Consider the following 54,162-nt stretch of genomic DNA (forward strand, 5'->3'; position numbering starts at 1 on the left):
GCCGCCCCTGCTGGCCCAGCCAGTACTCGGTGTGCCCGGCCAGGTCGTCGACGGTGTGCCGGGCGAAGAAGTCACGGGTGACCCTGCGGACGGTGGCCTCCTCGGCCACCGCCTTCGCGCCGTTCTCGCAGAACTCGAACGGGCTGCGGTGCTCCCCCTCGGGCCAGGCGCAACCGGGGCAGTCGAAGCCTTCCTTCTGGTTGACCCCTGCCAGGGTGAGGAGGGTGCGGCCGACGCCCATCTGGGCATTGGCGGTCAGCAACGACCGGGTCACTCCCGGTATACCGGCCGCCCACTCCTTGGGGGACCCGATCTCGATGCCGTCCTCGTTGACGTCGTCGCGCGGAGCCTTCCTGGCCATCCTCGCGCCTCCTTCCTTGCCCTCCCCCCCTGAAACGGCGGGTTGCGCACACTATAGGCGCTCCCCTTCCATCAGTCCGGCCCGGTACCCAGCCTGTCGATCAGCCAGTCGTGGAAGACCCCGATGTGGTGCTCGCTGGGCACCAGGACCCCACCCCGGGCGTACGCGCGGGAGTTCATCGCCGGCTGGCACCTCTCACAGGCCGCGAAGTCCTGCTCGTTGACCCGGTGGAAGAGCTCGACGGACGGACCGAGATCGGTGCCCGCCTCCACGACGTCCTTGAGGAAGAGCCAGTCGCACTCCACGATCGTCCGGTCAGCCGCCAGCGGGAACATCCGGTGCCAGATCACATGGTCGGGCACCAGGTTGACGAAGACCTGCGGTTTGATGGTGATCGCGTAGTAGCGGCGGTCCTGCTCCTCGCCGACCCCCGGGATACGGTCCACCCCCGCCGAGCCGTCGACGGTGAACCCCCGGATCTCCTCGCCGAACTCCGCTCCGTGCCCGACGAAGGACTGCGCCGCGTAGCCGTCGGCGAACTCCGGCAGCACCTCGGTGAGCTCGGGATGGATGGTGGCGCAGTGGTAGCACTCCATGAAGTTCTCGACGATGAGCTTCCAGTTGGCCCGCACGTCGTAGACGATCCTGCGGCCCACCGCCAGGTTGGCGATGTCGTAGCTCTCGATGGCCCGCTCGTCGCCCAGCCGGGCCGTCGCCTCACCGATCACATCCGCCTCGAACGACGGCGGCTCGTCGGCCAGGCAGACCCACACGTACCCGCTCCACTCGCGCACGGCCACGTTGACCAGCCCGTACTCGACCCGATCGAGGTCGGGCATCCTCGTCAGGTTCGGCGCGGCGATCAGCCTGCCTTCGAGATCGTAGGTCCAGGCGTGGTACGGGCACTGGAAGGCCCGTTTGACCTCGCCGGACTCCTCGGTGCGGATCCGGGCGCCACGGTGGCGGCAGACGTTGAGGAAGGCCCGGATCGAGTCGTCCCTGGCCCGGGTGACCAGGACGCTCTCCCGGCCTACCTGGACGGTCCGGAAAGCCCCCGGCTTTCCCAGGTCGGAGGCGCGGGCGACGCAGAACCACATCGACTCGAAGATGCGGGCCTGCTCCAGGGCGAAGACGTTCTCGTCGGTGTAGTGGCCGCCGGGCAGGGTGGCGATCACGCTGGGCGGCAGGCTTCTCGCGGTCACGATCGCTCCTCGGTCCGCCGTGCCGACGGGTCACGGCGCGGCACCGGCTTCCCGGCGAACTCCCCGCCGGACGGTACGCGGGTCGGCGTCATGCCGTACCCGCGCGGACGCCCGGCGGCAGGTTCGGCGGCTCCTCGGAGGGCACCACATAGACGATCTCGTCGGAGATCACCACCCGGTGGGTGCGCAGCGGCAGTTTGGCCGGAGGGCTGCTCGGCCGCCCCGTCCGCAGGTCGAAACTCGACGCGTGCAGCGGGCACTCGATCTCGCCCCCCTCCAGCCACCCGTCGGAGAGCGAGGCGTCCTGGTGGGTGCAGGTGTCGTCAACGGCGTAGATCTCGCCGTCCTCGGTGTGGAAGACGGCGATGGGCGGGTCGACGTCGAGCCGATGAGCCTCACCCGGAGGAAGGGCCGCGAGGGGGCAGACAGGGATCATCGCAACAAACCCCGGTTTCGTAAAGCAGAACAAGCAGCGCTATACGCAACAGCGTGACCTCCGGAAATCCCACTGTCAAGGCCCTTCCCCATGGTCGCGCGGAGGCCGATAGGTATACCCGTCACCGCCGCTCAGGTCAGCGGTCGGCGGTCCGCGCAGTATGTGCCGTGATGATGTGTCCCCTGCTCTGACTCTCTTCCGGAAAGGGCGCGATCACTTGCGAGGATTAACGAGAAAACCCTGTTAATCAGGCAAGATCTGATGGCGATCCGCGCCGAACGGCACCTCGGCGACAGGGCGCCAGTCCCACGAGGTCTCGGGACCATCCTGAACGACAAGGCTGATGCCACCTATCGTGATCTCACTCTCCGGCAACCCCCGCCCCAGCGCCTCGATGACCGGAGCCGCCGGGCCGTTCGCGGTGCTGTACGCCACCGTGACATATGGCGTCCACGGCTCGTGGGCAGGCACGCCGTCTCGGCCGGTAGCCGCGCGGGCCGCCGCCCGTACCGCTTCGAGCATCGGCAAGAGGCGCTCGGCCGGCCGCACCTCCAGCACGATGGCCTCGGGGTGGTAGGGCACGCGCCCGATGGTCACGGTGATCGGCGTCGATTCGCAGCAGGTCACGGGTCTGACGTAGCCGCTGCTTGCCGCCACGCAACAGGGCCTGCGTCCGCCGATGAACACGCGTGACATCGGTGAGCATCCGTCGCGGAGGCATCCGGGTGTGCTGTTCGGCGAGGCAGTGCGTCGCCTCATCTCATCGGACGAAGGGTTCGGCGTCCGCATCCGCGAACCCTGACCAGCCGGGGAAAACCAGTCGTCGGCCCGCCCCCGCGGGTGCCAGGGTACAACCATGATCGATCCTCAGCTGACCGGCCGGGTGGCACTTGTCACCGGCGCGAACCAGGGCATCGGCGCGGCGACCGCCATCGCGCTGGCCGCGTGCGGAGCGGCAGTGCTGCTCACCTGTAAACGACTGGACCCGGCCGAGCACGCCGGCGATCCGGCCTTCCCCGACGCCTACGGCAGGCTACGGGCACAGGGCGCCGACGAGGTCGTGGCCCGGATCCGGGCCGACGGCGGCCGAGCCGAGTCCATCGAGGCCGACCTGGCAGAGCCGGGCGTCGCGGGCCTGCTGTTCGACCGGGCACAAGCGGCCTTCGGACCGGTGGAGATCCTGATCAACAACGCCAGTGGCTGGCTGGCCGACACCTTCCTGCCCAACGCGCGTGACCGCTTCGGGCGCGAGCTGCGCCCTGTCGACGCCGACTCCCATGACCGGCAATTCGCCGTGGACGTGCGCGCACCCGCCCTGCTGATCGCCGAGTTCACCCGCCGCCACGTACAACGCGACGCCACGTGGGGCCGGATCATCGGTCTCACCTCCGGAAGCTCCGGTGGCTTCCCAGAGGAAGTCTCGTACGGCGCGGCCAAAGCGGCCCAGGAAAACTATACGATGTCCGCCGCCGCCGAACTCGGTCGCTACGGCGTCACCGCGAACATGATCCACCCGCCTGCCACCGACACCGGCTGGATCACCCCGGTCATCGAGGAGGCGGTCCGGGCCGGCAGCCCGCTGCGGCACGTCGGCCGGCCGGAGGAGGTCGCCGAGGTCATCGTCTTCCTGGCATCGCACCAGGCTCGTTACATCACCGGGCAGCTCATCCGCATGTCCTGAGCAAACCCTCACCAGTCAGCCCTCTCATCGTCGAGTCCAGTCGTCGACATCCCCATGAGCCGGTGACGACAGGCATCATGACGTGCGGCTGATCAAGGGAGTTGCGGTGTCAGACCTGCATGAGGAGTTCAGCTGACTTTCGGAGTCCGGGCCGTTCCACGACGTCTCTTGCGTGTCCTTCGTTCGATCCCCTTCTCCTGTTGAGGCGCCGGCTCGTCTCGGAGCGGAGACCGGTGAGCTACAAGAGGCGACCTTCGAAGCCCAAAGCCTCGTCCCGCCACGTCCGCGGACACCGCAGATCTGCGGCGCCACCGCTCCGTCTTCGCCTGCGCGCTCAGCGCGGGGCCAGGTCGGCGTCAACCGTCCGCGCACAGAGCCGAGGCCGAGCGGACGGTCGACGCCGACAGCCTTGAGGCCCTGCGCGCCGAGACCGACCGGCAGGAGACCATCGCACGGGAGGCACGACAGCGAGCCGCCGGGCAGGGTGGGCCAGGTCGGCCTGCGCGATGTCGAGGACGAAAGGACGGACGGCGGTCTCGCTCATTCCGCGTTCTCGCCTTCGGGGTCGCCGGCGAGTGTGCGGGCGGCCGCCACGTCGTTCTCGTCCCAGCCCCAGTGACCGTCGCGTTCCCCGGCCTGTTCGTCGATCCATCGGTTGTGGGCCTCCCACGCCGCCTGCTTACTGGTTCCCAGCGCGGCACCGATCTGCGACCACGAGGCGCCCGCTCGGCGGGCGGAGCGCACGGAGAGCTGACGCCCGTAGCCCGCCTTCCGTGCGATCACCTCGCCCAGCGCGAGAAGCTCCAGCGCCTCGCCCCGGGTCAGAGGCTCCGCGTCGGGGTCGGGCTGCGCGAGCGCGGAGTCGTCCTCGTCGGCCGGTGCGGCCAGGGCGTCACGGGTGCGTAGCGCGTCGTAGCGTGCGGCTGCGGCCAGCAGCGTGAACCGGCGTTCCAGCTCGTCAGGAGTAGACATGGGTCCAGTATTTCGTCAGGCTGCCTTGACGTCAAGGTAGCCTGACGTATCGGGACTCCAGCCCTGACCGGCTCCGGCGGGACGCGATCGGCGTCGGCCGAACGCCTCCAGCGGCATCGTGGCCGCCCACGGTGTTCTCGATCACCGAGCTTTCCTCATCATGCGTTTCCACAGCTCAGCAGAGCGCCCCTGAAGCCCGCTCGCACCCGGGACCGTTCAGCGCCTCACGACGCATCGGAACCCTTCCCTGACCAGGATGCAAAAAGGCGCCATGACACCCGCGTTCCCGCCATGACACGGCTGCTCGTCGGCTACGCGGCCGATGGGGATGAACATGCTCTCCACAATGCCCGATCTTCCCGGTACACACCGGTTCCGAGCGGCTATGGTGCGTCGTACCCGATTTGATCTAGGTGGCAGGAGCGTGCGGTGGTGAACGGGGGGAGCCCGACTGGGCGCATGTGGCCAGATCCCTGGTCAAGGTCCTGGCCGTCACCGTGGCGCTGTTCCTGGCCCTCAGCGCGGTCGACCGGACGCTGTGGCTGTTCATCGACTTCGACGACGAGCGGACGGCTCGGGTGTACGGCACGGCCGCCCGCGTCGCGAACCCGGACAAGCGCCTGTTCTACGGTTACGGCGATGGCGGGGGGCTGCTGGAGACGACCTACATGCTGTGGGGGGAACCGCGCCGGGCCGGTCCCGGCGAGGGGGAGACGAAGTACGAGATCGTGGAGAACCTGTTCGGCGCCGTCCGGGCCCCCTCCCTCGACGGGCCGTCGGGCAGTCTGGGCGACGCGATCGATTCCGTGCAGGCGGATCCCAGTGTCGGCATGGGGCCGGCGGAGACGGCCCGGAAGACCATCGACGGACTCCCCCCCGACGCTCGACGCCGTCGCGGTCGTTGAGTTCGCGCACCCGATGACCACCGATCGGCTTGTCGCCTTCAAGCGGAGGCACAAACTCTGCGGAGAGGGAAGCGTCTCCTACATCTACTCCCCGTCCTACTACGACGACTCCAGCGGCGATCCCCCGTTGAACGCGGTCGTCTGGAACCGCGGCATGACCAAGGAGAACAGCTGGGAGGAAGTCGACTATCAGTGCGAGACCGAGCCCGAAGCGGCGTTGGCGGAGTTCCGCAGGTGGGTCGGACTGCTTGGCGAAGGGGACGACCTCGACGAGTTCGGGCTGAGCCACGGTTGGCTCGCGGGGGCGGCCGAGGAGGGCGTCGTGTACGGGCTCGTCGTCGACCACTGGAAACTCGCCGACCTGCGCGAGCTCCTCGACGACCCGGAGGTGCGGACCGTTGACCTCGCCGACGTCGCCTTCGACCTCGGCTAGATCGGGTACCGCTCTTCGGCGGGCTCGGCAGCGTGGATGCGAACCCCGGCCCCTTGACCTCGACCTGCCCTCGCTGTGCTCTTCATCAGGCGCGGCACCGCGTCTTTCGACGGTGGCCGGATTCCAGGACGGCTCCCGGACTCTGGACGCTCGTACGGCGGAGACGGCTCACGCGTAGACGTCGACGCCGAGTTTGAGCGCGACGAGCAGGCCGCAGGTGGCGGTGCCGAGGCGGAGGGCGCGGCCGGGCAGGCGGCGGGCGATCACCGGACCGAGCCGCCCGCCCAGCAGGAAGCCCAGGGCGAGGGGCACCACCGCCGACCACTGCACCGGCCCGAAGAGGGCGAAGCCGATCGCCGCCACCCCGTTGGCCAGGGCGGACACGACATTCTTCAGAGCGTTGATCTTGACGGGTGGCTGGTCGAGCACGGCCGAGAGCACCGCGAACATGAGAACCCCGCCGGCTGCCCCGAAGTAGCCGATGTAGATCGCGACGGCGAACATGGCGGCGCGCGCCTTCCACCCGTCCTCGCCGCCGTACCCCGTCATCGTGTTCGGCGGGCGGAGCAGCAGCAGCGAGGCGAAGGCGATCAGCCAGGGCGCGATCGCCTCGAACGTGGTGGACGGGGTCACCAGCAGCAGTCCGGCCCCCACCGCCCCGCCGAGCAGGGTCATCGTGCCGAGTCGCAGGACCCTTGCCCCCTGTCCGGCCAGCTCCGGCCGCGACCCGAACGCCGCCCCCACCCCGTTGAACGTCAGCGCGACCGTGTTCGTCACGTTCGCGGTCACCGGCGGCAGGCCGAACGCCAGCAGCACCGGGTAGGAGATGATCGAGGCCAGGCTCACCACCGTGCCGACCACCCCGGCCAGCATTCCGGCTCCGAACAGACCCAGCACCTCAGCGACGTTCACGGGGGGACAGCCAATCACACATCCCGACCCGGCGCGGTCCCCGGTCCACCGGCCACGGACGCTCGCCGGATACCTCAACGGACCTCGCAAAGGGCAAGGGCGGCGGACACGACAAACCAGCGCATCCGGCTCACCCGTTCCTATGACCAGGCTTCACCTCTTCGCGCGTACGCGCGGAGCGGTCACGTCCCTCTGTGCCCCAGGTACCTTCCGATGTGGAGGCAGGCACCGCACGGGACGTACGCGCGGAGCGGTCACGTCCGGCCGGGCTCGCTCGGAGGACCGGCTGAGATCGGGTTTTCAAAGGGAACCTGACCTCGTCCAGCCGATCGAATGACCGTTCATCGGGCACAGCCACCAGGTGAACAGCAGACGGGAGGAGCCCGGCGCGTTGCGGGTGTGGCCACCGCCGGTGGGTCCCGTGGCGACGCGCGCGTCGAGGACGATGGGCGCGCTGGGCGCGGTGTCGCTGGCCGCGATGGTGGTGGCACAGGTCGCCTCGGGGCTGCAGCCTCGGCCGATCGCGCTGACCGGTGTGGTCGTCCTGCTGCTGGTGACGAGCGCGCTGGCCTTCGCCTCGGTGACCCACTCCTCCGCCGGGGCCGTGGTGGCGTTCAGCGCCGTGGTCGCGATCGGGTACGCCGCTGAGTGGGTCGGGACCAGGACGGGGCTGCCGTTCGGCGACTACCACTACACCGGCGTCCTCCAGCCGGTGCTCGGCGGGGTACCGGTGATCGTGGCGCTGGCCTGGGGTGGCATGGGCCTGCCGGCCCACGCGGTGGCCGCCGCGATCGCACCCGGCAGCCGGGCCGCACGGGTCGTGCTGGGAGCGCTCGCGCTCACCGCCTGGGACGTGTTCCTGGACCCGCAGATGACCCGGCTGGGCCTGTGGATCTGGCAGGCCCCCGGCCCCTACCGGGGCATCCCCCTCGGTAACTTCGCCGGCTGGCTCGTCGTCTCGCTGCTGGTCATGGTCCTGATCGAGCGCCTCGTGCCCGAGCCCGCGGCGTGGAGCGCCGGACTGGTGTCGATATACACGGCGATGGCGGTCATGGAGACCGTCGGTTTCGCGGCGGTCTTCGACCCGCCGGATCCGCTGGTCGCCGTCGCGGGAGGGACGTGCATGGGCCTGTTCGTCCTGCTCAGCTGGGGACGCGGATGCCGGAGGTGACGGTGATCGGGGGCGGCGTCGGGGGCATGGTCTGCGCCCTGCTGCTGGCCCGGGAGGGACACCGGGTGCGCCTGTACGAGCGGCTCCCCCGCCTCGGCGGCAAGCTCGCCGAGCACACCAGGGACGGCTTCACCTTCTCCCTCGGTCCCTCCCTGCTGACCCTGCCCGGCCTCTTCGCCGATCTCGGGCTGGAGCTCGACCTCGTCGAGCTCGACGAGCTGTGCCGCTACCTCTTCGCCGACGGTTCGACGCTGGCGGCGTACCGTGACCCGGCCAGGATGGCCGCCGAGGTCGACCGGCTCGCTCCCGGCGAGGGCCGAAACTGGCTGGCCTTCCACGACTGGGCACGGGGCTGCTTCGAGGCGTCGCGCCGTACCTTCTTCACCGGACCGCTCATCCGCCCACCCACCGAGGCCCGCCTGCCCGACCTGCTGGCGGTCGCCCCCGGCAGGACCCTGCACGGCCTGGCCCGCCGTTTCTTCACCGATCCGCGGCTGTGGCAGTACGTCGACCGCTACGCGACGTACGCGGGTTCCAGCCCGTACCTGGCCCCGGCCGCGCTGGGGTGCATCCCGGCGATCGAGCACGGCGAGGGCGGCTGGTACGTCTCCGGAGGGCTGCCCCGCATCGCCGACGCCCTTGCCCTGATGCTGGAGAAGACCGGGGTGGAGATCGTCCTGGGCGCCGAGGTGGCGCGGGTGCTCGCCGACGGCGAACGGGTCCGGGGGGTGCGGCTCGCCTCCGGAGAGCGCGAACGCGCCGACATCGTGGTCGCCAACACCGACGCGGCCGCGCTGTACGGGCGGCTGCTTCCCGACCGGCGGCGGCTGCGGCGCATCGCCGAACTCGGCACCTCCTCCTCGGTGTTCCTGCTGCTGGCCGGGGTGGACGGCAGGACCGAAGGGCTGGCGCACCACTCGATCGTCTTCTCCGCCGACTACGCGCGGGAGTTCTCCGACATCTTCCGGCGGCGCAGGCCGCCCGAGGATCCCACCGTCTACATCGGCTGCTCGGCCGTGGACGATCCGTCACAGGCTCCGCGGGGCGCGGAGAACCAGGTGATGCTGGTCAACGTCCCGGCCCGCGACCCCGACCGGTGGCCGATGTCACCCGAGGCGTACCGGGACCTGGTGCTGGAGCGGCTGGCCCGCCGGGGACACGACCTGTCCGGGCGGCTGCGCTTCGTCGACCTGTTCACCCCCGCCGACCTGCGCGACCGCTACGGCGCGTGGGGCGGCTCGATCTACGGCGCCGCCTGCTCGGGCCGGTTCGCGCCGCTGCGCCGCCCCGGCAACCGGGGGCCTCGGCGCGGCCTGTACCTGGTGGGCGGCTCGGCACATCCCGGCGGCGGGCTGCCGCTGGTCACGATGGGCGCCCGCATCGTCGCCTCGCTCGTCGAGCAGGACTTCCCCACCGGTTCCTCCCGCCTGACCACCACCGGAGGCCGCGGACCCGAAACCGCCCGGTGAACCATCCGCCCGAGACCGTGGAGGTGTCGCGATGAGAGCGCTGACCGTGCTGCAGGCCGCCGCCGCGCTGGCGGTGGCGGTGCGCCTGGCCCGGGGGCGGCACCGCCTGCCCGCGCTGAACCCCGTGCCGGCCGACGCGCCGGCCCACGCGTCGACCTCGACGAGGACGGCGAGGACGGCGCCACCGCGCGTCTCGGTGGTGATCCCCGCCCGCGACGAGGAGACCCGCCTCGGCCCCTGCCTGTCGGCGGTGCTCGCCGATCCGGCCGTCGCGGAGGTCGTCGTCGTCGACGACGAGTCACTCGACGGCACGGCGGAACTGGCCTCCCGGCTCGGCGCGAAGGTCCTCATCGGAGCGCCGCTTCCCGAAGGCTGGGTGGGCAAGCAGTGGGCCCTGAAGCAGGGGGTCGAGGCGGCGGTGGGCGAGGTCGTGGTGACCCTGGACGCGGACGCCCGGCCCGCGCCGGGACTGATCGGCGCGCTCGCGACGGTGCTGGACGGCTACGACCTGGTGAGCGTGGGCCCCAGGTACATGTGCGAGGGGACAGCCGAGCAGGCGCTGCACGCCTCGTTCCTGGCGACGCTGGTCTACCGCTTCGGCCCGATCGGGCCGCCCACTCCCCCGGCTCCGCACCGTGCGGTGGCCAACGGCCAGTGCATGGCCTTCCGCCGTACGGCGATGCTGAACGTCGACGGGTTCGCGCGGGTCCGCGGGCACCTGGCCGACGACGTGGCGCTGGCCAGGACGCTGGCGGCCCGGGGGTGGGCAGTGGGATTCCTGGAGGCCGGGAACCTGCTGGAGGTCGACATGCACGATTCGGCCGCCGGGGTGTGGCGGGAGTGGGGGCGGTCGCTGTCGCTGCGCGACGTCACCGGGCCCGGCTGGCAGGCCGCCGACCTGGCCGTGGTCTGGCTGGCCACCGCGCTGCCCGTGCTGCGGCTGGCGAGCGGCAGGACCACCCGGCTCGACCTGGGCCTGCTGGCCGTACGGCTGCTGCTGGCCGGCGCGCTGCGCGGCAGCTACACGCGGCCGGGTCCCGGTGTGCTGCTCTCCCCGCTGCTGGACCCGCTGGCGGCGCTGCGGCTGACGCAGACCACGTTGCGCCCGGCACGCGGCTGGCGGGGCCGTGTCTACCCGGCCGCCACGACGGGCGTCCGCCTCGGCCGGGTCACGACGTACGGACGATCGGCCCGGGCGACGGCGGACGGGCGAACGGGCCGGGTCACGACGGGCGGGAAGCCCATGCCGCCTGACCGAACCGCAGCCCGACGAGGCACATGAGCAGGCCGGTCCCGATCACGTGCGTGACCGGCGCGAAGAACAGCTGGAACAGCGGGATGCCGAAGACACCGACCCTCGCCCCGATCGCGAAGGACCGGGTCACCACGACGGCTGTGACCAGGGTGGCGACACCGAGCAGGAAACCGGGTGGGCAGATGACGGCGAAGCCTCCGGCGAGGGCCAGGATCGACCGTCCGCCCCTGAAGGCGGCGAAGAGCGGCCAGGCGTGCCCGACCATGGCGGCGGCCACCGCCAGGTACACGGCCGGCACGCTGTCGCCACGCACCCCGCCGGGCCAGGCGGGGGGCGTGCCACAGGCCACCAGGGCGAGCAGCCCGGCGAGGGTGCCCTTGAGCGTGTCACCCGCGAAGACCGGCACGGCGGCCCGCCAGCCGATCCGCTCCCTGACGTTCCAGAAGCCGGGGTTGCGGTCACCGACCTCGCGGGGGTCGAACCCGTGCGCGCGGGCCACCAGCACGGCGACCGGCACGGACCCGAGAAGGTAGCCGCCGATGACCGAGACGAGCAACGGGCCCATCGTTTCCTTCCATCTCACGAGATACCCGGATCTGGGTGCCATGCGGCACATGGCGTTCGACCGGCCGGTGCTGGGGCGCACGCCGGGGCTGGCGTTCTGGCGGCTGCTCGGCTCCGGCCGCGGGGCGTCGACGAGCGCGGGGGCGGACCTGCGCCGCTGGGCACTGCTGGCGGTGTGGCGCGAGGAGCGTGCCCTGGACGGCTTTCTGAGCGACTCCCCGGTGGCGGCGCGCTGGCGACGCGAGGCACGGGAGTCCTGGCAGGTGCGGCTGGCTCCGCTGACCTCGCGCGGCAGGTGGGACGGGGTGGACCCGTTCGGCCCCCTCCTGCGGAACACCCGGGAACGCGCCCCCTGCGGCCCGGTCGCCGTGCTGACCCGCGCGTCGATCCGGCCCCGTCGCCTGGTGGCGTTCTACCGCTCGGTCCCCGGCGTGGACCGCCTCCTGGCCGAGCAGGACGGCTGCCTGGCCTCGGTCGGCGTCGGCGAGTGGCCGCTGGCCCGCCAGGGCACGTTCTCGCTCTGGCGTGACGCCGCCGCGGTACGGGACTTCGCCCACCGGGGCCGGGCACACCGGCAGGTGATCGGCAGGACGCGCGCGCAGGACTGGTACTCCGAGGAGCTGTTCGCCCGTTTCTCCCCCTACGCGAGCGAGGGCACCTGGGACGGCGCCGACCCGCTGGCCTGACCTCGGCGCCGAGGTCACACCGGTTCGGCTCCGTCGCCCCGCCGCGACGAGACTCCGCCGCGCCGCTCAACGGGCGGCCTCCGGGGTGAGCCGGTCCGCGAACCGGGTGACGACCCCGCCCTCGGCGAGATCGTGCGCCACCGCGCAGGCGCGCGCGATCGTCGCCGCCCGCGAGGAACCGTGCGCGACGACGACGGTGCCGATCAGACCGAGCAGCGCCGCCCCGCCGTGGGCCTCCGGGGCGTAGCGGCGGGCCACCGCCCGCAACTCCTCGGCTCCGGCGGCCCCGGAACGCGCCACCAGCGTCAGCGCGGCCCGCACCGAACCCTCGACGTTCTTGAGCACCACGTTCCCGGTGAAACCGTCGGTGACGATCACGTCGACGGTGCCCGCGAGCACGTCGTGTCCCTCCACGTTGCCGCAGAAGCGCAACGGCAGCCCGGCGAGCAGCTCACCGGCACTGCGGGTCAGCCGGTTGCCCTTGCCGGGTTCCGAGCCGATCGACAACAGGCCCACCGACGGATCGGCGACCTCCAGCACGAGCTGGGCGTAGGAGGCGCCGAGCAGCGCGAACTGGGCGATCATCTCCGGGATGGGGTCGGAGGTCGCCCCGACGTCGATCAGCACGGTCGCGCCGCCGGTGACCGAGGGCAGTGCGATGGCCAGGGCGGGCCGCAGGACGCCCGGGGCGCGCCCGATGCCGTGGATGGCGCACGAGACGACCGCGCCCGTGGAACCGGCCGACACGAACGCCGACGCCTCCTTCCGCCGTACGAGGTCGCAGCCGACCGTCAGGCTGGTCGTGGTGGAGAAGACCGCTCCCGCGCCCCGCTCGGTCATCGGGACGACGTCCTCGGCGTGCACCACGCCGATCTCGCCGACGGCGCCGTGGCGGGTGAGCTCGGCGCGGACGGCGCCGGAGTGGCCCACGAGCACCACGGGGATTCCGAGCTCGCGCCGGGCCACGACCGCCCCGGCGACCGTCTCGCCCGGTCCGTGGTCTCCGCCCATCGCGTCGACGGCCACAGGCTCCGACATCACACCCTCCCGACGACAGCATTGGACGACCTCGTGCCGGCCCCGCCCGGCCGGTTCACGGCACCTCGGCGATCAGCCGGCGTTCGGCGCGGCCGGCCGCGGACGCCGCGAGCAGGTGCCGCGTGAAGATCGCCAGTCTCCTCCGCCCGGGTACGGCCGCCCTGCCGCCGAGGACGTCGTGGCCCGCGGCCTCGATCCGGTCGAGGATGCCGCCGTACAGCTGGAAGGCCGCGCGGACGCACGGCCGGGAGGAGGGGGTCAGCATGCCGATCCCCTCGCCGGCCCGCGCGTAGTGACCCCTGGCCCGCCGGATCTGGAAGGCCAGCAGCTCGCGCAGGGCCGGGGTGGGAGCGTCGCGCCCCAGGTCGGCCACCTCCACTCCGAACCTGTCCAGGTCCTCCAGCGGGAGGTAGACCCGGCCGCGTTCCAGGTCCTCGGCCACGTCGCGCAGGAAGTTGGTCAGCTGGAAGGCCAGCCCCAGCTGGCGGGCCGGCTCACAGGCCTTGTCCCGCATGCCCGGCAGCGGTTCGAGGACGGGCAGCATCATCGTGCCGATCACCGCGGCCGAACCCTCCATGTAGGCGAGCAGGTCGTCGTAGGTTTCGTAGCGGGCCACGGTCAGGTCGGCCCGCATCGAGCGCAGGAACGCCGCCACGTCGCCGTGATCGATGCCGAAGGAGCGCATGGTCTGCGTGAACGCGGGGAGCACCGGGTCGTCGGTGGTGCCACCCTCCAGCGTGACGGCCAGTCGCGCGGCCAGGCCGTCGAGTGCCCTTGCCCTGTCGCCGGTCATCGTGAAGGAGTCCACGATCTCGTCGGCGTAGCGGGCGAAGCCGTACAGGGCGTGCACGTGCGGCCGTTTCCAGGCGGGCAGCAGCAGGGTGGCCAGGTAGTAGGAGCGACCGTGACGGGCGTTGAGCCTGCGGCAGAGTTCGTAACTCGCGGTCAGGGTCATCGGGAGGTCTCCAGTACGCGTTCCGCGGCGAGCCTGCCGGAGATCAGCACCGGGGGCACCCCCACCCCCGGCGCGGTGTACATACCGGCGAAGTGCAGTCCCGGGACACGCCGGGACACTCCCGCCGGCCGGAACCAGGCGGTCTGGGTGAAACGGTGGTCCAGGGCGAACGGGGTGCCGGCCGAGTGGCCGAGCCGCGCCCAGGCGGGCGGGTCGAGGGTGAGCCTCGGCGCGCGGGACAGGTCGCCGTAGCCGAGGTCGGCGAGCCTCGCCAGCAGCCGGTCCGCCAACTCCGGGGTGAGCCGGTCCCAGTCGGCGCCGCCGTGCAGGTTGGCGGTCGGCTCCAGCACGGTGAGGGTGGCGTGGCCGGTCGGAGCGGCGTCTGTGTCGGACTCCGGATAGGTGACCAGCAGGTTCGGATCGGGTTGTGGCCGTCCGGCCCGCAGCGCGGCGAAGGTGGCGTCCCACTCCCTGCCGAAGTGCAGGGTGTGGTGCGCCTGCCCGGTGAGCCTCCGGTCCAGGCCGAAGTGCAGGACCAGGCAGGAGGGCGAGTAGCGGGGGCGGCGGAGCCGCCAGTCGCCCGCCTCCTCGGGAAGCAGCCCGGTATGAGCCCGGGGCAGGTCACAGGCGACCACGACGTTCCCCGCCGCAAGGCGCTCCCCGGTGTCGAGCCGCACCCCGCGGACACCCGAGGACCCGGTCTCGACCCTGATGGCGCGCACCCCGTACCTGATCCGCGCGCCCGCCCTCTCGGCCAGCGCGGCCAGGGCCCGCGGGATGGCCCGCATGCCGCCGTGTCGTGGGAAGAAGACGCCGCCGACGGTGTCCATGTGGGCGATGACCGCGTAGATCCCCAGCGCCCTGCGCGGCGGCAGGCCCACGTACAGGGCTTGGAAGGTGTGCGCCTTGACCAGCCGGTGGTCGGTGAGGTGGCTTCTGACCAGGGAGTCCAGGCTGCGGAAGCCGCCCAGGGCCGCCAGGCGGGCCAGGACGCGCGGCCGGGCGAGGTCGCGCAGCCGCGTCATGTCGCGGTCTATGAACGCGGGCCACTCGGCTTCGAAGAGCTCGCCGAGCCGGATGCGGAAGCGCCGGTACCTGTCGGCCTCCGCGGTTCCGCACAGCGCGCGCACCTGCTCGACCATGGCGTCCTCGCCCGCCACCACGTCCAGGTGGGAGCCGTCGTGGTAACGCAGCCGGTAGTACGGGTCCAGCCGCCGCAGCGGGAGCAGGCTCTCCATGTCCTGCCCGGCCGCGGTGAAGACGTCGGCGAGGACCTCGGGCATGGTCAGCACGGAGGGGCCGGTGTCGAAACGGTACTCGCCGACGGCGGCCGTACCGCAGCAGCCGCCGGGCGCTTGGCCGGCTTCCACGATCGTGACGTCCCGCCCTGCGGCGGCCAGCCGGACCGCGGCGGCCAGGCCGCCGAGACCCGCGCCGATCACCACGACATGGCGCACGCGCTCCTCCTCGTCACCAGGTCCGCGGGGTCCGCGCGTACGCGTTCGGATGCGTCCGTCCGACGGCGGGCGCACGGCCCATGATCAATGGTGTCGGACGACCCATCCCCGGGCCGGGCTGCGGATAAATCAACCCGTCGCGCAAGAAGACGTAAAGACGGCGCCGGCTCCCCCGCCCTTTCGGGACCGGGGAGCCGAGGCGCGGTGAGCTGCCGCCGGTCGTCCCGCACGGACGACCGGCGGACGGCGCCCGGCCCGCGGGAGCGCGGACGAAGGTCAGAGGTCGAGCAGCCGCATCGCCTGCTCGCGCATCTCGACCTTGCGGATCTTGCCCGTCACCGTCATGGGGAACCCGTCGACCAGATGGACGTAGCGGGGCACCTTGTAGTGGGCGAGCCGCCCGGCGCAGAAGTCCCTGACCGCCTCGGCCGTCAGCGGGACGGCCCCCGGCCGCATGACGATCCAGGCCATCAGCTCCTCTCCGTACTTGGGGTCGGGGACACCGATCACCTGGACGTCGTCGATGTCCGGATGACCGTGCAGGAACTCCTCCAGCTCGCGGGGATAGACGTTCTCACCGCCCCTGATCACCATGTCCTTGATGCGTCCGACCACGTTGACGTAGCCGTCGTCGTCCATGGTGGCCAGGTCGCCGGTGTGCATCCAGCGGGCTGCGTCGATCGCCTCGGCGGTCCTGGCGGGCTCGTCCCAGTAACCGAGCATCACCGAGTAGCCGCGGGTGCACAGCTCGCCGGGCTCACCGCGCGGGACGGTCAGGCCGCTCTCCGGGTGGACGATCTTGACCTCGATGTGCGGCATCACCCGGCCGACCGTCTCGGTGCGGCGGGCCAGATCGTCGTCGGCCCTCGTCATCGTGGACACCGGCGAGGTCTCCGTCATCCCGTAGCAGATCGCCACCTCGCGCATGTTCATCTCGGTGACCACCCGCTTCATGATCTCCACCGGGCAGGGCGAGCCCGCCATGATCCCGGTACGCAGGCTCGACAGGTCGTACTCGGCGCGGCCGAGCTCGCCGAGCTCGGCGATGAACATGGTCGGCACCCCGTACAGGGAGGTGCAGCGCTCCCGCTCCACGGCCCGCAGGGTGGCGGCGGGGTCGAAGCCCGGCGCGGGGATGACGACGCAGGCCCCGTGGGAGGTCGCCCCGAGGTTGCCCATGACCATTCCGAAGCAGTGGTAGAAGGGCACCGGCAGGCAGACCCTGTCGGTCTCGTCGTAGCCGACCAGCTCACCGACGAAGTAGCCGTTGTTGAGGATGTTGTGGTGCGACAGGGTCGCGCCCTTGGGGAAGCCGGTGGTGCCCGAGGTGTACTGGATGTTGATCGGGTCGTCGAAGGTCAGCGAGGCCATGCGCTCGCGCAGGCTCTCGGGGCCGACGTCCGTGGCCCCGGCCAGCAGGCGGTGCCAGCTCTCCTCGCCGATGTAGGCGACGTCGGCGAACCCGATCCCGGTGACCATCGCGCGGTAGTCGCTCGTCTTGTGGCTCACCGCGCTGATCAGCAGCCGCATTCCGGACTGGCGGACGACGTAGTCGAGTTCGTGCCCGCGGTAGGCGGGGTTGACGTTGACCAGAATCGCGCCGACCTTCGCGGTGGCGTACTGGACGATCACCCATTCGGCGCAGTTGGGCGACCAGATCCCGACCCGGTCCCCCTTGGCGACACCCCGGGCGATCAGGGCTCTGGCCAGCCGGTCGACGTCGGCGTTCAGCTCGGCGTAGGTCCAGCGGCGCTCGCCCGGCAGGTCGACCAGGGCCTCCCGGTCACCGAAGCGGGCCACGATCCGCTCGAAGTTCTCCCCGATGGTCTCGCCGAGGAGGGGGGCGCCCGAGACGGCGCATGAGTAGGACAGCATGTGGGAAACCTCCGGTCGCTGAGTAACAAGGTGCACGCCGCTCACGGCTCCCGCAAGAGGTGCCGCTGCGGTCGCAGCGGATCGTCGGCGACCTCCGACTCGGTATCGAAGATCATTACTTGCCTGCGGGAGCGGTCGTAGCCGGGCCGTCCCGGGTCGCCGTCGCGGGCGAACCGCCCCCAGGCGCCGTGCATCGCCTCGGCGAGCGCCCTCGGGGGCCGCTGCCCCGCCGTACGCCCGGCGCGTCCAGCGCGCCGAAGGCGAAGGGCAGGTCGATGTTGCAGGTCGCCGTCCACGACGGGCTGGATCGGTACCGTCCCGTCGAGGTGGCCCCTGACCAGGCCGGAGGGGGTTCGCACGATCATCTGGGGTTCCATCCCTCGGTGCCCTCGACGATGCGGATCGCCGCGCGGGTCAGCGGCACCAGGCTCGCCTCGTCGACCTTGTCGAGGGTGTCGGCGGAATCGAACAGGTACATGGGGGCCGCGAGGAAGTGCACCAGTGGCACCCCTTCCGGGTGGAAGAAGGCGCCATCGGTCGGCGGCATCGGCGAGAACACGTCGGGCGGCAGCACGAACGACCTGCGCAGGTCCTCGGCGACCAGCGCCCGCTCGACGAGCCGCTCCAGCTCGGGGCGCCGGGTGGTGAACCACCAGCGCGGTTCGGGGGCACCGGTGGGCACCAGTGTCCCGCCCTCCGCGCGGCACTCGCGGGCCGCGTGCTCCAGGTGGACCTGGAGCACGACCCGGTCCAGCAGAGCACGGTTCTCCTCGATGAACGCCCGGGTGCCCGCCGCGTGCGCCATGTGCCCGGCGGTCAGCAGGAAGAGCAGGTTGTGCGGCCTGTCCTCCTCCGGCACCCGCGACCAGTGCCTGGCGGCTGCCAGCACCAGCGCGACACCGGAGGCGTCCTCCACCGCGGAGGCCCAGGGGGCGTCGTGGTGCGAGGCGACGATCACCCAGCCGTCGCCCCGCCCGGGCAGGGTGGCGATCACGTTGTGCGAGGTCGCGGTCGCGGTCTCCGACTCCACGGACAGCCTGCCGGCGCAGGGCCCCTCGTCCATCAGCGCCAGCACCCGCCGCGAGTCGGCCGCCGACAACCAGACCGCGGGTACGGGCCGGTGCACCGCGTCGTAGGGCACGTAGTAGTCGCGTGTCTCCCACGGGACGCCGGTCAGCGCCCCGACGTACCCGGCCGCCCCCGAGGTGACCGCCCCGTCGAGGTCCTCCAGGTAGCCGGGCGCGAACGGCAGCGTCTGCACCAGGCCGTCGAAGTCGCCGTCGGGGTCGTGCACGGCGGTGGCGATCCCCCGTACCAGGGCCTGGGGCAGTTCGGCGAAGGTGTGCTCGCGCACCGCGATGCGACCGGGGGCCGCCGACCGGGTGAGCGGCGCGGTCACCGTCGCCTTCGGGGTGGTGTACGGCAGGGCGAACGCCTCCACCTCGACGGCGCGGGGCGGATCGGCGTCCAGGTGGGCGCGGAGCGTGGCGGTGACAGGGTGCCAGGTGGGCACCTCGACCGGCGCGAGGCGCACGTCGAGCCCGAAACCCGCCAGCAGCCCGGCCGCCCACCTCTCCGTCCACGCGTCGGCGGGGTATCCGGGACGCCGGATCCCCCTGGCCGTGATCGTCTCGATCCACGCCATGATCTCGGCGGTGTCCGGGACCGTCACTTGACCCCTCCGAAGGTGAGCCCCGCCACGTAGTAGCGCTGCAGCCCGGCCAGCAGCAGGAACGGCGGCACGGCGGTGACCAGGGCGGCGGCGGTCATGAGGTGGTAGTTGAAACCGTGCTCGCTCTGGAAGTTGGCCAGTCCCACGGGCAGCGACCACAGTGCGGGGTCGTTGGCGACGATGAGCGGCCAGAGCAGGTTGTCCCACTGGGCGAGGAAGTGGATGAGGAAGAGCGTCACCAGCGCCGGCCGCAGCAGCGGGAGCGCCACCCGGAGGAAGATGCGCAGCTCCCCCGCCCCGTCGACGCGCGCCGCGAAGATCAGCTCTTTGGGGACGCCGAGGGCGAACTGGCGGACCAGGAAGACGCCGAAGGCACTGATCATGCCGGGGACGATCACTCCCTGGAGGGTGTTCACCCAGCCCAGCTCCTTGACGATCAGGAACACCGGAATGATCATGACCATCGGGGCGAGCGCGAGCGTGCCGACCACGAGCGCGAACAGCACGCGCCTGCCGGGAAAGGACAGCTGGGCCAGGGCGTAGCCCGCGGCCGAGGAGAAGAGCACGTCCATCGCCCCGCTGCCGACGCAGTAGATCACGCTGTTGCGGAAGTAGACGGGGAAACCCTCGCCCGCGAACAACTCGGCGAGGTTCTCCGGCAGGTGGAAGCCGTTGAAGACCAGCCCGCCGAGATCGGTGTCGTCGGGAGCGGAGGCGACCACGAGCATCACGTAGATCGGCAGCAGCATCGCGCCCACGGCGCTCAGCAGCCAGACGGTCCGAAGCACCCTCATTCGTCCCCACCCCGCAGGAAGCCGAACTGGACGATCGAGACGACCAGCATCGCGACCAGCAGCATCATGGCCAGCGCGGAGGCGTAGCCCATGTGCTCGTAGGGGAAGGCGTTGGCCCAGATGTAGTAGGGCAGTACCTGGGTGGCGTCGGCCGGACCGCCGCCGGTGAGCAGGAAGGCGGGCACGAAGGCCTGCATCGATCCGGCGACGGAGATGACCAGCACGAACAGCAGGGTCCTGCGGAGCAGCGGGACGGTGATCCTGCGGAACGTGGTGACGGGCCCGGCACCGTCGATCGCCGCGGCCTCGTAGACCTCCCGGGGCAGCGCCTGCAACCCGGCCGTCAGGATGATGACGAACAACCCCAGGCTCTTCCAGACGACCATGACGACCAGCGCCCAGATCGCCAGATCCGAGCTGGTCAGCCACGACTGCGGCTCGATGCCGACGGCGCCGAGCAGCGTGTTCGCCAGACCCCGGTCGGAGTAGATGATGACCCACACCATCGACGTCGCGGCCAGCGGCATCACCGCGGGCACCAGGACCAGCGAGCGGAGCACGCGGTTGAGGCGGCCGGGCCCGCTGAGCGGCACCGCGACGAGCAGCGCGAGCAGGATGGTCGGCAGGACCGTGCAGACCGTGTAGACGACGGTGATCCACGCCGAGTTCCAGACCCCGGGGTCCTGGAGCATCCGCGCGTAGTTGTCCAGCCCGATCCACCTTGGGACGCCGGCCATCTCGTAGTCGGTGAAGCTGAGGTACACGGCACCGCAGAACGGCACGAGCCAGAAGACGACGAAGAAGACGGCCACCGGGATCGTCAGCACGATCCCGGCCCCCGCCTCCCGGCGCGACCTGCCGCGCCCGTCCTTCCCCGGCCTCGGCGAGGCCGCGGGCACGGGTACCTCGACGCTCTTCGTGGTCAGGGTCATCGGGCCTCCCGGCGCGACCTGCCGCGCCCGTCCTTCCCCGGCCTCGGCGAGGCCGCGGGCACGGCCGCCTCGGCGGTCTTTGCGGCCAGGGTCATCGGGTGCTCACCACGTCACTTCGGCCCCTGTGCAGCCGGCCCGGACGGCCGGCCAGACGGTCCGGGCGCTCGGTGTCCACGTTCACAGTGCGAGCCGTACGGTGGCGTCGAAGTCCTTGGCCGCCTGGGCGGGCGTGGAGCGGCCGTGGGCCACGGCGTCGCAGGCGCTGGAGGCCGCCTTGGCGAGCTCCAGCGCGGCGGGGACGGCCGGGCCGAAGTCGGCGTCGGGGATGCCGGAGGCCGCGATCCCCATCAGTTCGGAGGTGCCGCGCGGCCCGGCGTCCCGCCAGCCGGTGGCCGGGATGACGATCCCGTTCTCCAGGTTGGCCGTGACCGACTCCCGCCCCTGGAGGTAGTTGATCAGGTGCCAGGCGGTGAAGCCGTTCTTCGACGCGGCGGCGACGCCCCAGCCCCACGTGTAGGCGGGCACGACGGCCCTGCCGCCCGCCCAGCGGGGCATGGGCGCCACGCCGTAGTCCTTGCCCGGCTTGAGGGTGTCCTCGCCGAGCCGCTCCAGCGCGGGACCGAGGAAGGCCCCGCTGACGACCATGGCGGCCTCACCCGAGTAGAACAGCCCGAGCGCGCCGAGCGGGTTGGAGAGCCTGGGATTGCCGATCCCGGCGAAGTACTCCAGGGCCCGGATGCCGTGCTCGGTGTCGAGGGAGGCACGGGTGCCGTCGGCGCTGACCAGTTCGCCGCCGCCGCCCTTGATGAGCGCGGTCAGCGTCATCAGCGCCCACTGCGGGTCGCCGTAGAGCCACTGCAGGCCCACCCGCCTACCGTCTGCCGAGGTGAGTCTCCTGCTGTGGTCGGCGACCTCCTCCCAGGTCGCGGGAGGTTTGTCCGGGTCGAGACCGGCCTCCTCGAAGCGGTCCCTGCGGTAGTACAGCATGGCGGGGTTGAGGTCGATCGGCACGCCGTACGCCTGGCCGCGGTAGCTCAGCGGGGCGACCGTCCCCGGCTCGTACCGTCCCAGGACGGCCGCCACGTCCGGCGCGCCGAACGCCCGGGGGTCGATGGGCGCCAGCCGCTTCTTCCCCGCGTGGGAGGGGAAGCTCCAGTTCCCGATCTTGAAGACGTCGGGCGGGGTGCCTCCGCCGAAGGCGGTCAGCAACTTGGCGTCCAGCTGGGCGACGGGCAGGTAGAGGAGCTTGACGTCCACACCGAACTCGTCGATGTAACGGTGCACCAGCTTCTCGAACTGCGGGCCCGTCTCCTGCGAGCCGTGCAGCCAGACGCTGACCTCGCCGTGCGGCCTGCCGTCCTGGACCTGCCGCTCGGGCCGGTCGTCGCCGCAGGCCGCCAGCACGCTGGGCGCGGCCAGGGAGAGCGCGCCGGCCGCGAGCAGCCGGCGCCGTGTCAGATCCGCCATGGCGGTTCTCCTGGGGGGTGATCCCGCACGGCGGGCACCGTGCGGGATGAGGTGGTCACGGAGGGTGCTTGGCGGCCTCGCACCGGCGGGCCGCGTCGGCGTGGTGGTCACGGGAGGTTCTTGGCGACCTGGTTCTGCCAGGCGGTGTTGCCGGTGAACTCGGGGGCACTCCCGGCGAAGGCGCCTCGGGCGTAGGCGTCGTCCTGGAGGCGGTACATCAGCCAGGCCGTCAGGTAGCCGAGGAAGCCGCCGCCGGTGCCCTGGATGTCGTTGTGACCCGCGCCCTTCAGCAGCGCCATGGCCGCCGCCCCGGGCACCTGGTCGTAGTAGCCCCGCAGCGCCGAGGCCGGTGAGATCAGCCAGTCGTTGCTCCCGCTCAGGAACAGGACGGGGCAGGCCAGCTGGGAGACCTGAAACCGGTCGCCGGCCCCCACCCAGAGCTGCGCGGGCAACGCGATCGGCACGGCCGTGGTGACAAGCCCCGCGGAGAGGTTGGCCGCGTTGACCGTGCCACCCGCGCCCTGGGAGTGCCCGGCGGCGCCGACCCTGGTCGCGTCGAGCCTCTGATGGAACGGGCTCGCGGGGTCGGCGTTCCTCGCCACCAGGTATTGCGCGGCGGCGAGCATCTCGGTGCCCGTCCCGGTGGTCGTGTCGGTGGAGGCGATCACGGCGAAGCCCCAGGAGGCGAGCTGGTCGAGCACGCCGGGGTAGAGGGCGGGGGTGGCGTGGGAGCCGTTCCCCCAGGTGACGATCGGGTGCCGGAAGCCACCGGCGCCGAGGTCCACCGGATGGTGCAGCCGGTAGGTTCCCGAGGCGTCGCCCGCGTCGGAGGCGGTGACCGCCCAGGGTCCCCGGACCGCGTAGTGCGACTCGATCGTGCCGGCCGCCATCGCCTGGGTGGTCCGCGACACGAGGCCCGCCGACAGCAGCCCGACCGCCGCCACGCGCAGGACCCGCCGCCGGGACATGCCCTTGTCTTCCATGGTCACCTCACCGATTCTTTGGAGACGTGAACGTCTCCTAACAGAGGGAAGTACGATCTGTGATTGATGTCAAGACAGGATCGGAAGAAAATTCCGGAGGGTGAGCCCCTCCCCCGCGGCCGTCACGGGCTGCCCCCAGAAGTGGTCCGCACCTCGCAGCGCGACCGCCTGATCCAGGCGATGCTGCTGCTGGTCGCGGCCCGGGGGTACGCCGCCACGACCGTGCCCGATGTGATCGCCGCCGCGCGGGTCTCGCGCAACGCCTTCTACGCCAACTTCCACGACAAGGAGGACTGCTTCCTCGCCCTGTGCGAACGGGACCTGCCCGGCGTGGTCGAGACGATCCTGTCCGCGGCCGAGGGCACCGGCCACGACTGGGTCGCCGCCGTCCGCCGGGGCCTGCACGCCTACCTGCGGTGGTGGCAGGACCGTCCCGAGTACGCCCGCGCCTACTTCGTCGAACTCCCCGCGGCGGGCCGGCGGGCGATGGAACAGCGCGACCGCGCCTACCTGCCCTTCCTGGAGATGCTGCGCGCCCTCGCCGCGCGGGCCAGGGCGGAGACCCCCTCCCTGGGGCCGGTCAGGGAGAGGGTGCCCTCCCTGATCGTCTTCGGCGTCACCGAGTTCATCGCCGCTGAGGTGCGCGCGGGGAACGCGCAGCGCCTGTCCGCACTGGAGGAGGACGTGCTGCACTACACGGTCACGCTGCTCGCCGACCACGCGACGGCCGACAGGGCACTCGGCTGACCCGCGGCACCCGCGCCGCGAGGGCACGGGTGCCGCGTCCGGGTCAGGGCATCGCCCGCACCCCCTCCACCTGGACGTTCCAGCCCTCGGGGAAGCCGGGCGCGCACCTGCCGGGGCCGCCGTCCCAGCCCGCCGCCATCAGCGCGACGGCCGCCAGCAGGCCACCGTTGCCCGGCAGGTAGAGCGGCAGGATCCCGGGCCACTGCCGGTTGTGACCCGAGACCAGATGCGCGTTCTTGGGCGCGTCCATCAACAGCGCGTCGACCGCCTTGCCCGGCTCGCCCAGCCTGGCCGCGCACATGGCGAGCATCGGGTAGTCCCAGCCCCAGGTGCTCGGCAGGTCCCAGGTCTCCAGCACGTCGTCGAGGGTGGCCCGCATGGTCTCCGGATCGATCAGCGGCGTCGCCGGAACGAGGCCCAGGGCCCCGGTCATCGAGGGGTGGTCCGTCCTGAGCGTGTACGGCTCCACCGCGATGGCCGCGTAGACGCCGTCCCTGACGCACGGCGCGGCCAGCCCGTCCCGCACCCTCTCCCACTCCGGGTCCCGGGCGAGGCCGAGACGCTCACGCCACCGCTGCGCGGTCTCCAGCCCCCACCACCAGTAGGCCAGCTCGAACGTGGGATTCCTGACCGTCGTCCTGATCTCCGCGTACGACTCCTGCGCCGGGATCAGCGGCGGCCCCAGCACATGGCGGCCGTCCTGCTCGACGGGAAAGGACGCCATGAACTCCGCGGTCTCGAAGACCAGGTCCCGGTAGTCGTGCAGCGCCTCCGGCCGGACCCGGTAGAGGAGTTCGGCGAAGTAGATCGGGTGCGGCTGCTGCCAGATCAGGAACGGCCCGATCGTGCTGGGGCTCTCCCTGCCCTCGGGACCGACCTGCTTGGGCCAGCGGGCCCCGCGATATCCCTGCCCGGCGGCCGTGGCCCGTGCCGCGGGAAGGATGCTCCGGTACCACGGCAGGCTGCGCTCCAGCAGTTCCGGCCTTCCCCACAGCGGGAAGTGCGCCGCGTGCCACCAGTGCATCTCCAGGTGGAACTTGCCGCTCCAGGAGTTGCAGACCAGGCCGGTCTCCTGCGGCGGCAGCGAGCCCGCGCAGTTGACCGCGGTCAGGTACTGCGAGAGGACCACGCGCCGTTCCAGCTCGGGCGCGCGTGGATCCGAGCTGCCCTCGAAGCTCACCGCGCCGCCATCGGTCCAGAAGCGGGCCCAGTGCCGGGCGGCGGCCGCGTGGACCTCCGCGAATCCGGGAAGGCCGGGCCCCGCGGGGTCGAGCCCGAAGGCCACGACGAACTCGGTGGCGCCCTCCAGCCGGTAGCGGTGCTCGGCGATGGGCGTGAGCCGGGCCGGCCCCTGCCAGGCGAGGGCGACGTGGTGGCGGTCGCCGTCCAGTACCCGGGTGAAGTCGCAGCGCGAGGCGCCGACGACGTGGCCGGTGACGTGCCGCTCCGGGCCGTCCCAGTCGGCGGCCACGTTCCAGGCCGCGCAGGCGTATGGGAAGGCGATCGTCACCGCCGCCCCGCCGGTGACGCGCACCGCCAGCAGGTCGCGCCCGGGGTGGCAGACCGTCTCCACCTCGTACGGCACGCCGTCGAGCGTGAACGCGCTGTGCAGCAGCCCGCTCCACAGGTCGAGCCGCTGGTGGACGCCGACGAGGTCGGTGATCTCCACGTTCTCGCCGAGGTCGAGCCCGATCCTGCCCAGGTCGAGCCGCTGGGGATTGCCGTGCAGCCACGTACCGGCCTCGAACTCCGGCGCCACCGGACCGCCGAAGGTCATCCGGTGCCGGTCGGGATAGCGGGCCCGGCCGTAGCCGGTCATCGTGTCCTCCAGGACGAAGCCCCGGGGGTTGGGCATCGTGTGCCAGCCCCACTGCGACTGGGTGCCCAGCGGCATGCTCGCGGCGTGGAAGGCGGGGAAGGTCTGCAGCCCGGTGACATCGGCGGTGAAGGCGAACTCGCCGTTGCCGACGGTCAGCGGGGACTCCGCGTCCGGTTCGGTCAGCACCACGGCGTGCCGCCCTACCAGGGACTCGCGGTCGATGCTCACGAGCACCCCGGCGTGCCCGAGGCACGCTGGGCGCGCATGAACGTGACGTCGCCCGCGACGTCCGCCTGTGACATGGTGCCGAGGTCGAACACGACGTCGGTGAAGGCCAGCGACGCCCGGCGCATCGCCGCCACATCGATCGCCTCGGCCCCGAAACGCGGTGAGAAGAGCGTCTTGGGGGCCGCGATCGGCGCGATGGTCGGCAGCAGGTGCTGGTTGTACGGCGTGCCCTCGCCCCCGAAGCCGCAGTGGTGCGGCACGGTGCCCAGGTCCGCCGCCGACAGCCCCTTCAGCACGGCCGTGCGCCGCACGTCCCAGTACTGGACGTGGCCCTTGACCAGCTCGCGCAGGGGCGTGCTCTCGCTGACCGGGACCCAGAGTAGCTCGGTGAGCGAGGGATCGGCCACGAGCTCCAGTCCGGGCGCTCCCCCGGTGCGGGTGACCGCGTTGTAGCGCCGGGCGCCCAGATGCTCCAGGACGACGACCGAGGAGACCTTGCCCTGGTCGTACTCGGCGTCCAGCATGGCCGCCAGCTGCCCCGCGCCTCCCTCGCGGACATCGGGCCCGGTGAGGTGCTGGTAGAGGTGGCCGGTGACGAAGGCGAACTGGATCGTACGCGGGCGGCAGCTCACCGGCAGCGACGCCAGGTAGCGGGCCATCTCCACCATCGTGAGCGGGCCGTTGTCCCACACCGGGCTCATGCCGTCCGTGTGGCTCTCCACGACGATCTTCTGCTCGCTCACCCCGGGCAGGGTGGCGAGGACGGTACGGGTCGTCTTCGGCGTCCACGCCGCGTCGACGGTCAGCGCGGCCTCGACCGGCTGCCCGGCGGCGAGCGCCTGCTTGATCTGCTCGCCCTGGTCGACGCCGAGATAGGCCCCCGGAACCTGGTAGGGCAGCCCCTCGTAGGGCGCGTACATGCCCTCGATCTGGGCGTGCGGCAGGCGGCTCACCTCCAGCACCCCCGCCGCACCCGCCGCGGCGGCGGCCCTGAGGTCGGCGTCGGCCGCGGCGGGTGCCTCCATGGAGTCGGAGCCGAGCAGGTTGATCGTGAGGCCGGGGTCGTACATGTGGTAGCCGAGCATGGGCGGGTAGAAGAGCAGGTTGGGCACCGTCGACCAGGGCAGATCCCTGACGACGATCTTCCCCGCGGCGTTCGCCGCGGTGATGGCGGTGCCCGCGGGCAGGTAGGTGAGCGGGGCGGTCACCCCGCCCGGCCCGGTGGAGGAGGAGAAGGGCACGGGAGCGGCGACCGCCACTTTCTGGCCGCCGACGGTCAGCCCCGTGGCGTGGTCGTCCCAGCGGTCGATCTCGTAGGGCAGCGAGGAGAGCTGGACGCCGGGGACCGCGCCGATCTCGTCCTCCAGCCAGTCGATGTAGTCGTCGTGGGCGGCCGAGCCGGTCGGCCGGGGGCCGAAGTCCTCCTGCCGCTCGGCGAGTTCGAGCAGGCGGGCCTCGCTCGCGAAGCTCGCCGGGTCGATTCGCACCGGGCAGGTCGTCGCCTGGGCGGCGAGCGCGGCTCCCGGCAGGGAGACGGGGAAGGTGAGGGCGAGAAGCATCGGTCCGATGATGACGAGACGTTTCACAGGGGGGTTCCTTCGTGTCGGAACACGGTGACACGGCGGTCCTTCGCGAGGACCACCCAATGGGATCGCCCCTTCCGGGGCGTGGTGCCGCGGGGAGTCAGTTCACTCCCGGCCGGCCGGTGGGCCGGTGGTGCCGCGGACGACGAGGGTGGGTGAGACGGAGGACAGGACGGACCGCCCGCGGCCCTCGATGCGCTCGACGAGCAGGCGCGCCGCGGTGGCCCCGATGACATGTCCGTCCTGGTCGACGCTGGTCAGGGAGATGGGCTTGAGGGAGGCGATGCCGATGTTGTCGTATCCGGCGACCGACAGGTCACCGGGGACCGACAACCCGGCCTCGTAGGCCGCGCGCAGCACCCCGAGGGCCGCGACGTCCGCGCCGGCGAAGATCGCGGTGGGCCTGGCCGGCCGGGCGAGCAGCTGTCGCGCCCCCTCGTAGCCGCCCTCCTCGGTGAAGGAGGTGGCCACCACCTCTATCCCCTCCGCCAGGCCTCTGGCGCGCATGGCCCGGCGGTAGCCCTCGGCTCGGACGGCCTGCGGGGAGTCGGCGCCGGAGGCGCGGCCCCGGTCGAGATGGGTGATGTGAGCGATCCGCCGGTGGCCGAGATCGGCCAGGTGGTCGACCACCAGGCGGGCGCCGACGACGTCGTCGTCGACCACGGAGTCGTACTCGGCGGCGCTTCCGTGACGGCCGATCACCACGATCGGCGTCGTGGTGGCGATGGAGGCGAGTTCCGCACCCGACATGACCGGAGATATCAGGATGATTCCATCCATGCTCCGGTCGATCATCGCGTCGGTCATCCTCGCCTGGCTCTTGGGCTCGTCCCCGCCCGGACCGAGCAGCACCTGGTATTCGGTGTCGCCCAGCTGGTCGGTGACGCCCTCGATGATGTCAGGGAAGAACGGGTTCCTGGTGTCGGACAGCATCACGCCGAGGGTGTAGGTACGGCCCCGCATGGCCCTGGCCGCGGCGTGCGGCCGGTAGCCGAGCTCGTCCATGGCCTTACGGACCTTGGCCCGCATGCCGGGACTGACCCCGTAGGCCCCGCGCAGCACCTTGGACACGGCGGCCGTGGAGACGCCTGCCCGGCCCGCCACGTCGGCGATGGTCACCCGGCGCGGTGCTGATCCTGTGGTCACGCGAGTCCTTCGGTAGGCGAAAGGGAGGGAACGGCCCCGCGGCGAGCCTCGGCGGACAGCGGGGCGAATCGCCGGGCGAGCGCGGCGCCGAGTGTAGAACGAAATACATTCTGGCAACGCAGAGGTGACGGTACCCGGTCGAAGCCATCCCCGCCAGACCCGAGTTTTACCACTTCTTAACGAGTTGGTCACCTCGAACGTGGCCCTTGACGCCGCAAACGCCCCTGGTCTAACAATGGAGAACGTTCTACGAAACATGACGGAAACCCGCATGTCTCGTGGCCCGGAGGCGTGCAGGCATCCGCCCGGAGGCCGACTATCCCCCAACCCCGTGACGAACAGGAATAACGAGCATGAGGGCATCGAAACGACTGCTGGGAGCCGCGGCCTGCGCCGCCCTCGCCCTCGCCGCGGCAGGCTGTGGCGGCGCCGCCGAACCAGGCGGAACCGACGGCGGGAAGGTCACGCTGACGCTCTGGCACAACACCGCCGACCCCGCCCCGCTGGTGGAGATGTACAAGCGGTTCGAGCGGGAGTCGGGCCACACGATCGAGCTGGTCCCGATTCCCTCCGACGGGTTCGAGGACAGCACCCAGACCAAGTGGGCCACCGGCGAGCGGCCGGACATCCTCGAATACCACGCCACGGTGAGCAACCTGCTCGCCCTGAACCCGTCGGAGAACCTCAGGGACCTGTCCGGCGAGGCGTACGTCGCCAGGTCCGGCGACCTCTACAGCAGCGCGGGCGCCACCGGAGGGAAGGTCTACGCGGCCATCACCGGCTTCCCCCAGGTCTTCGGCCTCTACTACAACAAGAAGGTCCTCGCCGACGCGGGCGTCGAGCCCCCCGGAACGTTCGACGAGCTCTCGGCGGCCTGCCGCGCGCTCTCCGCCAAGGGCGTGACCCCCGTGTTCGAGTCGGGCGGATCCATCTGGCCGGTGCAGATCCTGCCGCTGCTGTACGTCAGCGCCAGCAACGAGGCCAACGCCTACGGCAAGGCCATCGCGGGCCACACCGCCTCGCTGGCCGACCCCGGCTCGCCGTTCGTGGCGGGGCTGATCGCCTACAGGAAGCTGCAGGACGACGGCTGCTTCAACAGGGACATCACCACCGCCACGTTCGAGAACTCGATGAAGGCCCTGGTGACCGGTAAGGCGGCCATGGTCGCCCAGCACTCCGACATGCTGCCGGCCATGCTCGCCGCCGCCGGTGGCGACCAGAAGAAGGTGGACGACACCGTCGGGTTCACCGGGCTGTCGAGCACCAAGGCCGTGGTGACGTACGCGCCGGGGCCGATCGGCACCTTCTACCTGCCCAAGACGGGCGACGCCGGGCGGGAGAAGGCCGCGCTGGACTTCGTCCGGTTCATGACCGGCCCCGCCTACGCCGACTACGTGAAGTCCGCGAAGACCTTCCCCGTGCTCCAGGGCGTGGACGGTCCGCAGGACGTCTCCCCCGTGCTCCAGGACGTCAAGAAGGCGTACGACAACGGCGCCGTCATCGCCTTCAACTCCGACATCCCCGGCATGGCGGGGCTGGCGCCGCTGATGTCGGAGCTGATCGCCGGGCAGAAGGATCCGCAGAAGGCCGCCACCCAGCTGCAGGGCCAGGTCGAGCAGGCGGCCAAGGCCGCCGGGCTGCCCGGATGGTGACCTCGCTACCCCCGCGCGAGCATCCCCCGGGCAGCGAGGCCGCCGGGGCCGCACCGGCCGCCCCGCACCCCGCGAGCGGGAGCGGCGGCGAGACCGGGGACCCCGGCCGACGGGGCTGGCTGCCCTGGGCGCTGCCCGCCGTGCTGCTGGTGGCGTTGTTCTTCGTGCTGCCGTTCGTGCTCAACGCCCGCTTCGCCTTCTCCGCCTGGACGGGATTCCGCTCGGAGATCACCTGGAACGGCCTGGACAACTTCCGCACACTCGTCGAGCAGGACCTGCTGACGAACGCCGTCACGGTGACCGTGCTCTACGCGATCCTGTGCATGGCCATCCAGAACACCGTCAGCCTGAGCCTCGCACTCGCCCTGCAGCGGACGGACCGGGTCAACACCGTGTTCAGGTCGGTGTTCTTCCTGCCGACCCTCGTCTCGCCGCTGGCCGCCGGTTACATCTGGCGGGGCATCCTCGATCCGGCGGGCCCGGTCAACTCCTTTCTCGGCGTCGACTGGGCCTGGCTGGGCGAGCCCGCGACCGCGCTGCTCACGGTCGCGTTCGTGGACGCCTGGAAGTGGAGCGGGCTGATCACCCTCGTCTACATCGCGGGCCTGAACTCGGTGCCCAGGGAGCTCATCGAGTCGGCCAGGGTCGACGGCGCGGGCCCCTGGACCCGCTTCGCCCGGGTGCGGTTCCCGCTGCTGGCCCCCGCGATCACCTTCAACGTCGCGGTCACCCTGGTCGGCGCGCTCAGCGCCTACGACGTGATCGCCGCCACCACCGGTGGCGGCCCCGGCGACCACACCAGGGCACTGAACGTCGTCATGCGCCAGCAGTGGGGCCAGGGGTTCTTCGGCTCCGCCAGCGCGCTCAGCCTCACGGTGACGCTGCTCGTGATCGCGACGGCGGTACCCCTCGTCTGGTGGCTGCGCCGCCGGGAGGTCACGGGATGAGAGTCGTCAAGTACACGCTGCTGTCGCTGTTCGCGATCCCCTGGGTGGTCGTGCCGTTCTGGCTGGTCGTGGTGAACTCCTTCAAGCCCGCCGGCGAGGCGGCCGAGCTCGGCCTCGGCCTGCCCCGGCGGTGGGCGATCGTCGAGAACTACACGACCGTCGTCGACACCGGCGACTACCTGGGCGGACTCGCCAACAGCCTCATGATCGCGGTACCCGTCGTGCTGGCCGTGCTGCTGCTCGGCGCGGCGGCGGCGTGGGCCTACGGCCGAGGCGACTCGCGGTGGCTGCGCGCGACCTACTTCGTGCTCAGCCTGTCGATCCTCATCCCGCCGTCGATCATCCCGACCGTCCACGTGCTGCGCGGGCTCGGCCTGGACGGCACCCCGTTCGGCTACGCGCTGGTCCTGATCGGCACCCGGCTGGGCATCGTGGTCTTCCTGGCCACCGGGTTCGTCCGGGCCTTCCCGCCCGACCTGGAGGACGCCGCCGCCATCGACGGGGCGTCCCGGCCGCAGATCTTCGCGCGCATCCTGCTGCCGCTGCTGCGCCCGGTGCTCTTCGTCGGGAGCGTCATCCTGGTCATCAACGTCTGGAACGACTTCTTCTTCGGGCTGTTCCTCCTCAAGGGGCAGGACAACGCGACCCTGCCCCTCACCCTCTTCCAGTTCGCCTCCGGCACGCTGCAGACCCTGCAGTGGAACCTCGTCTTCGCCCACGTCCTGCTGACCACGCTGCCGCTGGTGGCGGTGTACGTGTTCGCGCAGAAGCACGTCCTGGCCGGACTCACAGAAGGAGCACTCAAAGGATGACCGACCAACCGTTCGCGCTCGCCGTCGAGTGGGTGAGGCGCATGGTCCGCGAGGGGAGACTCCCGTGCGCGGTGCTCGGGGCGGCCACCTCGCAGGGCACGGTGCTGCTGGAGTCCTTCGGAGAGCACGACGGACGCGCGACCCGCGCCGACGACCACTTCGCGCTGTTCTCGGTGACCAAGCCGCTGGTCGGCCTGCTGGCCATGCGCCAGGTGGAGCGGGGACTGCTCTCGCTGCGCCGCCCGCTCCGTGACGCGGTGCCCGGTTTCGGCGGGCTGCGCTCCGACGAGGTCACGCTCTGGCACCTGCTGACCCACACCAGCGGCATCGCCGAGCAGACGCTCACCCCGGACGACCTGGTGGAACATCTGATCGCCGCCCCCGCGCTGTTCGAGGCGGGCACGCTCAGCCAGTACTGCAACATCGGCTTCGCCGGCATCGCCGAGATGATCAGGGATGTCACCGGCAGGGATCTGGCCGACGTGATCGACACCGACCTGAACGCGCTGGTGCCCGGCGGCGGGCAGATCACCTTCGACCCGGCCTGCGACCCTGCCGAGGTCAGGGCCGTCGAGCTGCTCGGCGTCGACTACGACAGGTTCGTCCGGCTCCGGCATCCGGCCGGGGGCCTGTTCTCCCGTGCCGAGGACCTGCTCGCGCTGGGCAGCGCCCTGCTCCGCGGCGACCGGGCGCCGGTCCACCCGATCACCCTGGCCGCCATGACGGAACCCCAGACCACGGGCCTGGTCAAGCTGCAGCCCGACCCGGTCAACGCCGGCCAGGACTGGGGGCTGACCTGGAACCTGCGCCACTCCGCGCCCGGCCTGCTGGAGCGGCGGCTCTACGGGCACGGCGGCGCCTCCGGGTGCCAGTGGTGGATGTATCCCGACCACGACGCCTGCTTCGTACTGCTGATCAACGTGATGGCGCCCAGCCTGCACGGGGTCGACATCGACGGACTGCACAACGCCTTCACGACGGGTCTCGGCGCATGATCCGCGTCCCGGGAACCCCCGGCATGGCACGGGCCGTCTCGGGCGGCCAGGTGCCGGTCGGTTCCTCCCCGCCCGCCGAGGCGGTCGCCTGCCACACCTGCGGGCTCGTCGACCCGGTCGGCGTCGACGAGCCCTCCCCGCGCCTGTCCTGGGCGGCCAGGCTGCTCCGTTCCGAGCGGCTGACGGTGTCCACCGGCGGGCGCGAGGTGTGGGCACGGGACCTCCCGCCGGGTACCGGCTGGGCCGATGTGCCCCAAGAGGCGCTGGAGCCGCTCACCCCGTACACCTGGTCGGTCGCCGGGCACCTCGGCGGCACCTTCGTGACCGGGCTGCGCGCGGACGGCGCCTGGAACGCCCCCTGGGTCCAGGACGGCGGGAACGGGAGCGGCGAGGGCGCCGTCCGCCTCGGCGGGACGTTCGGCTGGGAGCCTCGGCCGGGGCGGGTCTGGCTGGCGACCACCGCGCTGGGCGTCTACCGGGCGGTGCTGAACGGCGAGCGGCTCGGTGACGAGGAACTCGCCCCCGGCTGGACCGACTACGGCCGCCGGGTCCGCTACCGGCTGGCCGACGTCACCGCGCTGCTGCGTACCGGGGAGAACCTGCTGGAGGTCTGGCTCGCCCCCGGCTGGTACGCCGGCCACGTCGCGGCGGGCGGTCCGCGCCGATACGGCGACCGCCCCGCCGCCAGCGCGCGGCTGCTCCTGCGCGATTCGGAGGGCGTCCATCCGCTCGCGGCCACCGGCCCCGGCTGGACGGCCAAGGACCTGGGCATACCCCGCGCCGACCTGGTGATGGGCGAGACCGTCCGCTGCGAATCCCGGCCCGGCCGGGAACGGGCCGTGGCACTGCTGGAGCCGCCCCCCGGCCTGCTGGTGGAGGCCGATCCCGCTCCCCCCGTGCGGGAGATCGGCACCCTGGCCGCGGTGTCGGTCACCGAACCCGTCCCCGGCGTTCAGGTGCTCGACTTCGGCCGCAACGTCGTGGGACGGCTCCGGCTGCGGATCGACACGCCGTACCCGGTCCATCTGGTGGTCCGTCACGGCGAGGAGCTCAGCGCGACCGGCCGCCTCTACGACGCCAACCTGCGCACGGCCGAGCAGCGCGACGAGTTCCTCCTCCCCGCCGGGCGGCACGTCGCGGAGCCCGCGTTCACCTTCCACGGGTTCCGCTACGCCGAGATCACCGGATGGCCCGGCGGCATGTCCGCCGGCGACGCCGAGGCGGTGCTCCTGTCCTCGGCGCTGCCCGTCACCGGCACCCTGACCGTCTCCGATCCCGCCGTCAGGCAACTGGTCTCCAACATCGTCGCCTCCGCCGAGGGCAACCTGCTCAGCGTGCCCATGGACTGCCCGCAGCGCGACGAGCGGGCCGGCTGGACCGCCGACATCTCGGTGTTCGCCTCGACGCTGAGCTTCCTCCGTCACACCCAGGCGTTCCTCTCCGGCTGGGTGACGACGCTGATCGACGGCCAGCGGCGGGACGGGGCCGTCCCGCACGTGGCTCCGGTACTGCCCGAGTACGGGTTCGACTCGCCGGTCTGGTCCGACGCGATCGTGGAGGTGCCCTGGCTGCTGTGGCGGCGCTACGGCGACGACCGGACCCTGCGCCGGGCGTACGGGCCGATGCGGCGCTGGGCCGACTACTGCCTGGCACAGTGCGACGACGGGGTCCGCCCCGGCCGGGCTCTGGGCGACTGGCTGGCCCCTGGAACCGTGGAGACGTCCAAGAGCCTGATCGCCACCGCCGCCCTCGCGCGGAGCCTGCGCCTGATCGCCGACGTCGCCGGCGTGCTCGGCGAGCCGCACGCCAGGGAGTACGGCGAGGCCTCGACCATGGTCTCGGGCGCCTTCCAGCGGGCCTTCCTCACCGAGCACCGGCTGCGCACCGAGACCCAGACGGGGTACGCCCTCGCCCTGGCCTGGGACCTCGTCCCGCCCAAGAACCGTGCCCGGACCGCGGCGGCGCTCGCGGAGCTGGTCAGGGCGGACGGTCACCGGCTCATGACCGGTTTCGTCGGCACGCCGCTGCTGCTGCCGACGCTCTCGGAGACCGGCCACCACGACGTCGCCTGCCGGGTCTTCAACCAGGAGGGGCACCCTTCCTGGCGCTACCAGCTACGGGCGGGCGCGACCAGCATGTGGGAGCGGTGGGACGCCTGGCACCACCGGCGGGGCATGCACACCCCGACGATGAACTCCTTCAACCACTACGCCTACGGCTGCGTCGGCGACTGGCTCTTCCGCCACGTCGCCGGTGTCGGCGACGACCCGCGCGGGGTGAACGGCGGGTTCACCGAGCCACTGCTGCGCCCGGGACCCGTCCCGCTGCTGCGGCAGGCGCACGCCAGGTACGACAGCCCCGCGGGCACCGTCGAGTCGGGATGGCGCGCCGGCCCTGACGGCCTGCAGTTCGTCTTCCGGGTCCCGCCCGGCGTGACCGCCCGCGCGGTGCTCCCCGTCAACGGCACCTGGGACGGCATGACCGTCAACGGCACCTTCCTGATGGGGCTGGCCGAGCGGCTCCCCACCAGGCGGCTGGCCGACGGCTCGTGCTCACTGGACCTGCCGCCGGGCCGCTGGTCGATCACGGCCCCGGCCGCCGCCGCGGATCCGCTGCTCTCCGCCTGGGACGAGTTGTGACGGCCTCCCCCTCCGTACCCCGAGAGCGCTCCGGCCGCCGCCGTGGCGGCGGCCGGACAGCCGGCCCGGGTCAGCGCACCGCCCGCAGGGCGTCGACGATCCCGTAACCGTAGAAGCCGTTACCCGGACCGCCTCCCTCACACGTGTGCGTCGTGGTCGCCGTGCCGCCGCCCGGCAGGTGCCTGGTGTAGGTGTGGGCGGCCGGGACCGGGCAGGCCGTCCTGGTCGCGGTGCCCTTGAGGACCATCTCCACCACGGCGGGGTGGAGTGTCTTGCCGCCGTGCACCCGGTCGGGCCGGCCGAACCTGGCGACGATCAGCGCGGCCACCCCGGCGGCGCGCGGCGAGGCCATCGAGGTGCCCTGGAGATACTGGTAGTAGGCGCAGACCTCGCCCCGGCAGTTGCGGACCACGCTGGTGACGTTGGGTGTGCCGTCGGGGTCGAGCTGACCGCGTTGCCTGGCCAGCGCCTCGGGGTAGGCCGCCAGCGTCGCCCTGGTGACGTCTCGGCTGCCGTCCCCGGTGTCGTAGACGTCACCCCCCGGGGCGGCCACGTCGACGTGACCGTCGCCGTAGTCGGAGTAGTACGCCTTGCGCCCGCTGACTCCGGTCGAGGAGACCGAGATCACGTGCCTGCCCTCGCTGGGCATGGAGACGCAGCTCGGCGGGATCGTGCGCGGGCGGGGCAGCTCGCCGGGGGAGCCGACGAAGTCGGGACTGGAGCCGTCGGCGAGCTCCTTGGTGTAGTCGGTGGCGCCGTTGCCCGCCGCGGACACCAGGGTCACGCCCCTGTTGTAGGCGTAGGTGAGCGCCCGCTGGGCGGCCTTGATGATCGTGGCCTGCTCCAGCCGCTCGGCCGGGGAGTCCGCCGGGTTGTCGACGCAGTTGAACAGCCACGGGTCGATGTAGTAGCTCATGTTGACCACGTCGACGCCGATGTCGGCGGCGTAGGTCAGCGCGTCGACGCTGGGCTGCAGGAAGAAGAAGCCGGAGTCCTGCCCGGCCCGCAGGTTCACGATCGAGACCTTGGGGGCCACGCCCGAGACGCCGAGCCCGTTGACCGGCGAGGCGATCGACGACGCCACATGCGAGCCGTGGTCGTTCTCGTCGACGTCCGCCGGGTCGTTACAGGAGTGGTCCGGTTCGGCATCGCACGGGCCGTCGACCTCGTTGCCGTCGGCGTCGACGGGGATGTCGACGGTGAAGTTGCGGCTCAGCTCGCGGTTGAAGTTCGGCGCGATGTCAGGGTGGGAGCCGTCTACACCGGTGTCGATGACACCGACCAGCACGCCCGGGTCGCCCTGCTGGTGCCGGTAGGAGCCGTCCACCGTCGCGTGGATCTGCTTCATGTCCCACTGCAGCTCCGACAGCGGTTCCCCGGTGGGGGCGGCCCCGCCGAAGGTGGAGGCGGCGGGGGCGCCGTCACCGGCCTTCTCCACCGCCCTGGCCTGGACCGCCGGACGGCCCGCGACTCCCCCGGCGGTCGTGGGCACGCGGCCGATGGACCGGTTGTGGGCGATGTCGTCGATCGCGTCGGCGTCGCGCACCACCTCGGCGAAGCGGGTGTTCCTCGTCGTGACGGTGGCGACGCCGACCGCGGCGTTCTCCTTGAGGATGCTTCCGCCCGCCGCCCTGATGACCCGCTGGGCGTCGGCGGGACGCGCGCCCTCGGTGTACAGCACGACGTACTCGACCTCCGCGCCCGGTTCGGCGATCACCCGCCGGGCCTGCGCCCGGGGCATCGGCGCGGCTGCCGCGAGGGCGGTGACGGCCACGGCGATGATGACCCGTTTCACATTTACCTCCAATATCATCAAAAGACCCCCGCAAATGCGACTTCACCCGCACCGGCAATCCGGGCATATAGCAATTTGCCGAAATTGATCCAACAAACTCCACAAATCCCGCAGCCGCTGCGACCTGCACACATCGGCGAATCATGCCATCACCGAACCCTCACATGGGGATTCCCGCTCCAAAACCAACGAGGGCATGGAGTTTCACTCCGCGAAACCCATTCAAAAGCGGACGAGGCATCACCGGCGGCGGAATTCAGCGCGGGATCCGGGTCGCGCCCCGCGCGGCCTTCCGGGCGGTCGAGGTCTCCGGCGCAGGCGGATCGCCGGACGAGAACAGCAGCCCCTCTCCGCGAGACCGCTGCTGGACGCGCGGCGATCGCAGTCTCGATACGCGACGGCGCACGCGTACTCTTCCGGCGACACGCCGGCGGAGACGATCGGCCTCCTCCCCTGCCGGCCCGAGGGCCGGGGATTCTCCCGTCGCGTCGCGGTCAAGCGGCGCGCGAGAGTCGACGTTTCACAGACCGGGTGATCCCGAGGTCTCCGCGTCCTGACACCGCTGATCCGTCTGCGTTGTCGATGTTGATCGCGGCATTGGTGCCGGCATGGCCGACCCACCCACACGCCGGGCCGGCACAGGCGAACACGGTTGCGCTACGGGCGGCCGGGTCGTGGTGACCACACCGGTGGCGGACCTGCGAGGTCAGCCGGGCGGGCCGATCCGCTCCTGCCTGCCCGGCAACGAGGTCACGTACGAGATGAGCGCGCGGAGCGGGCCGGAGAGGTCGCCCTCACCGACGCGCACCGTGTGCGCCCGGCCGCCGTCCTCGACGGTCAGCTCGTAGTCGAAGCGGTCGGGCTGCCCGCCGGGGGAACCGGAGCGCTCCGGTTCCCCCGGCGCGGCGGACAACCCGGCCCGCTCCACCCTGGAGCGCAGCTCGGCGACCTCCTGCGACCCCAGCGCCGCCGAGTCGACCGTGGTGACCGTGACCAGACCGGCGATGCCGCCGCCCCGGACGATCGACACCTTCATGAGCACGATCCTAAACCGGCTCCGCCTGGAGAACCCCGACCTGTTGCCAGGCGGCGCGTACCTTGCGCTGCTCGTCGCCGTCCGCGCCGAATAGTTCCCCGGCCACCTGCACCGTCGCCGCCGCGGCCTGCCGGAAGTCGGAGCGCGGCCGGAGCCGCTCGGTGAGGGCGACGTACCAGATCCGGCCGGCGCGCTCCCAGGCGTTGCCGCCGATGGCGGTGGCGGCGAGGTAGAAGGCGTGGTTGGGGATGCCGGAGTTGAGGTGGACGCCTCCGTGGTCGTTGGAGGGGTTGCCGTCGTCGGGCAGGTCCAGGTAGTCGCGCATGTGCGCGGGCTGGCGGTCGCGGCCACCCGTGGGGGTCGACCAGGCGGTCCCCGGCGCCTTCAGCGACCGCAGGGCCGTCCCGCGCAGGGCGCTGCCCAGGATGCCCTCGCCGATCAGCCAGTCGGCCTGCTCCGCGCTCTGCCCGAGGCCGTACTGCTTGACGAGGGACCCGAAGACGTCGGAGAACGACTCGTTGAGCGCCCCGGACTGCTTGCTGTAGACCAGGTGCGCGGTGAACTGGGTGATGCCGTGGGTCAGCTCGTGGGCGACGATGTCGACGGCCTTGGTGAGGGACCCCTTGTTGAAGATCTGCCCGCTGCCGTCACCGTAGATCATCTGGAAGCCGATCCAGGCGGCGTTGTCGTAGTCGTTCCCGTAGTGGACCGAGGAGACGATCTCCAGTCCCCGCCCGTCGATGCTGTCGCGCCCGAAGACGGTCCGGTAGAAGTCGTAGGTGGCCCCAGCCCCGTCGTACGCCTCGTCGACCGCCGCGTCACCGGACGGTGGATCACCCTCCCCTCGCCGTTTCCTGCCGGGAAGGTCGAAGTCGCCGCCGTTCTCCGCGTCGTAGACGGTGCGCACCATGCCGGGGGCCGGCGCCACGTCGGCGATGGTGAGGGTGAGCCGGCTCAGCGCGCCGGTGACCGAGGCGCGCTGCGCCCGGGAGTTCTCCGAGGTGGCCAGGGTGCGGAGCGCGGCCTCCCGCTCCTCGGGGGTGCCCTGCTCGGCGACCGCCTCGAGCAGGTCGGGGGGCGCGATGCAGCACGCGGGCATGCTGTCGAAGGTAGTCATACGCCAAGAATCGTCGCTGCCTTCGGCGACCGCATGAGTATCGCGGTACTCATGCGGAATGCCCGGTTCCGAAGGTGTGGTCCGGTGTGAACGGCGAATTTCGCGCGTCGTCGACCGCTCGGGAAATGCGCCTGCCGGCACCGGCGCTTCGCTGAAAAAGTGCTGAGGCGATGGTCAGGAAACGGACGCTCTGGGCGATCCGTGGCTTCAAACGCCAGACCAGGGGTACGGCGTACTGCTATCGCCGGGCGCCGGTGGCCGGAACCCGTGCCACCGACGCGTCGGCTTCGTCATGTCCGAAATCAGTTCTCGAAGACGGTGGAGAGCCACTGCTGCCACGTCTCAAGGGGGAAATAATGGAAAAGTCTCGTCCAGTAAAGGGAACGGTTGACAAGATCGTCGACAAGGTGGTCGATGTCGTGTCCGACGGTGGGCCGTCCAACGAGATCCCCGGCAGGCCCGGCAGGGAACCGGCCCCGCTGGAGGAGCCGACCGAACCCCGGGCACCGCTCCCGCCCAAGCCCGACCAGGCCGGCCCGGAGGTCTTCACCGCCACGGGTCGGCCCACCGACGTGCCACCGACCGCGTGGGCCCAGGGCGGTGAGTATCTGACGACGGCCCAGGGACTGCGGCTGACCGACACCGATCACTCGCTCAAGGCCGGTCCGCGGGGACCGGTGCTGCTGCAGGACCACCACCTGCGCGAGAAGATCATGCATTTCGACCACGAGCGCATCCCCGAGCGCGTCGTACACGCCCGTGGGGCCGCCGCGCACGGCGTCTTTCGCGCGTACGGCACGGCCACGACGGTGACCAGGGCGGCGTTCCTCGCCAAGGACGTCGAGACGCCGGTCTTCGTGCGTTTCTCGCCGGTGCTGGGGTCACGGGGATCGGCCGACACGGTACGTGACACGCGTGGTTTCGCGACGAAGTTCTACACCGGTGAGGGTGTCTTCGACCTGGTGGGCAACAACATCCCGGTCTTCTTCATCCAGGACGCGATCAAGTTCCCCGACGTCATCCACGCCGGCAAGCCGCATCCGGACCGGGAGATCCCCCAGGCCCAGAGCGCGCACGACACGTTCTGGGACTTCGTCTCCCTGCACACCGAGGCCACCCACCACACGCTGTGGAACATGTCCGACCGCGGCATTCCCCGTTCCTACCGGACGATGGAGGGCTTCGGCGTCCACACCTTTCGGCTGGTGGACGCCAAGGGCGCGACGACGCTGGTGAAGTTCCACTGGAAGCCCAAGGCCGGGGTGCACTCGCTGCTGTGGGAGGAGGCACAGATCATCAACGGGGTGGACCCGGACTTCCACCGGCGCGATCTGGCCGACGCGATCGAGGCGGGCGCCTACCCGCAGTGGGAGCTGGGCATCCAGACCTTCCCCGACACCCCCGAGCAGACCTTCCAGGGCATCGACCTGCTGGACCCGACGAAGATCGTGCCTGAGGAACTGGCGCCGGTCCAGCCGATCGGCCTGCTCACCCTCAACGCCAACCCGGTCAACTTCTTCGCCGAGACCGAGCAGGTCGCCTTCCACCCGGGACACCTGGTGCCGGGCATCGACATCACCGACGACCCGTTGCTGGCCGGGCGTCTGTTCTCCTACCTGGACACCCAGATCACCCGCCTGGGCGGCCCCAACTTCGCGCAGATCCCGATCAACCGTCCGCACGCCCCGATCAACGACATGCTGCGCGACGGCTTCCACCAAGACGCGGTGCACTCGGGCGTGGCGCCCTACAAGCCCAACTCGCTGGACGGCGGCTGCCCCTTCTTCGCCGGGCAGTCCGAGGGCGGCTACCGGGAGACGCCCGTGCGGGTGCCCGCGGCGGAGAAGGTCCGCGAGGCTCCGGCGTCCTACGCCGACCACTTCAGCCAGCCGCGCCTGTTCTGGCTGAGCCTGACCCCGGTGGAGCGCGAGCATGTCATCGCCGCCTACACCTTCGAACTCGGCAAGGTCTACGAGCAGGCGATCAAGGAGCGCACCCTGAGGACGCTCGCCGAGATCGACTCGTACCTGTGCGAGCAGGTGGCCCAGGGTCTGGGACTGCCGGCCCCGAAGCCGGTGAACTCGTTGCCGTCCGTCGAGCCCAGCCCCGCGCTCTCCCAGCTCGGGCAGACCTGGCCGACCACCGGCCGGATCATCGGCATCGTCGCCGCCGAGAACAGCGATCTGGAGACGGTCCGCGCCCTTCGCCAGGCGATCCTGGACGGCGGCATGGTGCCGCTGGTCATCGCCCCGGCGGGCGGCGTGCTCGGAGCCGACGGCGGTGACCCCGTCACCGTGCAGCGCACGTTCGCCACGGCCAGGTCCGTCGAGTTCGACGCCCTGCTGCTGGCCGGCACGCCCGCACCGGGCAAGGACGCCTACGGCGCCCGGGACGCCAAGGCGGGCAACGGCGTCACCGGAACGCCCACCGACCCGAGGGTGCTGCTGATGCTCGCCGAGGCGTTCCGCCACGCCAAGCCGCTCGGTGGCTGGGCGGACGCCGAACAGGCGCTCACCGCCGCGGGGATCGACACCGCGGCGCCCGGTGTGCTCGTCGCGGGTAGCGGCGACGCGGCACTGGAGGAGATCGTCCGGCTACTGGGACGGCACCGGGTCTGGGACCGCTTCCCCCCCGCGGTCGGCATCGCCTGACCCACGCTGACCCGCGTCAGACCGACGGGGAGGACGCGGGCCGCGCCCGGGGCCCGGCCGAGGCGCGGCCGGGCCCCGGGATCTTTCCGCTTCATCCGCGCAGGTTGCGAAGTTGGTAAGGCTCCGGGCAAGCGCGCGTGGCCCCGATCACCGAGGGTAGGCATCGGCCTACCTGAGGGGAGAGTGGCATGGCCAAGCACGACACGATGCCCGAGACGATGGACGAGACCGACGTCGTCGATTTGCTGGTGGCTCAGCACGCGCGGATCCAGAAGCTTTTCGACGAGGTGGAGCACGCCTCCGGTGAACAGCGGGCGGAGTCCTTCACCCGCCTGGTCCGGCTGCTGGCCGTCCACGAGACCGCTGAGGAGGAGATCGTTCATCCCTACGCCCGCCTCAGACTCGACGGCGGGGACGCGGTCGTGGACGACCGCCTGCAGGAGGAGAACCGGGCCAAGCAACTGCTCATGAAGATGGATCGGGCCGGCGTCGAAGCCGCCGGCTTCATGGAGAACCTGGCCGCGCTCCGGGCCATGGTGACCGCACACGCCCACAACGAGGAACGCCACGAGTTCACGCAGCTGCGCGCCCACACCAGCCAGATCGAGCGACGCGGCCTGGCGGTCGGTGTCAAGGCGGCCGAGGCCCTGGCTCCCACCCATCCCCACCCGGGTACGGAAGGCGCTGTCAAGAACGTGCTCGTCGGCACTCCGATCGCGATGATGGACCGGGCCCGCGACGTGATCCGCCAGGCCATGGGCAAGCAACCCTGAGCCAGGACCACGATCTCCGGCCGTGGAGGGAGTCCGTACCCTCGTCTCGTCTCGCAGTGCGGCCCCCGGGCGGGACCATCACCGCCACCTCCCTCCACCCGCGTCGCCGCCCTGACCCGCTACGGTCTCGGCCGCTTCCCGGCGGACCGGGACCTCCTGCTCGCCGAAATCAGCGGATGCGCCCGGAACGTTTCGCGGAGAACGCGATAGTCCCGATCACGCGGGGTAGACGGGACAGATGAAGGTTCGGAGCACGATGATGGCCGTGCCGACACTGGTGGCATGCCTGACCGGCTGCACGGCGACGGCCACCGCGCCCGCCGAGCAGGCCGCCCGGCGTTTCTACCTCGCAGTGGAGAGCGGTCAGGGGCAGCGGGCGTGCTCACTGCTGACACCGGAGGCGGCGGAGAGCCTGAGCACCGGCGGCCAGACCTGCGCCACGGCCGTCCTCGGCCTCGACCTGCCCGGCGGCCGGACGCGCGACGCCCAGATCTGGGGTGACGAGGCCCAGGTCCGGCTCACCGGGGACACGGTCTTCCTGCACCACTTCCCCCAGGGGTGGCTGGTACGCGGTGCGGGCTGCCGTCCCCGCGGCGAAAGGCCCTACAGGTGCGAAGTGGAGTCCTGAGGTGCGCGCCATGTTCGTCACGACCGTCGCCGTCATCACGGTCGGCCTGATCTGTTTCCTCGTCATCGGCCTGCTGCACCGCTAGGGGAAGGCGCATGAGACGTTTCATCAGGGACAACTCGCTGAGTCTGTTCTTCCTGATCGCATTCCTGCTGGCGCTGGCCGGGCAGTCCGTCGCGGGCAACGCGGACGTCAACGCCCGGCGGCTCAGCGAGGGGAGCGCGCCGATCTCCTGGCCGACCTACGTCACCTCCTCCGACTTCGCCGTGGACGTCGCCGAGAACTGGCAGTCCGAGTACCTGCAGTTCCTGCTGTTCATCCTCGTCACGGTCTGGCTGGTGCAACGAGGCTCGCCGGAGTCGAAGAAGCCCGGCGAGGAGGGCCGGGAAGGCGACGCCGAGCAGAGGATCGGACGACACGCCCTGCCCGGCAGTCCCGGCTGGGCCAAGGCGACCGGACTGCGGCAGACGCTGTACGGCAACTCCCTCGGCCTGCTGATGGGGGTGATCTTCGTACTGTCCTGGCTGGGCCAGTCCGTCGCGGGCAACGCCGCCTACAACGAGCGGCAACTCGCCCAGTTGCAGGATCCGGTGAGCTGGGCGGGCTACGTGGTCTCAGCCGACTTCTGGAATCGCAGTCTGCAGAACTGGCAGTCGGAGTTGCTCGCCGTGCTGTCGATGGTCGTGTTCTCGGTCTATCTGCGCCAGCGCGGATCACCTGAGTCGAAACCCGTCGGCGCCTCGCACGACACGACCGGCACGGGGGGTTGAAAGCCCGCCCCAGCACATGTCACCGCCCGCCGCTCCGGCTCCGGAACGGACCTGTCGCGCGATTCCCTGTCCTCGCCCACCCCGGTGACGGTGACATCGCCGGGGGCGGCCAGAAAGGCACCTCGGAGCCGTCACCGGGTTCAGTCGGTGGTCAGCGTGCTGACCAGGTCACCGACGGACGCGTCGGGCAGGGCCTGGGCGACGTCGGCCAGGGCCACCATCCCGACCAGCCGGTGTCCGTCGATCACCGGAAGCCGGCGGACCTTGTGGGAGGCCATCGTGTTGAGTATCTCCCGGGCGTCGTCGTCGGCACCGATGGTGACGGCCTCGCCCTGGGCCAGTTCGCCGGCCTTGCACGACCTGGGCTCCTTGCCCTGTGCCAGCACCTTGACCACGATGTCACGGTCGGTGATCATACCTTTGAGCCGGTCGTCGGTACCGCAGATGGGCAGGGCGCCGACGTCCAGGCGGGCCATCTTCTCGGCGGCGTCCTGGACCGTCTCCTCGGCGTTCACACACTCGGCCTCCGGGGTCATGATCTCTCGTGCGGTCGACATCTGCACTCCCCTCGATGGTTGATGAGGCGTTGAATGAATGGACCCTTGCCGCCTTACCCGCCCCCTTACTGGACAAACACCATCAAATAAACGCACTCGACAAGAAAATGGAAAGAATCCCCTGGAAGACGGCGCAGTGTGCCGCGGCAGGGCGGAGTGCGCGTCCGGGCACGATCGTGAGAAGGTTCCCTTGCTCAGCGATCACAGATTCGTGACCGCGCCCGGGGAGCGGGCGGGACGGAGGCGACGGTGTTTGTGAACGAGGAAACACGGGGGGCGCCCCCGAGGCCGATCGGCGGCCGGTCCGCGACGGCCACCGGCTCATCCATGACAGGCCTGGTGCCGGGATGCGCCGGTTCGCGCGGGACGGGCCACGCATGACGTCACTGCTGGCCATCAGCGACCTGCACATCGGTTACCAGGAGAACCGGCGCATCGTCGAGGCATTGCGGCCCACCTCCGACTCTGACTGGCTGCTGGTCGCCGGAGACGTCTCGGAGAAGGTCTCCGACGTCGCGTGGGCCCTGGGACTGCTCGCCGACCGGTTCGAGAAGGTGGTCTGGGCGCCCGGCAACCACGAGCTGTGGACCCATCCCAGCGACCCCGTCCAGCTGCGTGGCGAGGAGCGCTACCGGCACCTGGTCGAGGTGTGCCGGAACCTGGGGGTGGTCACGCCCGAGGACCCGTACCCGATCTGGAACGGCCCCGATGGCCCGATCGCCGTCGCCCCGCTGTTCGTGCTGTACGACTACACCTTCCGGATGCCCGGCTTGGCGACGAAGGAGGAGGCGCTGGCCCGCGCGTACGACAAGGGCGTGGTCTGCACCGACGAGATGCTGCTCCACCCCGATCCGTACCCGACCAGGGACGCGTGGTGCGAGGCCAGGATCGCCGAGACCGAGCGGCGCCTTTCCGCCAGGCCGCCCGGCGTGCCGACGGTGCTGGTCAACCACTATCCACTGGTGCGCGAGCCCACCCTGATCCTGCGCCACCCGGAGTTCGCGATCTGGTGCGGCACCGAGCGCACCGCCGACTGGCACCTGCGCTTCGACGCCGCCACCGTCGTCTACGGTCACCTGCACATCCCCCGGACCACCTGGCACGACGGGGTCCGCTTCGAGGAGGTCTCGTTGGGCTATCCACGCGAATGGCGTCCCCGCTCCGCCAAGCCCGGCCAGCTGCGGCACATCCTGCCCAGCCCGCAGCCCGTCGCATGATCGAGAAGATCCTGCCGCCGTGGGTGGCGAGCGCGGAGTCCTTCGACGACCCGCCGGGCGTGACGCTGTTCCCCGAGGAGGAGGCGGTCATCGCCCGCGCGGTGGACAAGCGGCGGCGCGAGTTCACCACCGCCCGCCACTGTGCCCGCCAGGCCTTGGCCCATCTCGGGCTGCCGCCGGCGCCGATCCTGCCCGGCGAGCGCGGTGCCCCCGGCTGGCCCGGCGGGGTGGTGGGCGCCATCACCCACTGCGCCGGGTACCGCGCTGCCGCCGTCTCCCGTGACGCGCTGACCGTCGGCATCGACGCCGAACCCCACGAACCGCTGCCCGACGGCGTCCTGGACGCGGTCTCCCTGGAGGCGGAGCGGGCGGCGATCGCGCGGCTCGACGGCGGCGTGCACTGGGACCGGCTGCTGTTCAGCGCCAAGGAGAGCGTCTACAAGGCGTGGTTCCCGCTGGCCAGGCGCTGGCTCGGCTTCGAGGAGGCCCACCTCGTCTTCGACCCGTCCGGTACGTTCACCGCCCGCCTGCTCGTCCCCGGCCCCTCGGTGGCGGGCAGGGAACTGACCGGCTTCACCGGCCGCTGGCTGGTGGCCGACGGCCTGGTGGTCACCTCCATCGCCGTACCGGACCGGCCCGCGCCCTGACCATGCCGATCGCAAGCTTTCGGCCGCGGCCCGGGCCTGGTCCTGCCGTTCCACGGACAGCGATCGGGCGTCCTCGTCGAGGAACATCCAGGTGGGGAATCCGGCCAACGCCGAGATCGGGGCAGGCTTGGAAAGCCCGCGATCTCAGTCGGTACTGCCCAGATAGGCGAACAAGTTCTCCTCGATCAGGAGGAGGGCCTGGGGAGACAGTTGCCCGAGGTAGTCGCCGAGTTCCTCCTTGAGGAAGGGCTGTGCACAGATCGTCCTCGCCCAGCATTTACTCGGTAGGTTGCCGGCGCCTTGGGCGAGTTTGACGCAGTATTCGGTCCTGAGCGTGGTCGACGTCGACGTGGGGACGACGTAGACCAGAGACCAGGTGGCCTGCTCGTTCTTCGCGTCGCCGCTGAGAATGATCACCGGCCGTTTGAGGTGGTAGTTGCGCTGATCGTTGGGGGGCATCGTAAGCGACCGGTCGGAGACGAGGTAGACGCCACCCTTGCGGATGGATCCCTTCATCGATCATCCAGCATCTTCGCGTTGACTCGCCGGAGACCGGCTCTCATCTCCAAGAACTCCGCCCTGAGCGCGTCATCCACTCCGGGAGAGTCCTCCACCGGAGGCCGGGCCGCACGCCGCGATCGGAACCGCTCAAGACGCGCCCTCACCTGCTGACGGCGCCGTGCCCGGTTGAGATCGAGTAGCACTCCCCGATCCCCCGCCACCTGGGCCTCGATCACTGGCGCGGTCTCGGCGGACAGCTCTTCCAGGCCGGTCACGCTCCTACCGCCGTGGAGGCGCACCACATTCCGGACGCACTCCATGTCCGCCACGTTCAGCGGATCCTCGATGTCGACGGTCACGGTGAGCACGTACGAATCGCGATCGGCGTGTGGCGTCTCTCTCCGCTCCACCAGCTCGCTCTCCACCACCCAGTCCTCGGCCCGCGTCAGCGCGTGATCGTAGGGACCGGAGTCGTCCCATCGCCAGGTGGCCCCGCTGAACTGCGTCCGCCCCAACTCGATGGCATCCAGGTCTGCGAGATAGAGGAGCTTCGCCAGCGTCTCCGGAGTGAGCTCGACATCCAGCTCACGAGCCACCTTCAGCATCGCGAGAACCGAACTGGCCAGGGGGTTGGGCGACTCAAGAGACCTGCTCATCACCGCTCCTCCCCTGATCTGTCCCAGTGCCACGCTACTCCTATCAGTCGTTTTCGGCCCTTACCGGCGTTCACTCGCCACCGAGGCGAGTCAATGGCAGTACGTGAGGCCATCATTACACTCGGCTACGGCAATGTCAGCGGATCACGGGAAAGGCCAGTCGGCGGTGCGGCCGGATTCCAGGAGTTGCGGGCGCCGTCACCCTGGGTCGTGCGGGACGGAGAGGTGCTGGTGGATCAGCAGCCAGGTTCCGTTTCTTCGTTCGAACACTCGAGTTCCGCGCGACCAACTGTCGAAAGTGCGGCCGTCGGGGAGTTCACCCTGCTTAGATTCAAAGAGTCAAGGCAACACATTGGGCTGGGGTTCGGTAGCCGAGGCACTTGCGGGGACGGTTGTTCAGTCGGGCGGCCAGGGCATCAAGGTCGGCTTGGCTGTGCATGCTCAGATCGGTGCCTTTCGGCAGGTATTGCCGGATCAGTTTGTTCGTGTTCTCGTTCGTGCCCCGCCGCCACAGGTCTTCTTTCATCGCGTCCGACATCCCCGGCCGACCCATCCGAGCCACGATCCACCCATCCACGAGCAGTGTTGCGTTGATCGTTTGAATCTAAGATGTACGAGGTCCGCTACGACGACACCGGCCCCCTCAGCGGCGCCCGCAAGATCCTGGACCCCGGATTGATCACCTCCTGCCGCCGCGACGTCGAAGACCTCTACTCCCGCGCCGAGGACCTGCTGACCTTCCTGGACAACGACCAGGCCGCACTTCCTCCCCCGTTACCGACCGCCGACCGAGAGCTCCGGTAGTGCGGAGCAGGCGCCTGCTCAACGGCCCGGCCGGAGCCGGGCGCCGCTTCCTCACTCTCGCACTGCTCTTCCTGGTGATCCTCGCGCTGCTCGGGTTCGTGGTGATCTCCCCCTTCTTTCTCGCACCTCTGAACGACCAGACCACCGACTGGAGCAAGCTGAGCGACATCGGCCAGACCTACGGCGCCGCATCCGCCGTACTCGCCGTGTTCGCGTTGACCGGTGTGGCGCTGTCGCTGATCCTCCAGGCCCGCGAGGCCAAGGCCAGCCGCGAGCAGACACTGCGCGCACTACACACCGACCTGATGCGGATGGCCATGGAGGACCCGGTGTACCGGGCCTGCTGGGGCGCGTTCTTTACCTCCGAGAACACCGACAAGCAACGCGCGCACATGTACGTCAACCACTGGCTGATGATGTGGGAGCTCCGCTCCATCACCGAGACACAGCTGCGGTCGGTCGCCGGCGTCGTCCTGTCGGGACCCATCGGCTGGAGGTTCTGGGCCGACGCCAGGCAGAGACGACTGCTGAGCGCCGGAACTCGACGAGAACGACACTTCAACCGGATCCTCGACGAGGTCTACCGCAAGATTCCCGCACCGCCCCACGAGACGACACCCCACCCTGCCGCCGGGCTACGCGGCAGGCCCTCGGGATCAGCCGGCAGGCGTACTACATCTGGTACCGCCGCTATTTGGCCGAAGATATCGAGGACCCGCGCACCCGGTCCAAGCGACCCAGAACCAGCCCGAACGCTACCCACGCCAAGGTCGCCGGGAGGATCATCCGCCTGCGGAAAGCTACTATCTCGGCCCGAGAAAATCGCCTTATACCTGGCCCGCCACCACGATGTCAATCAGCCGCTCCGGCGTCCAGCGGATCTTCAAACGCCTGGACACGGGCTGACTTCCGGCCTCCCAGCGCTACAAGCGCTACGACAAGCGGTGGAAGCGCTACGAGAAGCAGCTGCCCGGCCACCGCGTGCAGATCGGCGTGAAGTTCATCGAACTGATCGTCGGCGTCACCGGCCGCAACAAGTACTACCGGTTCACCGCGATCGACGACTGCACCCGCCTGCGCGTGCTGCGCATCTACCCGCCGCTCAACCAGAAGACAGTGCTGCCCCCTCTCAGGAGCGGCACTCTTCTCAGCAGCGGTGCAGCCGACAATGCCTCAACGGTCGCCGCCACCTCCACAACCGTTACGGCAGGCGGGCTGTCAGACGGCCAGGTTCGCGAGGGAACCGCGCTTGATGCCGGTGATGAAGGTGTCCCACTCGGCGGGGGCGAAGGCCAGTACCGGTCCCTCGGGGTCCTTGGAGTCACGGACCAGGACGAGCCGATCGGTGTCCGGGCCGGGCTCAGTTTCCCCCTGGAGGGTGTCGGCGAGGGCAACCTCGACGCAGTCAGGGCCGTTGCCGCTACGGCTGCTCTTGCGCCAGACACCTACCTCGACGCACTGGCCACCGTTCGCGTTGCTCCTACTGGACTTACGCCAGATCACCTGGGAAAGATCCATCATGAAGGTACTTCTCCGTCCATTCATGTTTCCTGCACGACCTGCGCGATCAAGCTGCGGGTCTGGTCCGGCCCGAGGGCTCGTGCGCGCAGATGATCGAAGAGTAGGACGTACGCGTCTATTTCCGGTGGATCCTCCAAATATACGCTTCCCTGCCAGTATTCAACGTACACGGTGTCCGGATCGGACGGTTTAGGAAAACTCAGAATAGTGAATCCGCCATCCATCGCAGGGTGAACACCCGCGGCAAAAGGCAGAATCTGGATCGTGATGTGGTTCGTCTCCGAAAGATGGATGAGCCGCTGGAGCTGGTCCCGCATCGCCTTCGTTCCTCCAACTGACCGACGGATAACCGCCTCGTTGAGGATGAACCACATCGTGGGTGGATCCGACCGCTCCAACACCCGTTCCTGTCGCTTCATCCGGATCGAGAGGCGCCGCTCCAGTTCCTCGTCCGGTGGCACCACAGGCGCGGATCTTATGACAGCTCGCGCATAGTCTCCGGTCTGGAGGAGACCGGGTACGAACTCCGACTGATATTCCTGGAAGGTCGCCGCCTCTTCTTCCAACCCCACGTAACTCTGGACCCACTCCGGGATCGCCTCGGACACCTTGTACCACCAGCCGCGTTTGCGCGCGTCGCGGGCAAGTTGCGTAAGCGCTTCCCGACGTGCATCGGTGACCTTGTAGAGCTCAAGCATCATGACCACAAGGGCAACCGTGGCAGCGCTCGTGGCCGATTCGATCCGCGTGATGGTGACGGGCGAACATCCCGCGTGCTCGGCAACCTGATCTCGCGTCAGTCCCGCGTCCTTGCGGAGACGCTGCAACTCGGCTGCGAGACGACGTCTGCGAACCGATGGGCTCCGCTGAACACCCATGCCACTCCCTTCCATAATTGACTCACTGCAGTCTGTCAAAGTGATCTTGACCCATCAACATGCACGATGTTCATTTCGATTCTTATTGCCGGTAGAGCATTGGTCATGCAAACTGAGCACACAGAGTAATCAGTTGCTCATGGAGTGCAACAGGGAACCTCTGGTGGACCACTTCAAGATCGACGGAGGGGTGAGGCGATGAGGGTTCGTGATCTTCAAGGGTGGGGCGGTGAGTTGCTGGAGTTGGCCTGGGAGTTGAACGATCTCGGGTTCGACTCCGTGGTCAGGCTCTCGCCCGGCCGTCGGCCGAGTGTGGAGATCTTCGTACCGCCGGGACGGTCGAGGGTCGCCACCGCGCAGCGGGGCCGTACCTCGGTGTTCACCTGGGAGCGGACCTCCGCCCGAGCGAACCGCGACCGGCAGGGCCGGAGCAGGATGCGGATGGCGGCGGAGCGACTCCTGGAGGTGACGCGATGAGGACGCCGGAGCCGCTGGGGCGGGCCGACCTTCCGGCCGAGGTGGAGTCCGTCCCCCTGGCCCGCCGCTACGTCCGCGACCTGCTGGACCGCATCGACCACAAGCAGACCGACGACGCACTGCTGCTGGTCAGCGAACTCTTCACCAACGCGGTACGCCACTCCGACTCCGGCCGCCACCCCGACGGCCGAATCTCCGTCACCGTCGCGAACCATGATGGAACGCTCCACATCGACGTCATCGACGCCGGATCAACCGGACAGGTGCCTCGGATCTGCCCGGACGTCGACCCCGACAGCGGCGGCGGACGCGGCCTCTGGCTGGTCCAGGAACTGTCCACCGCCTGGGGCTGGTACGAGACCCCGACCGGTCGGGTGGTCTGGTTCCAGCTCGCCGGAAACTGACCGCTGCGAAGGTCACCCCCCCCCCGACGACACGACGGACGCACCGCGGACAGCTGAAGAAGTTGCTCGACGAGGGGGCCCGCGGTCACGGGACGAGCAGGACTTTGCCGGTGACAGCCCGCCCCTCGAGGGAGGTCAGTGCGGTCGCCGCGTCCTCGAGCGGATGGGTGGCCCCGACGACGGGCCGCAGCGCGCCGCTGCGCAGGTGCGGCAACATGGCCTCCCACTCCTTGCCGACATGGCCCGGGCGGGGCATGGCGTACGCCCCCCAGCCGACGCCGACGACGGAGATGTTGTTGAGCAGCAGTCGGTTGACCTTGACCTCGGGGATCTGCCCGGCGGTGAAGCCGATGACGAGCAGCCGGCCGTGCTCCCTGAGCGCCCGCAGGGAATCGGTGAAGCGGTCACCGCCGACGGGGTCGACGACGATGTCCACGGCGGACTTGCGGACCGTATCGAGGAAGCCTTCCGCCATGACCACCTCGTCGGCCCCGGCGGCATGCGCGACTTCTCCCTTCGCCTCGGTGGAGACGACCGCGATGACCTTGCCGGCACCGAATGCCTTGGCCACCTGGATGGCCGCGGTCCACGGTGCCGCCGGCGGCACCGTGGACGTGCACGGTCTCACCCGGGGCCAGGTGGCCGCGCTCGATGAGGGCGAAGTAGACAGTCGCGTAGTTGAAGGTGAAGGATGCGCCTTCCTCGAAGCTCACCTCGTCGGGCAGGACGAAGGTGAGGTCCGGCCGGGCGAGAGCCTTCTCGGCGAAGCCGCCGAGAAGGGTGGGCGCGGCGACCCGGTCACCGCCGGCCAGACCGCTCCCCTGGGGAGCCGACCGGACCACGCCCGCGACCTCGGCTCCCGGGACGAAGGGAAGGTCAGACCTGAGCTGGTAGAGCCCCCGGGTCTGCAGCAGCTCGGGGAAGGCGACCCCGGCCGCCTTGACATCGATGGTCACGAGCTCGTCGTTGCTCGGGTCGGGCAGGTCGACGACCTCGACGGCCTCGGGTCCGTCGAGGGAGGAGATGTGGATGGCGCGCATGGGAAATCTCTCGTTGGACGCTGGCTGAGGTGCGGGAAGCGGTTGCCGAGGAGCTTGCGAGGCAAGCGCCTCGAAGGGCCGCGGCTGAGCCTCGAAGCTCGCGGTGCAGAACTGGTGAGATCACGAGCCAAGCGACCTTGTCCGGGGCACCGGCGACTCCGTCATGCCGGGCATGCCCAGGGCGCCGACCTGAGGGATGACCCGGGTGGACGAAGGCAGCTCAGTCGACCCGCAGCTCGGGCGTCGTGAGGCCGAGGGCATTGGTCCACAGCCGGGTGGCGGTCTCGACGAGTTCGTCGACATGGTCTCCGCCTTCGAAGGCGAAGACATCGTGGGCTAGCCGGGCGACCATGCCCGAGAGTGCCTTGGCGGCCATCGACGCCTCGACACCCCGGTCGGCCAGGCCGCGCTGCTGCAGGTCGGAGATCGCCCGGGCGTTGCGGTTGACGAAGGCGGCGGACCGGGCTCGGCGCATCTCCCGGAAGCGGGGATCGACCGCGGCCACCTGCTGGAGGAGGAGATTGAGACGCGCATTGCGCCGGTAGGCCTCGAAGTAGGCTCGGTTGCTCGCCGCGATGATCGCCACGGGGTCGTCCGTGGCCTCGATGCGCCCAGTGCCTGGGTGGAGCATGTCGCTCTGCGCTTCGTGTAGGACCGCGGCGAAGACCTCATCCTTGCTGTCGAACCAGGTGTAGAAGCTGCCGATCGAGCATTTGGCCTCGGCAGCGATGTCCACCAGCCGCGAGTCGACGTACCCGTCGCGCTCGAAGACGGTGCGGGCGGCCGCGATGAGGGCGGCTCGGGTGCGCTGGCCGCGCGCTGTCTGGGGATGGAGGTGCGCCGTTTCGTCACCCAGGAGGACCTGAGGCGGGCGCTGGTGGAGGACGCCGCGTCCCGCTCAG

At 70.6% G+C, this 54,162-nt stretch carries 54 protein-coding genes and 4 pseudogenes (1 of these 58 cut by a window edge); 24 read left to right on the forward strand and 34 right to left on the reverse strand.

The features are described from left to right. The 4 genes from AB0J58_RS15970 to AB0J58_RS15985 form a co-directional block, all read right to left on the reverse strand. A protein-coding gene (locus AB0J58_RS15970) for an FdhF/YdeP family oxidoreductase (protein ID WP_364215749.1) crosses the window boundary here: on the reverse strand, positions 1 to 361 show its 5' portion. The gene continues 1,928 nt to the left of window position 1, outside the view; only the first 361 of its 2,289 coding nucleotides appear in the window; it begins with the start codon at positions 359 to 361; its stop codon lies off the left edge, out of view. Between the two features lie 71 nt (positions 362 to 432). After that, positions 433 to 1,563 (reverse strand): aromatic ring-hydroxylating dioxygenase subunit alpha, encoded by a 1,131-nt coding sequence (locus tag AB0J58_RS15975; protein ID WP_364215752.1) that lies wholly within the window; start codon positions 1,561 to 1,563, stop codon positions 433 to 435. 88 nt (positions 1,564 to 1,651) lie between these two features. Next, complete coding sequence (locus AB0J58_RS15980) at positions 1,652 to 1,999, reverse strand: bifunctional 3-phenylpropionate/cinnamic acid dioxygenase ferredoxin subunit (protein WP_364215755.1); 348 nt, start codon at positions 1,997 to 1,999, stop codon at positions 1,652 to 1,654. 243 nt (positions 2,000 to 2,242) lie between these two features. Further along, positions 2,243 to 2,695, reverse strand: a complete 453-nt coding sequence (locus AB0J58_RS15985; protein WP_364215758.1) for a 2'-5' RNA ligase family protein — start codon at positions 2,693 to 2,695, stop codon at positions 2,243 to 2,245. A gap of 160 nt (positions 2,696 to 2,855) precedes the next feature. On the opposite strand from AB0J58_RS15985, the gene AB0J58_RS15990 reads away from it, so the two are divergent. Continuing rightward, positions 2,856 to 3,680 (forward strand): SDR family oxidoreductase, encoded by an 825-nt coding sequence (locus AB0J58_RS15990; protein WP_364215761.1) that lies wholly within the window; start codon positions 2,856 to 2,858, stop codon positions 3,678 to 3,680. Between the two features lie 540 nt (positions 3,681 to 4,220). On the opposite strand, the gene AB0J58_RS15995 is transcribed toward AB0J58_RS15990, so the two are convergent. Then, positions 4,221 to 4,652 (reverse strand): hypothetical protein, encoded by a 432-nt coding sequence (locus AB0J58_RS15995; RefSeq protein ID WP_364215763.1) that lies wholly within the window; start codon positions 4,650 to 4,652, stop codon positions 4,221 to 4,223. 461 nt (positions 4,653 to 5,113) lie between these two features. Between AB0J58_RS15995 and AB0J58_RS16000 the strand changes: the two genes are divergently transcribed. Both AB0J58_RS16000 and AB0J58_RS16005 read left to right on the forward strand, forming a co-directional pair. Beyond that, positions 5,114 to 5,557, forward strand: a complete 444-nt coding sequence (locus tag AB0J58_RS16000; protein WP_364215766.1) for a hypothetical protein — start codon at positions 5,114 to 5,116, stop codon at positions 5,555 to 5,557. Between the two features lie 13 nt (positions 5,558 to 5,570). Next, a complete protein-coding gene (locus AB0J58_RS16005) occupies positions 5,571 to 5,990 on the forward strand; it encodes a hypothetical protein (RefSeq protein WP_364215769.1) in 420 nt (139 codons plus the stop codon). Between the two features lie 168 nt (positions 5,991 to 6,158). On the opposite strand, the gene AB0J58_RS16010 is transcribed toward AB0J58_RS16005, so the two are convergent. Then, a complete protein-coding gene (locus AB0J58_RS16010) occupies positions 6,159 to 6,902 on the reverse strand; it encodes a sulfite exporter TauE/SafE family protein (protein WP_364215772.1) in 744 nt (247 codons plus the stop codon). A 361-nt stretch (positions 6,903 to 7,263) separates the two neighbouring features. On the opposite strand from AB0J58_RS16010, the gene AB0J58_RS16015 reads away from it, so the two are divergent. The 3 genes from AB0J58_RS16015 to AB0J58_RS16025 are packed head-to-tail and all read left to right on the forward strand — an operon-like array spanning position 7,264 to position 10,824. Then, on the forward strand, positions 7,264 to 8,073 hold the full coding sequence (locus tag AB0J58_RS16015) for a carotenoid biosynthesis protein (protein ID WP_364215775.1): 810 nt from the start codon (positions 7,264 to 7,266) through the stop codon (positions 8,071 to 8,073). Further along, positions 8,061 to 9,542, forward strand: a complete 1,482-nt coding sequence (crtI, locus tag AB0J58_RS16020) for a phytoene desaturase family protein (protein ID WP_364215778.1) — start codon at positions 8,061 to 8,063, stop codon at positions 9,540 to 9,542. Before AB0J58_RS16015 ends, crtI (AB0J58_RS16020) begins: the two co-directional genes overlap by 13 nt. A 31-nt stretch (positions 9,543 to 9,573) precedes the next feature. After that, positions 9,574 to 10,824, forward strand: coding sequence for a glycosyltransferase (locus AB0J58_RS16025; RefSeq protein WP_364215781.1), 1,251 nt, complete (start codon positions 9,574 to 9,576; stop codon positions 10,822 to 10,824). Here the strand turns inward: AB0J58_RS16025 and AB0J58_RS16030 are convergent. Further along, on the reverse strand, positions 10,766 to 11,362 hold the full coding sequence (locus AB0J58_RS16030) for a glycerol-3-phosphate acyltransferase (RefSeq protein WP_364215784.1): 597 nt from the start codon (positions 11,360 to 11,362) through the stop codon (positions 10,766 to 10,768). The two genes, AB0J58_RS16025 and AB0J58_RS16030, sit on opposite strands and share 59 nt — an antisense overlap. On the opposite strand from AB0J58_RS16030, the gene AB0J58_RS16035 reads away from it, so the two are divergent. After that, positions 11,337 to 12,047, forward strand: a complete 711-nt coding sequence (locus AB0J58_RS16035) for a spheroidene monooxygenase (RefSeq protein ID WP_364215787.1) — start codon at positions 11,337 to 11,339, stop codon at positions 12,045 to 12,047. The two genes, AB0J58_RS16030 and AB0J58_RS16035, sit on opposite strands and share 26 nt — an antisense overlap. A gap of 66 nt (positions 12,048 to 12,113) precedes the next feature. Here AB0J58_RS16035 and plsX read toward each other — a convergent pair whose 3' ends face one another. The 10 genes from plsX to AB0J58_RS16085 form a co-directional block, all read right to left on the reverse strand. After that, positions 12,114 to 13,085 (reverse strand): phosphate acyltransferase PlsX, encoded by a 972-nt coding sequence (gene plsX, locus AB0J58_RS16040; RefSeq protein ID WP_364215790.1) that lies wholly within the window; start codon positions 13,083 to 13,085, stop codon positions 12,114 to 12,116. Positions 13,086 to 13,140: 55 nt separating this feature from the next. Continuing rightward, complete coding sequence (locus tag AB0J58_RS16045; RefSeq protein WP_364215793.1) at positions 13,141 to 14,040, reverse strand: phytoene/squalene synthase family protein; 900 nt, start codon at positions 14,038 to 14,040, stop codon at positions 13,141 to 13,143. Then, positions 14,037 to 15,497, reverse strand: a complete 1,461-nt coding sequence (gene crtI, locus AB0J58_RS16050) for a phytoene desaturase family protein (RefSeq protein ID WP_364215796.1) — start codon at positions 15,495 to 15,497, stop codon at positions 14,037 to 14,039. The genes AB0J58_RS16045 and crtI (AB0J58_RS16050) overlap by 4 nt, the downstream gene beginning before the upstream one ends. A 276-nt stretch (positions 15,498 to 15,773) precedes the next feature. Continuing rightward, positions 15,774 to 17,372: an AMP-binding protein gene (locus AB0J58_RS16055; RefSeq protein WP_364215799.1), complete on the reverse strand. Its 1,599-nt coding sequence runs from the start codon at positions 17,370 to 17,372 to the stop codon at positions 15,774 to 15,776. A gap of 41 nt (positions 17,373 to 17,413) precedes the next feature. Continuing rightward, the gene (locus AB0J58_RS16060) at positions 17,414 to 17,737 is read right to left on the reverse strand and encodes a hypothetical protein (RefSeq protein ID WP_364215802.1); all 324 of its coding nucleotides are present in this window, start codon (positions 17,735 to 17,737) and stop codon (positions 17,414 to 17,416) included. Continuing rightward, positions 17,734 to 19,044 (reverse strand): M28 family peptidase, encoded by a 1,311-nt coding sequence (locus AB0J58_RS16065; RefSeq protein WP_364215805.1) that lies wholly within the window; start codon positions 19,042 to 19,044, stop codon positions 17,734 to 17,736. Before AB0J58_RS16065 ends, AB0J58_RS16060 begins: the two co-directional genes overlap by 4 nt. After that, positions 19,041 to 19,838 carry a carbohydrate ABC transporter permease gene (locus AB0J58_RS16070; protein WP_364215808.1) on the reverse strand — a complete coding sequence of 266 codons (798 nt, stop codon included), beginning with the start codon at positions 19,836 to 19,838 and terminating at the stop codon, positions 19,041 to 19,043. Before AB0J58_RS16070 ends, AB0J58_RS16065 begins: the two co-directional genes overlap by 4 nt. Continuing rightward, entirely contained in the window at positions 19,835 to 20,770 is a 936-nt protein-coding gene (locus AB0J58_RS16075; RefSeq protein ID WP_364215811.1) for a sugar ABC transporter permease, read from the reverse strand. The genes AB0J58_RS16070 and AB0J58_RS16075 overlap by 4 nt, the downstream gene beginning before the upstream one ends. A 177-nt stretch (positions 20,771 to 20,947) precedes the next feature. Beyond that, positions 20,948 to 22,237, reverse strand: coding sequence for an extracellular solute-binding protein (locus tag AB0J58_RS16080; protein ID WP_364215814.1), 1,290 nt, complete (start codon positions 22,235 to 22,237; stop codon positions 20,948 to 20,950). Positions 22,238 to 22,344: 107 nt separating this feature from the next. Then, entirely contained in the window at positions 22,345 to 23,220 is an 876-nt protein-coding gene (locus AB0J58_RS16085; RefSeq protein WP_364215891.1) for an alpha/beta hydrolase, read from the reverse strand. Between the two features lie 66 nt (positions 23,221 to 23,286). On the opposite strand from AB0J58_RS16085, the gene AB0J58_RS16090 reads away from it, so the two are divergent. After that, positions 23,287 to 23,967 (forward strand): TetR/AcrR family transcriptional regulator, encoded by a 681-nt coding sequence (locus AB0J58_RS16090; protein ID WP_343967105.1) that lies wholly within the window; start codon positions 23,287 to 23,289, stop codon positions 23,965 to 23,967. 43 nt (positions 23,968 to 24,010) lie between these two features. Here AB0J58_RS16090 and AB0J58_RS16095 read toward each other — a convergent pair whose 3' ends face one another. The 3 genes from AB0J58_RS16095 to AB0J58_RS16105 form a co-directional block, all read right to left on the reverse strand. Then, complete coding sequence (locus AB0J58_RS16095; RefSeq protein ID WP_364215817.1) at positions 24,011 to 26,014, reverse strand: hypothetical protein; 2,004 nt, start codon at positions 26,012 to 26,014, stop codon at positions 24,011 to 24,013. After that, entirely contained in the window at positions 26,011 to 27,600 is a 1,590-nt protein-coding gene (locus AB0J58_RS16100; protein WP_364215820.1) for a hypothetical protein, read from the reverse strand. The genes AB0J58_RS16095 and AB0J58_RS16100 overlap by 4 nt, the downstream gene beginning before the upstream one ends. Positions 27,601 to 27,702: 102 nt before the next feature. Beyond that, the gene (locus AB0J58_RS16105) at positions 27,703 to 28,743 is read right to left on the reverse strand and encodes a LacI family DNA-binding transcriptional regulator (protein WP_364215822.1); all 1,041 of its coding nucleotides are present in this window, start codon (positions 28,741 to 28,743) and stop codon (positions 27,703 to 27,705) included. A gap of 353 nt (positions 28,744 to 29,096) precedes the next feature. Between AB0J58_RS16105 and AB0J58_RS16110 the strand changes: the two genes are divergently transcribed. From AB0J58_RS16110 to AB0J58_RS16130, 5 genes are read left to right on the forward strand one after another with little or no spacing between them, the layout of a single operon-like run. Continuing rightward, positions 29,097 to 30,395 carry an ABC transporter substrate-binding protein gene (locus AB0J58_RS16110; RefSeq protein WP_364215825.1) on the forward strand — a complete coding sequence of 433 codons (1,299 nt, stop codon included), beginning with the start codon at positions 29,097 to 29,099 and terminating at the stop codon, positions 30,393 to 30,395. Next, a complete protein-coding gene (locus AB0J58_RS16115; RefSeq protein WP_364215828.1) occupies positions 30,389 to 31,342 on the forward strand; it encodes a sugar ABC transporter permease in 954 nt (317 codons plus the stop codon). Before AB0J58_RS16110 ends, AB0J58_RS16115 begins: the two co-directional genes overlap by 7 nt. After that, positions 31,339 to 32,154 (forward strand): carbohydrate ABC transporter permease, encoded by an 816-nt coding sequence (locus AB0J58_RS16120; protein ID WP_364215831.1) that lies wholly within the window; start codon positions 31,339 to 31,341, stop codon positions 32,152 to 32,154. Before AB0J58_RS16115 ends, AB0J58_RS16120 begins: the two co-directional genes overlap by 4 nt. Further along, a complete protein-coding gene (locus tag AB0J58_RS16125; protein WP_364215834.1) occupies positions 32,151 to 33,149 on the forward strand; it encodes a serine hydrolase domain-containing protein in 999 nt (332 codons plus the stop codon). Before AB0J58_RS16120 ends, AB0J58_RS16125 begins: the two co-directional genes overlap by 4 nt. After that, on the forward strand, positions 33,146 to 35,788 hold the full coding sequence (locus AB0J58_RS16130) for a family 78 glycoside hydrolase catalytic domain (RefSeq protein ID WP_364215837.1): 2,643 nt from the start codon (positions 33,146 to 33,148) through the stop codon (positions 35,786 to 35,788). The genes AB0J58_RS16125 and AB0J58_RS16130 overlap by 4 nt, the downstream gene beginning before the upstream one ends. A 70-nt stretch (positions 35,789 to 35,858) precedes the next feature. On the opposite strand, the gene AB0J58_RS16135 is transcribed toward AB0J58_RS16130, so the two are convergent. From AB0J58_RS16135 to AB0J58_RS16150, 4 genes are all read right to left on the reverse strand, one after another. Continuing rightward, on the reverse strand, positions 35,859 to 37,583 hold the full coding sequence (locus AB0J58_RS16135) for a S8 family serine peptidase (RefSeq protein ID WP_364215840.1): 1,725 nt from the start codon (positions 37,581 to 37,583) through the stop codon (positions 35,859 to 35,861). A 494-nt stretch (positions 37,584 to 38,077) separates the two neighbouring features. Further along, a complete protein-coding gene (locus AB0J58_RS16140) occupies positions 38,078 to 38,293 on the reverse strand; it encodes a zinc ribbon domain-containing protein (RefSeq protein WP_364215894.1) in 216 nt (71 codons plus the stop codon). Beyond that, complete coding sequence (locus AB0J58_RS16145; RefSeq protein WP_364215843.1) at positions 38,290 to 38,619, reverse strand: protealysin inhibitor emfourin; 330 nt, start codon at positions 38,617 to 38,619, stop codon at positions 38,290 to 38,292. The genes AB0J58_RS16140 and AB0J58_RS16145 overlap by 4 nt, the downstream gene beginning before the upstream one ends. Positions 38,620 to 38,629: 10 nt before the next feature. After that, a complete protein-coding gene (locus AB0J58_RS16150) occupies positions 38,630 to 39,736 on the reverse strand; it encodes a M4 family metallopeptidase (RefSeq protein ID WP_364215846.1) in 1,107 nt (368 codons plus the stop codon). A 356-nt stretch (positions 39,737 to 40,092) separates the two neighbouring features. Here AB0J58_RS16150 and AB0J58_RS16155 point away from each other — a divergent pair, with 356 nt between their 5' ends. The 4 genes from AB0J58_RS16155 (at position 40,093) to AB0J58_RS16170 (ending at position 44,558) form a co-directional block, all read left to right on the forward strand. Continuing rightward, positions 40,093 to 42,387, forward strand: coding sequence for a catalase (locus AB0J58_RS16155; protein WP_364215849.1), 2,295 nt, complete (start codon positions 40,093 to 40,095; stop codon positions 42,385 to 42,387). 188 nt (positions 42,388 to 42,575) lie between these two features. Further along, positions 42,576 to 43,160 carry a hemerythrin domain-containing protein gene (locus AB0J58_RS16160; RefSeq protein WP_364215852.1) on the forward strand — a complete coding sequence of 195 codons (585 nt, stop codon included), beginning with the start codon at positions 42,576 to 42,578 and terminating at the stop codon, positions 43,158 to 43,160. Between the two features lie 238 nt (positions 43,161 to 43,398). Further along, positions 43,399 to 43,788, forward strand: a complete 390-nt coding sequence (locus tag AB0J58_RS16165; protein ID WP_364215855.1) for a hypothetical protein — start codon at positions 43,399 to 43,401, stop codon at positions 43,786 to 43,788. A 95-nt stretch (positions 43,789 to 43,883) separates the two neighbouring features. Next, the gene (locus AB0J58_RS16170; RefSeq protein ID WP_364215857.1) at positions 43,884 to 44,558 is read left to right on the forward strand and encodes a DUF6766 family protein; all 675 of its coding nucleotides are present in this window, start codon (positions 43,884 to 43,886) and stop codon (positions 44,556 to 44,558) included. Between the two features lie 140 nt (positions 44,559 to 44,698). Here AB0J58_RS16170 and AB0J58_RS16175 read toward each other — a convergent pair whose 3' ends face one another. After that, entirely contained in the window at positions 44,699 to 45,115 is a 417-nt protein-coding gene (locus AB0J58_RS16175) for a CBS domain-containing protein (protein ID WP_364215860.1), read from the reverse strand. A gap of 377 nt (positions 45,116 to 45,492) precedes the next feature. Between AB0J58_RS16175 and AB0J58_RS16180 the strand changes: the two genes are divergently transcribed. Further along, positions 45,493 to 46,332 (forward strand): metallophosphoesterase, encoded by an 840-nt coding sequence (locus AB0J58_RS16180; protein ID WP_364215863.1) that lies wholly within the window; start codon positions 45,493 to 45,495, stop codon positions 46,330 to 46,332. Then, the gene (locus AB0J58_RS16185) at positions 46,329 to 46,979 is read left to right on the forward strand and encodes a 4'-phosphopantetheinyl transferase superfamily protein (protein ID WP_364215866.1); all 651 of its coding nucleotides are present in this window, start codon (positions 46,329 to 46,331) and stop codon (positions 46,977 to 46,979) included. Before AB0J58_RS16180 ends, AB0J58_RS16185 begins: the two co-directional genes overlap by 4 nt. A 144-nt stretch (positions 46,980 to 47,123) precedes the next feature. Here AB0J58_RS16185 and AB0J58_RS16190 read toward each other — a convergent pair whose 3' ends face one another. From AB0J58_RS16190 to AB0J58_RS16205, 4 genes and pseudogenes are all read right to left on the reverse strand, one after another. Further along, positions 47,124 to 47,495, reverse strand: a complete 372-nt coding sequence (locus AB0J58_RS16190) for a type II toxin-antitoxin system PemK/MazF family toxin (RefSeq protein WP_364215869.1) — start codon at positions 47,493 to 47,495, stop codon at positions 47,124 to 47,126. Continuing rightward, the gene (locus tag AB0J58_RS16195; protein ID WP_364215872.1) at positions 47,492 to 48,136 is read right to left on the reverse strand and encodes a hypothetical protein; all 645 of its coding nucleotides are present in this window, start codon (positions 48,134 to 48,136) and stop codon (positions 47,492 to 47,494) included. Before AB0J58_RS16195 ends, AB0J58_RS16190 begins: the two co-directional genes overlap by 4 nt. Positions 48,137 to 48,334: 198 nt before the next feature. Further along, positions 48,335 to 48,430, reverse strand: a pseudogene (locus AB0J58_RS16200) (nuclear transport factor 2 family protein); the annotation flags it as partial. Positions 48,431 to 48,467: 37 nt separating this feature from the next. Continuing rightward, a pseudogene (locus tag AB0J58_RS16205) lies at positions 48,468 to 48,647 on the reverse strand (IS30 family transposase); the annotation flags it as partial. A gap of 98 nt (positions 48,648 to 48,745) precedes the next feature. Here AB0J58_RS16205 and AB0J58_RS16210 point away from each other — a divergent pair. The 3 genes and pseudogenes from AB0J58_RS16210 (at position 48,746) to AB0J58_RS16220 (ending at position 49,937) form a co-directional block, all read left to right on the forward strand. After that, positions 48,746 to 48,940, forward strand: a complete 195-nt coding sequence (locus tag AB0J58_RS16210) for a hypothetical protein (RefSeq protein WP_364215874.1) — start codon at positions 48,746 to 48,748, stop codon at positions 48,938 to 48,940. Between the two features lie 101 nt (positions 48,941 to 49,041). Continuing rightward, positions 49,042 to 49,539: pseudogene (locus AB0J58_RS16215) on the forward strand (DUF6082 family protein); the annotation flags it as partial. Next, the gene (locus tag AB0J58_RS16220) at positions 49,440 to 49,937 is read left to right on the forward strand and encodes a leucine zipper domain-containing protein (protein WP_364215897.1); all 498 of its coding nucleotides are present in this window, start codon (positions 49,440 to 49,442) and stop codon (positions 49,935 to 49,937) included. The pseudogene AB0J58_RS16215 and the gene AB0J58_RS16220, both read left to right, overlap by 100 nt. A 221-nt stretch (positions 49,938 to 50,158) precedes the next feature. On the opposite strand, the gene AB0J58_RS16225 is transcribed toward AB0J58_RS16220, so the two are convergent. Continuing rightward, positions 50,159 to 50,458, reverse strand: a complete 300-nt coding sequence (locus AB0J58_RS16225) for a DUF397 domain-containing protein (protein ID WP_364215899.1) — start codon at positions 50,456 to 50,458, stop codon at positions 50,159 to 50,161. A gap of 23 nt (positions 50,459 to 50,481) precedes the next feature. After that, positions 50,482 to 51,339, reverse strand: a complete 858-nt coding sequence (locus AB0J58_RS16230; protein ID WP_364215877.1) for a helix-turn-helix transcriptional regulator — start codon at positions 51,337 to 51,339, stop codon at positions 50,482 to 50,484. A gap of 198 nt (positions 51,340 to 51,537) precedes the next feature. Here AB0J58_RS16230 and AB0J58_RS16235 point away from each other — a divergent pair, with 198 nt between their 5' ends. Together AB0J58_RS16235 and AB0J58_RS16240 are read left to right on the forward strand one after the other, a co-directional pair. Next, on the forward strand, positions 51,538 to 51,816 hold the full coding sequence (locus AB0J58_RS16235) for a hypothetical protein (protein WP_364215880.1): 279 nt from the start codon (positions 51,538 to 51,540) through the stop codon (positions 51,814 to 51,816). After that, positions 51,813 to 52,220, forward strand: coding sequence for an ATP-binding protein (locus AB0J58_RS16240; RefSeq protein ID WP_364215882.1), 408 nt, complete (start codon positions 51,813 to 51,815; stop codon positions 52,218 to 52,220). Before AB0J58_RS16235 ends, AB0J58_RS16240 begins: the two co-directional genes overlap by 4 nt. 85 nt (positions 52,221 to 52,305) lie before the next feature. Here the strand turns inward: AB0J58_RS16240 and AB0J58_RS16245 are convergent, their stop codons facing one another. The 3 genes and pseudogenes from AB0J58_RS16245 to AB0J58_RS16255 all read right to left on the reverse strand — a co-directional run bounded on the left by AB0J58_RS16245 (position 52,306) and on the right by AB0J58_RS16255 (position 54,116). Continuing rightward, positions 52,306 to 52,848: a zinc-binding dehydrogenase gene (locus AB0J58_RS16245; protein WP_364215885.1), complete on the reverse strand. Its 543-nt coding sequence runs from the start codon at positions 52,846 to 52,848 to the stop codon at positions 52,306 to 52,308. Between the two features lie 208 nt (positions 52,849 to 53,056). Continuing rightward, positions 53,057 to 53,260, reverse strand: a pseudogene (locus AB0J58_RS16250) (NADPH:quinone oxidoreductase family protein); the annotation flags it as partial. A 220-nt stretch (positions 53,261 to 53,480) separates the two neighbouring features. Beyond that, a complete protein-coding gene (locus AB0J58_RS16255; protein WP_364215902.1) occupies positions 53,481 to 54,116 on the reverse strand; it encodes a TetR/AcrR family transcriptional regulator in 636 nt (211 codons plus the stop codon). Between the last annotated feature and the right edge of the window lie 46 nt (positions 54,117 to 54,162).

The organism is Streptosporangium sp. NPDC049644 (genome assembly GCF_040675205.1).
GTDB lineage: Bacteria > Actinomycetota > Actinomycetes > Streptosporangiales > Streptosporangiaceae > Streptosporangium > Streptosporangium fukuiense.

Coding starts and splice junctions, on each gene's coding strand:
- AB0J58_RS15980 (WP_364215755.1), bottom strand. CDS start 1,999: ATGATCCCTGTCTGCCCCCTCGCGGCCCTTCCTCCGGGTGAGGCTCAT.
- AB0J58_RS15985 (WP_364215758.1), bottom strand. CDS start 2,695: ATGTCACGCGTGTTCATCGGCGGACGCAGGCCCTGTTGCGTGGCGGCA.
- AB0J58_RS15990 (WP_364215761.1), top strand. CDS start 2,856: ATGATCGATCCTCAGCTGACCGGCCGGGTGGCACTTGTCACCGGCGCG.
- AB0J58_RS15995 (WP_364215763.1), bottom strand. CDS start 4,652: ATGTCTACTCCTGACGAGCTGGAACGCCGGTTCACGCTGCTGGCCGCA.
- AB0J58_RS16005 (WP_364215769.1), top strand. CDS start 5,571: ATGACCACCGATCGGCTTGTCGCCTTCAAGCGGAGGCACAAACTCTGC.
- crtI (WP_364215778.1), top strand. CDS start 8,061: ATGCCGGAGGTGACGGTGATCGGGGGCGGCGTCGGGGGCATGGTCTGC.
- AB0J58_RS16025 (WP_364215781.1), top strand. CDS start 9,574: ATGAGAGCGCTGACCGTGCTGCAGGCCGCCGCCGCGCTGGCGGTGGCG.
- AB0J58_RS16035 (WP_364215787.1), top strand. CDS start 11,337: ATGACCGAGACGAGCAACGGGCCCATCGTTTCCTTCCATCTCACGAGA.
- AB0J58_RS16030 (WP_364215784.1), bottom strand. CDS start 11,362: ATGGGCCCGTTGCTCGTCTCGGTCATCGGCGGCTACCTTCTCGGGTCC.
- plsX (WP_364215790.1), bottom strand. CDS start 13,085: ATGTCGGAGCCTGTGGCCGTCGACGCGATGGGCGGAGACCACGGACCG.
- AB0J58_RS16045 (WP_364215793.1), bottom strand. CDS start 14,040: ATGACCCTGACCGCGAGTTACGAACTCTGCCGCAGGCTCAACGCCCGT.
- AB0J58_RS16055 (WP_364215799.1), bottom strand. CDS start 17,372: ATGCTGTCCTACTCATGCGCCGTCTCGGGCGCCCCCCTCCTCGGCGAG.
- AB0J58_RS16060 (WP_364215802.1), bottom strand. CDS start 17,737: ATGATCGTGCGAACCCCCTCCGGCCTGGTCAGGGGCCACCTCGACGGG.
- AB0J58_RS16070 (WP_364215808.1), bottom strand. CDS start 19,838: ATGAGGGTGCTTCGGACCGTCTGGCTGCTGAGCGCCGTGGGCGCGATG.
- AB0J58_RS16075 (WP_364215811.1), bottom strand. CDS start 20,770: ATGACCCTGACCACGAAGAGCGTCGAGGTACCCGTGCCCGCGGCCTCG.
- AB0J58_RS16080 (WP_364215814.1), bottom strand. CDS start 22,237: ATGGCGGATCTGACACGGCGCCGGCTGCTCGCGGCCGGCGCGCTCTCC.
- AB0J58_RS16085 (WP_364215891.1), bottom strand. CDS start 23,220: ATGGAAGACAAGGGCATGTCCCGGCGGCGGGTCCTGCGCGTGGCGGCG.
- AB0J58_RS16090 (WP_343967105.1), top strand. CDS start 23,287: ATGTCAAGACAGGATCGGAAGAAAATTCCGGAGGGTGAGCCCCTCCCC.
- AB0J58_RS16110 (WP_364215825.1), top strand. CDS start 29,097: ATGAGGGCATCGAAACGACTGCTGGGAGCCGCGGCCTGCGCCGCCCTC.
- AB0J58_RS16115 (WP_364215828.1), top strand. CDS start 30,389: ATGGTGACCTCGCTACCCCCGCGCGAGCATCCCCCGGGCAGCGAGGCC.
- AB0J58_RS16120 (WP_364215831.1), top strand. CDS start 31,339: ATGAGAGTCGTCAAGTACACGCTGCTGTCGCTGTTCGCGATCCCCTGG.
- AB0J58_RS16125 (WP_364215834.1), top strand. CDS start 32,151: ATGACCGACCAACCGTTCGCGCTCGCCGTCGAGTGGGTGAGGCGCATG.
- AB0J58_RS16130 (WP_364215837.1), top strand. CDS start 33,146: ATGATCCGCGTCCCGGGAACCCCCGGCATGGCACGGGCCGTCTCGGGC.
- AB0J58_RS16145 (WP_364215843.1), bottom strand. CDS start 38,619: ATGAAGGTGTCGATCGTCCGGGGCGGCGGCATCGCCGGTCTGGTCACG.
- AB0J58_RS16150 (WP_364215846.1), bottom strand. CDS start 39,736: ATGACTACCTTCGACAGCATGCCCGCGTGCTGCATCGCGCCCCCCGAC.
- AB0J58_RS16155 (WP_364215849.1), top strand. CDS start 40,093: ATGGAAAAGTCTCGTCCAGTAAAGGGAACGGTTGACAAGATCGTCGAC.
- AB0J58_RS16160 (WP_364215852.1), top strand. CDS start 42,576: ATGGCCAAGCACGACACGATGCCCGAGACGATGGACGAGACCGACGTC.
- AB0J58_RS16165 (WP_364215855.1), top strand. CDS start 43,399: ATGAAGGTTCGGAGCACGATGATGGCCGTGCCGACACTGGTGGCATGC.
- AB0J58_RS16170 (WP_364215857.1), top strand. CDS start 43,884: ATGAGACGTTTCATCAGGGACAACTCGCTGAGTCTGTTCTTCCTGATC.
- AB0J58_RS16175 (WP_364215860.1), bottom strand. CDS start 45,115: ATGTCGACCGCACGAGAGATCATGACCCCGGAGGCCGAGTGTGTGAAC.
- AB0J58_RS16180 (WP_364215863.1), top strand. CDS start 45,493: ATGACGTCACTGCTGGCCATCAGCGACCTGCACATCGGTTACCAGGAG.
- AB0J58_RS16185 (WP_364215866.1), top strand. CDS start 46,329: ATGATCGAGAAGATCCTGCCGCCGTGGGTGGCGAGCGCGGAGTCCTTC.
- AB0J58_RS16190 (WP_364215869.1), bottom strand. CDS start 47,495: ATGAAGGGATCCATCCGCAAGGGTGGCGTCTACCTCGTCTCCGACCGG.
- AB0J58_RS16195 (WP_364215872.1), bottom strand. CDS start 48,136: ATGAGCAGGTCTCTTGAGTCGCCCAACCCCCTGGCCAGTTCGGTTCTC.
- AB0J58_RS16210 (WP_364215874.1), top strand. CDS start 48,746: ATGTACGAGGTCCGCTACGACGACACCGGCCCCCTCAGCGGCGCCCGC.
- AB0J58_RS16225 (WP_364215899.1), bottom strand. CDS start 50,458: ATGGATCTTTCCCAGGTGATCTGGCGTAAGTCCAGTAGGAGCAACGCG.
- AB0J58_RS16230 (WP_364215877.1), bottom strand. CDS start 51,339: ATGGGTGTTCAGCGGAGCCCATCGGTTCGCAGACGTCGTCTCGCAGCC.
- AB0J58_RS16235 (WP_364215880.1), top strand. CDS start 51,538: ATGAGGGTTCGTGATCTTCAAGGGTGGGGCGGTGAGTTGCTGGAGTTG.
- AB0J58_RS16240 (WP_364215882.1), top strand. CDS start 51,813: ATGAGGACGCCGGAGCCGCTGGGGCGGGCCGACCTTCCGGCCGAGGTG.